The sequence below is a fragment of the Paenibacillus sp. V4I7 genome, assembly GCF_030817275.1.
In the GTDB taxonomy this organism is placed as follows: Bacteria; Bacillota; Bacilli; order Paenibacillales; family NBRC-103111; genus Paenibacillus_E.
The window spans coordinates 8,181,544-8,239,214 of the sequence record NZ_JAUSZD010000002.1 but is presented as its reverse complement, the minus strand read 5'-3'; the positions used below and the strand labels follow the sequence as shown (position 1 = coordinate 8,239,214).

At 41.1% G+C, this 57,671-nt stretch carries 51 protein-coding genes, 4 tRNA genes and 1 riboswitch (2 of these 56 only partly in view); of the genes, 5 read left to right on the top strand and 50 right to left on the bottom strand.

The features are described 5' to 3' along the window. The 27 genes from QFZ80_RS38570 to QFZ80_RS38440 all read right to left on the bottom strand — a co-directional run. Positions 1-989, bottom strand: the 5' portion of a protein-coding gene (locus tag QFZ80_RS38570) for an acyltransferase family protein (RefSeq protein WP_307563922.1). It extends 82 nt beyond the left edge of the window; the window shows 989 of its 1,071 coding nt (coding positions 1-989); the start codon lies at positions 987-989; the stop codon falls past the left edge of the window. A 269-nt stretch (positions 990-1,258) separates the two neighbouring features. Further along, positions 1,259-2,452, bottom strand: coding sequence for an acyltransferase family protein (locus QFZ80_RS38565; RefSeq protein ID WP_307563920.1), 1,194 nt, complete (start codon positions 2,450-2,452; stop codon positions 1,259-1,261). A 40-nt stretch (positions 2,453-2,492) separates the two neighbouring features. Continuing rightward, positions 2,493-3,683 carry an acyltransferase family protein gene (locus tag QFZ80_RS38560; RefSeq protein ID WP_307563918.1) on the bottom strand — a complete coding sequence of 397 codons (1,191 nt, stop codon included), beginning with the start codon at positions 3,681-3,683 and terminating at the stop codon, positions 2,493-2,495. Between the two features lie 65 nt (positions 3,684-3,748). Then, entirely contained in the window at positions 3,749-5,290 is a 1,542-nt protein-coding gene (locus QFZ80_RS38555; RefSeq protein WP_307563915.1) for an oligosaccharide flippase family protein, read from the bottom strand. A 68-nt stretch (positions 5,291-5,358) separates the two neighbouring features. Continuing rightward, a complete protein-coding gene (locus QFZ80_RS38550) occupies positions 5,359-6,456 on the bottom strand; it encodes a polysaccharide pyruvyl transferase family protein (protein WP_307563913.1) in 1,098 nt (365 codons plus the stop codon). Positions 6,457-6,509: 53 nt separating this feature from the next. After that, on the bottom strand, positions 6,510-7,550 hold the full coding sequence (locus tag QFZ80_RS38545) for a glycosyltransferase family 2 protein (RefSeq protein WP_307563911.1): 1,041 nt from the start codon (positions 7,548-7,550) through the stop codon (positions 6,510-6,512). Between the two features lie 35 nt (positions 7,551-7,585). Beyond that, entirely contained in the window at positions 7,586-8,779 is a 1,194-nt protein-coding gene (locus QFZ80_RS38540) for a glycosyltransferase (protein ID WP_307563909.1), read from the bottom strand. Beyond that, the gene (locus QFZ80_RS38535; protein ID WP_373460342.1) at positions 8,776-9,573 is read right to left on the bottom strand and encodes a glycosyltransferase family 32 protein; all 798 of its coding nucleotides are present in this window, start codon (positions 9,571-9,573) and stop codon (positions 8,776-8,778) included. The genes QFZ80_RS38540 and QFZ80_RS38535 overlap by 4 nt, the downstream gene beginning before the upstream one ends. A 105-nt stretch (positions 9,574-9,678) precedes the next feature. Next, the gene (locus QFZ80_RS38530) at positions 9,679-11,487 is read right to left on the bottom strand and encodes an ABC transporter ATP-binding protein (RefSeq protein WP_307563904.1); all 1,809 of its coding nucleotides are present in this window, start codon (positions 11,485-11,487) and stop codon (positions 9,679-9,681) included. An 11-nt stretch (positions 11,488-11,498) separates the two neighbouring features. Next, positions 11,499-12,686, bottom strand: a complete 1,188-nt coding sequence (locus QFZ80_RS38525; protein ID WP_307563902.1) for a nucleotidyltransferase domain-containing protein — start codon at positions 12,684-12,686, stop codon at positions 11,499-11,501. A gap of 12 nt (positions 12,687-12,698) precedes the next feature. Next, positions 12,699-13,160 carry a lasso peptide biosynthesis B2 protein gene (locus QFZ80_RS38520; RefSeq protein ID WP_307549640.1) on the bottom strand — a complete coding sequence of 154 codons (462 nt, stop codon included), beginning with the start codon at positions 13,158-13,160 and terminating at the stop codon, positions 12,699-12,701. Between the two features lie 42 nt (positions 13,161-13,202). Beyond that, a complete protein-coding gene (locus QFZ80_RS38515) occupies positions 13,203-13,496 on the bottom strand; it encodes a lasso peptide biosynthesis PqqD family chaperone (protein ID WP_373460469.1) in 294 nt (97 codons plus the stop codon). Further along, positions 13,493-14,419 (bottom strand): phosphoenolpyruvate carboxykinase (ATP), encoded by a 927-nt coding sequence (locus QFZ80_RS38510; protein WP_307549644.1) that lies wholly within the window; start codon positions 14,417-14,419, stop codon positions 13,493-13,495. Before QFZ80_RS38510 ends, QFZ80_RS38515 begins: the two co-directional genes overlap by 4 nt. Positions 14,420-14,523: 104 nt before the next feature. Beyond that, positions 14,524-14,661 carry a paeninodin family lasso peptide gene (locus QFZ80_RS38505; protein WP_307549646.1) on the bottom strand — a complete coding sequence of 46 codons (138 nt, stop codon included), beginning with the start codon at positions 14,659-14,661 and terminating at the stop codon, positions 14,524-14,526. A 14-nt stretch (positions 14,662-14,675) separates the two neighbouring features. Then, positions 14,676-16,616, bottom strand: coding sequence for an asparagine synthase-related protein (locus tag QFZ80_RS38500; RefSeq protein WP_307549649.1), 1,941 nt, complete (start codon positions 16,614-16,616; stop codon positions 14,676-14,678). Positions 16,617-16,794: 178 nt separating this feature from the next. Then, positions 16,795-17,835: a nucleotidyltransferase domain-containing protein gene (locus QFZ80_RS38495; protein ID WP_307549650.1), complete on the bottom strand. Its 1,041-nt coding sequence runs from the start codon at positions 17,833-17,835 to the stop codon at positions 16,795-16,797. Further along, positions 17,804-19,627 (bottom strand): ABC transporter ATP-binding protein, encoded by a 1,824-nt coding sequence (locus QFZ80_RS38490; RefSeq protein ID WP_307563900.1) that lies wholly within the window; start codon positions 19,625-19,627, stop codon positions 17,804-17,806. The genes QFZ80_RS38495 and QFZ80_RS38490 overlap by 32 nt, the downstream gene beginning before the upstream one ends. A gap of 20 nt (positions 19,628-19,647) precedes the next feature. Continuing rightward, the gene (locus tag QFZ80_RS38485) at positions 19,648-20,016 is read right to left on the bottom strand and encodes a signal peptidase I (RefSeq protein WP_307563898.1); all 369 of its coding nucleotides are present in this window, start codon (positions 20,014-20,016) and stop codon (positions 19,648-19,650) included. A 73-nt stretch (positions 20,017-20,089) separates the two neighbouring features. Beyond that, entirely contained in the window at positions 20,090-20,359 is a 270-nt protein-coding gene (locus QFZ80_RS38480) for a PqqD family protein (protein ID WP_171641716.1), read from the bottom strand. Beyond that, positions 20,359-21,144 (bottom strand): hypothetical protein, encoded by a 786-nt coding sequence (locus tag QFZ80_RS38475; RefSeq protein WP_307549657.1) that lies wholly within the window; start codon positions 21,142-21,144, stop codon positions 20,359-20,361. Before QFZ80_RS38475 ends, QFZ80_RS38480 begins: the two co-directional genes overlap by 1 nt. A 70-nt stretch (positions 21,145-21,214) precedes the next feature. Then, positions 21,215-21,424 (bottom strand): hypothetical protein, encoded by a 210-nt coding sequence (locus QFZ80_RS38470; protein WP_307563896.1) that lies wholly within the window; start codon positions 21,422-21,424, stop codon positions 21,215-21,217. A 12-nt stretch (positions 21,425-21,436) separates the two neighbouring features. Beyond that, a complete protein-coding gene (locus tag QFZ80_RS38465; protein WP_307563894.1) occupies positions 21,437-23,158 on the bottom strand; it encodes a hypothetical protein in 1,722 nt (573 codons plus the stop codon). Between the two features lie 23 nt (positions 23,159-23,181). Further along, positions 23,182-24,465: an efflux RND transporter periplasmic adaptor subunit gene (locus QFZ80_RS38460; RefSeq protein WP_307549660.1), complete on the bottom strand. Its 1,284-nt coding sequence runs from the start codon at positions 24,463-24,465 to the stop codon at positions 23,182-23,184. A 45-nt stretch (positions 24,466-24,510) separates the two neighbouring features. Beyond that, positions 24,511-25,176: a CpsD/CapB family tyrosine-protein kinase gene (locus QFZ80_RS38455; protein ID WP_307549662.1), complete on the bottom strand. Its 666-nt coding sequence runs from the start codon at positions 25,174-25,176 to the stop codon at positions 24,511-24,513. Continuing rightward, entirely contained in the window at positions 25,160-25,918 is a 759-nt protein-coding gene (locus QFZ80_RS38450) for a YveK family protein (protein ID WP_307549664.1), read from the bottom strand. The genes QFZ80_RS38455 and QFZ80_RS38450 overlap by 17 nt, the downstream gene beginning before the upstream one ends. A gap of 207 nt (positions 25,919-26,125) precedes the next feature. After that, positions 26,126-26,464 carry a response regulator transcription factor gene (locus tag QFZ80_RS38445; protein WP_307549666.1) on the bottom strand — a complete coding sequence of 113 codons (339 nt, stop codon included), beginning with the start codon at positions 26,462-26,464 and terminating at the stop codon, positions 26,126-26,128. A 48-nt stretch (positions 26,465-26,512) separates the two neighbouring features. Beyond that, a complete protein-coding gene (locus QFZ80_RS38440; RefSeq protein WP_307563892.1) occupies positions 26,513-27,538 on the bottom strand; it encodes an HD-GYP domain-containing protein in 1,026 nt (341 codons plus the stop codon). Between the two features lie 467 nt (positions 27,539-28,005). Here QFZ80_RS38440 and QFZ80_RS38435 point away from each other — a divergent pair, with 467 nt between their 5' ends. Next, positions 28,006-28,506, top strand: a complete 501-nt coding sequence (locus tag QFZ80_RS38435) for a collagen-like protein (protein ID WP_307564349.1) — start codon at positions 28,006-28,008, stop codon at positions 28,504-28,506. Between the two features lie 322 nt (positions 28,507-28,828). Here the strand turns inward: QFZ80_RS38435 and QFZ80_RS38430 are convergent, their stop codons facing one another. The 14 genes from QFZ80_RS38430 to QFZ80_RS38370 all read right to left on the bottom strand — a co-directional run bounded on the left by QFZ80_RS38430 (position 28,829) and on the right by QFZ80_RS38370 (position 44,097). Then, entirely contained in the window at positions 28,829-29,527 is a 699-nt protein-coding gene (locus QFZ80_RS38430) for a response regulator (RefSeq protein ID WP_307563890.1), read from the bottom strand. Further along, positions 29,493-31,055, bottom strand: a complete 1,563-nt coding sequence (locus tag QFZ80_RS38425; protein ID WP_307563888.1) for a DUF4118 domain-containing protein — start codon at positions 31,053-31,055, stop codon at positions 29,493-29,495. The genes QFZ80_RS38430 and QFZ80_RS38425 overlap by 35 nt, the downstream gene beginning before the upstream one ends. 4 nt (positions 31,056-31,059) lie before the next feature. Further along, positions 31,060-33,360 (bottom strand): histidine kinase, encoded by a 2,301-nt coding sequence (locus tag QFZ80_RS38420; protein ID WP_307563886.1) that lies wholly within the window; start codon positions 33,358-33,360, stop codon positions 31,060-31,062. 9 nt (positions 33,361-33,369) lie between these two features. Then, positions 33,370-33,933, bottom strand: a complete 564-nt coding sequence (gene kdpC, locus QFZ80_RS38415) for a potassium-transporting ATPase subunit KdpC (protein WP_307549676.1) — start codon at positions 33,931-33,933, stop codon at positions 33,370-33,372. Positions 33,934-33,961: 28 nt separating this feature from the next. Next, positions 33,962-36,004, bottom strand: coding sequence for a potassium-transporting ATPase subunit KdpB (gene kdpB, locus QFZ80_RS38410; RefSeq protein ID WP_307563883.1), 2,043 nt, complete (start codon positions 36,002-36,004; stop codon positions 33,962-33,964). Positions 36,005-36,071: 67 nt separating this feature from the next. Further along, the gene (gene kdpA, locus QFZ80_RS38405) at positions 36,072-37,742 is read right to left on the bottom strand and encodes a potassium-transporting ATPase subunit KdpA (RefSeq protein WP_307564347.1); all 1,671 of its coding nucleotides are present in this window, start codon (positions 37,740-37,742) and stop codon (positions 36,072-36,074) included. A 47-nt stretch (positions 37,743-37,789) separates the two neighbouring features. Further along, positions 37,790-37,867, bottom strand: coding sequence for a potassium-transporting ATPase subunit F (locus QFZ80_RS39290; RefSeq protein ID WP_373460468.1), 78 nt, complete (start codon positions 37,865-37,867; stop codon positions 37,790-37,792). Positions 37,868-38,289: 422 nt separating this feature from the next. After that, a riboswitch (cyclic di-AMP (ydaO/yuaA leader) is annotated at positions 38,290-38,461 on the bottom strand. A 227-nt stretch (positions 38,462-38,688) separates the two neighbouring features. Then, a complete protein-coding gene (locus QFZ80_RS38400) occupies positions 38,689-40,515 on the bottom strand; it encodes an APC family permease (protein ID WP_307563881.1) in 1,827 nt (608 codons plus the stop codon). Between the two features lie 688 nt (positions 40,516-41,203). Continuing rightward, a tRNA-Leu gene (locus QFZ80_RS38395) sits at positions 41,204-41,285 on the bottom strand. Positions 41,286-41,303: 18 nt separating this feature from the next. Further along, positions 41,304-41,375 (bottom strand) — tRNA-Glu (locus tag QFZ80_RS38390). A 161-nt stretch (positions 41,376-41,536) separates the two neighbouring features. Beyond that, positions 41,537-43,279, bottom strand: a complete 1,743-nt coding sequence (locus QFZ80_RS38385; protein WP_307563879.1) for a methyl-accepting chemotaxis protein — start codon at positions 43,277-43,279, stop codon at positions 41,537-41,539. A 153-nt stretch (positions 43,280-43,432) separates the two neighbouring features. Then, a tRNA-Ser gene (locus QFZ80_RS38380) sits at positions 43,433-43,521 on the bottom strand. Positions 43,522-43,528: 7 nt separating this feature from the next. Beyond that, a tRNA-Asn gene (locus tag QFZ80_RS38375) sits at positions 43,529-43,604 on the bottom strand. 19 nt (positions 43,605-43,623) lie between these two features. After that, complete coding sequence (locus tag QFZ80_RS38370; RefSeq protein WP_307549773.1) at positions 43,624-44,097, bottom strand: SprT family protein; 474 nt, start codon at positions 44,095-44,097, stop codon at positions 43,624-43,626. Positions 44,098-44,211: 114 nt separating this feature from the next. Between QFZ80_RS38370 and QFZ80_RS38365 the strand changes: the two genes are divergently transcribed. From QFZ80_RS38365 to QFZ80_RS38355, 3 genes are all read left to right on the top strand, one after another. Then, positions 44,212-44,565, top strand: a complete 354-nt coding sequence (locus QFZ80_RS38365; protein WP_307563877.1) for a hydrolase/acyltransferase — start codon at positions 44,212-44,214, stop codon at positions 44,563-44,565. 119 nt (positions 44,566-44,684) lie between these two features. After that, positions 44,685-44,849 carry a cortex morphogenetic protein CmpA gene (gene cmpA / locus QFZ80_RS38360; protein WP_090818813.1) on the top strand — a complete coding sequence of 55 codons (165 nt, stop codon included), beginning with the start codon at positions 44,685-44,687 and terminating at the stop codon, positions 44,847-44,849. 326 nt (positions 44,850-45,175) lie between these two features. Continuing rightward, complete coding sequence (locus QFZ80_RS38355) at positions 45,176-45,712, top strand: hypothetical protein (RefSeq protein WP_307563875.1); 537 nt, start codon at positions 45,176-45,178, stop codon at positions 45,710-45,712. Positions 45,713-46,728: 1,016 nt separating this feature from the next. Here QFZ80_RS38355 and QFZ80_RS38350 read toward each other — a convergent pair. The 9 genes from QFZ80_RS38350 to galU form a co-directional block, all read right to left on the bottom strand. Continuing rightward, the gene (locus tag QFZ80_RS38350; protein ID WP_307564345.1) at positions 46,729-48,987 is read right to left on the bottom strand and encodes a Tex family protein; all 2,259 of its coding nucleotides are present in this window, start codon (positions 48,985-48,987) and stop codon (positions 46,729-46,731) included. A 135-nt stretch (positions 48,988-49,122) separates the two neighbouring features. Next, on the bottom strand, positions 49,123-49,473 hold the full coding sequence (locus QFZ80_RS38345; RefSeq protein ID WP_028553893.1) for a type II toxin-antitoxin system PemK/MazF family toxin: 351 nt from the start codon (positions 49,471-49,473) through the stop codon (positions 49,123-49,125). 3 nt (positions 49,474-49,476) lie between these two features. Beyond that, positions 49,477-49,758 (bottom strand): CopG family ribbon-helix-helix protein, encoded by a 282-nt coding sequence (locus QFZ80_RS38340; protein ID WP_028553892.1) that lies wholly within the window; start codon positions 49,756-49,758, stop codon positions 49,477-49,479. A 206-nt stretch (positions 49,759-49,964) separates the two neighbouring features. Then, on the bottom strand, positions 49,965-51,155 hold the full coding sequence (gene alr / locus QFZ80_RS38335) for an alanine racemase (protein WP_307563873.1): 1,191 nt from the start codon (positions 51,153-51,155) through the stop codon (positions 49,965-49,967). 81 nt (positions 51,156-51,236) lie between these two features. Next, the gene (locus tag QFZ80_RS38330) at positions 51,237-52,601 is read right to left on the bottom strand and encodes an SEC-C metal-binding domain-containing protein (RefSeq protein ID WP_307563871.1); all 1,365 of its coding nucleotides are present in this window, start codon (positions 52,599-52,601) and stop codon (positions 51,237-51,239) included. Between the two features lie 174 nt (positions 52,602-52,775). Beyond that, positions 52,776-53,963, bottom strand: a complete 1,188-nt coding sequence (locus QFZ80_RS38325) for a LolA family protein (protein WP_307563869.1) — start codon at positions 53,961-53,963, stop codon at positions 52,776-52,778. Positions 53,964-54,117: 154 nt separating this feature from the next. After that, positions 54,118-54,663, bottom strand: a complete 546-nt coding sequence (gene rfbC / locus QFZ80_RS38320) for a dTDP-4-dehydrorhamnose 3,5-epimerase (protein WP_307563867.1) — start codon at positions 54,661-54,663, stop codon at positions 54,118-54,120. Between the two features lie 182 nt (positions 54,664-54,845). Continuing rightward, positions 54,846-54,971: a hypothetical protein gene (locus QFZ80_RS38315; RefSeq protein ID WP_261302619.1), complete on the bottom strand. Its 126-nt coding sequence runs from the start codon at positions 54,969-54,971 to the stop codon at positions 54,846-54,848. Positions 54,972-55,109: 138 nt separating this feature from the next. Further along, positions 55,110-55,976 (bottom strand): UTP--glucose-1-phosphate uridylyltransferase GalU, encoded by an 867-nt coding sequence (gene galU, locus QFZ80_RS38310; protein ID WP_307563864.1) that lies wholly within the window; start codon positions 55,974-55,976, stop codon positions 55,110-55,112. A 139-nt stretch (positions 55,977-56,115) separates the two neighbouring features. Here galU and QFZ80_RS38305 point away from each other — a divergent pair, with 139 nt between their 5' ends. Beyond that, a protein-coding gene (locus tag QFZ80_RS38305; protein ID WP_307563862.1) for an LTA synthase family protein crosses the window boundary here: on the top strand, positions 56,116-57,671 show its 5' portion. Its footprint extends 349 nt past the window's final position; the window shows 1,556 of its 1,905 coding nt (coding positions 1-1,556); it begins with the start codon at positions 56,116-56,118; its stop codon lies off the right edge, out of view.

The following is a 57,671-nucleotide window of genomic DNA, read 5'->3' as shown; positions in this document are numbered from 1 at the left end:
AACCATGATCTTACATATTTAAGTAGAGGCTTTTCAACCAGTGAATAGAAGACACAGCCCAGAAAAATTGCGACAACAGAAAAAGTTAGTTGAACAAAACCATTATGACCGTATTGTTTGTGTAAGCCTAATTTCTCCAAAATGGACTCTAAAACTAATAATGTGATTAAATGACTTAGATAAATCGAATAAGATGCATTTCCTAAATAAATTAAAGTTTTGGGGATATTTAGTCTTTTTTTCATCTCTAAGCTAACCAATCCAAGTATAAGGATAGAAAATGGAATTCCCCAGGCTATTGCATCATTAATCTTGAGAATATTGAAGTATTGCAACGTCAGAGATGTAACAATGCTGATTATCCCTAATCTAGTCATCCACTCGGCACTAATTTTTCTTTTTATTACGACTACTGCTATACCACAACCAAAAAGGAATTCTAAATTCAAGGGACTAACAATGTGTTCAATTGCTTTTGGTAATGCTGTAGGAAAGATAAAGAAATAAATTATCGTCAGTCCCCATAAAGTTAGTGTAGTGTATAAAATTTTTCTATTAAACATAAGGAGACCGAATATAAAATAAAATAGCATTTCAAACTCCAATGTCCAAGCAACACCGATAACTGGCAGTTTATCTTGGGGCAGTAAAAATAAAGACTTTAAAACATAATCAATCGAAAGTGTACTCCCGAATCCGGATACGCTTACTAATAAAATATATACAAACGTCATAAACCAATAAATTGGAAACACTCTAATTATTCGTTTCAATATAAAAGGAACTAGAACTTTCTTTTCTCCAATTTTGGTATGATGAGTATATAAAATGATAAAGCCACTTAAAACAAAGAAGAGATCTACGCCATATTTACCATATTTAAATAAACCATATGTCCCAAATTCATGAAAAATAACTACAACACATGCAGCAATCCCACGTAACAACTGTAAGGAATCAAATTTCCCCTTAATTAAATGATCATACATCTGTCCAGTCCTCCTCTATCGTTTTTCCCACCCATTATCGCTCCAATCTGTTACGGAAAGGTACCACAGGTCTATTATATATTTGGACTCTGCAATACTCCCGATCATCATATCGTTTAGGATGGTAATGAGTAGTATCCTTATAATTATTTAAGTGAACAATTTCAGATTGATCCTGAAAATCGCAGATAAATATGAATTCCTTTTCTTTGTTATTCTGATTATGGGTGTGAATAAGCGCATTGTTTCCGCAGGAAGCACGCGCTTATTCACATCATTTCTTTTACCTTGCGCTTATCAACTTTAAACATATCAAAGCTTCTCATGATAAATGTTCTTACAAAATTAGTTCGTGCTTCTGTTATTCTTGAGAATAGAAAAGCAAGCATACACATCAAAACTACGATTATTATTTCAATGAAGACAGAAAGTAAGTTAGGTTGTAATCCGGTAAAGCCGTTTTTAGCACCCCAGTAATATACTAGATTAATAATCGGGTAGTGAAGTAAATAAAGACTAAAGGAAAAACTAGCTAACAACTTTGATATTTTTTCAAACCATTTATTTGCTTTGTTTTTCTTTTCAATACCGTGTAATAAGCTGTAAATAAGAAAACTAAACGATAGCCCTATAAAAAGATCTACAAAAAATAAGTTGTTTGTATGATGGTCAATAAATAGTCTCCCATTATTTATCAGAGGCCTCAAGAGCATTGCAATACATACTAGCAAAAAAGAAACTGACATAATAATTTTGCTCTTTACTAGATGGATACTTGGCAAAAAAAGAACAACCGTTCCCAATAACCATATTAAGAAATAAGAATTAATACGTTGTCCAATCATGAACAAAATACCTAGAGCAATAATAGAGTATACAATTTTTAAGGCTTTCCTCTGATTTCGAAAGATCAAAATAAATACAGGAAATAGCATATAATACCAAAACTCACTGCTCAGACTCCACAAGGGCGCATTTGATCCATAAGTTCGAACAAAAATGGTCTGAAGATAAAACAAATTTCCAATGAAATCTTTGATATTAGTAAAATCGTTAGTATACCATCGATAATTAAAATAATTACTAGCTATTTTATCTGCAATAAATGTTAGCAATAAAGCTGGGATTAGTACAACGTATAGTCTAGATAATCGATTTACAAGGTATGATTTCCAAGACCATTTATTCTCAAAGATTGTTTTTAAGACAGTTCTTGAAATAAACAAACCACTAAGAACAAAAAATACTATTACCGCTGGTCCTCCTAACAAGTTAAGAAGATAAAGTAATTTAACGATGGCGTTCGGAAATTGTAAATATCCATAACCTACAAATAATCTTGATCCTAGATGTTCCATCAATACAAGAATTGCAGCTAATCCTCGCATGAAATCCAAATAATTAGATACTTTTCCGTCTAACAAGTCATTGACCTTTGAGAAATTGTTATACATTCTATTCATATTTCACCTCTACTTCTTTGGTCTATTATCATCCCTAACATTATGTAGAGATTTCCTTCTTATTTTGCAACCTTGTAACTGATTTTTGTTTTATAAATTTAACGATAAGCCTGCGTAATTTTTGGGTGTTAGCCTCAGTAACCATTGAGAATAACCATGCAATTCCGAGCATTATGAACACCAATATCACTTCTATTGTAAATGATAGAAAGCTTGGTTTTAAACCAGAAAATCCCTTAGCTAAGGCCCAACCATGTACAAAATTTAAAATTGGTTGATGAATGAGATAAAGACTAAAAGAAAAATTAGCTAATAATCTGGATATTCTTTCGAATAGTGTATTGCTTTGAACAATATTAATGTTCCTATCCTTCGAATAAAAATTTAACAATGCATAAGTAAATAAAACAAAAGCCAACCCGATAAATATATCAACATAGAGCATTATGTTCCCTTTGTCTCCTAATATCTTACCAGTTAAGACCAAGGGTCTTAATAATGAGGCTGAACAAAAAATCAGAAATGATGTGATTAGTACCAATCTATTTTTTAAAGGAGAAATAATTGGCAGAAAAAGTATGAGCGTACCCATTAACCATATGAGAAAATAAAAACTTATTTTTATTCCGATCATTATAAATATTAATGACGATAAACCAAGGTAAATAATTCTGGTTGATTTTTTTGTCCCTCTTTTTACCATTAATAATAACAAAGGAAATAGAACGTAGTACCAAAACTCACAACTTAAACTCCATAGTGGATGGTTTGTCCCAAAAGGTTCAACATATATCTCCTGTAAGAAAAATAAATTCCCAATAAAAGTTGCAAGGTTGTCCTTTGCATTTCCATAGGGTGTTCCCCAGAATATAGATCCTAACCAATCTAAGATAAATGTAATTAATAAGGCAGGGACTAACACTACATACAATCTACAAAAACGATTGATTAGGTAAGAGCTCCATGACCAACTACTTGTATCTATTGCCTTCAATATACTTCTTGAGATAAAAAGACCACTTAATATAAAGAATATTCTTACGGAAGCTCCGCCCAATAAATTAAAAATGTACAACATTTTTATAACTGATCCTTCGTTAGCATAAGCAAATAACATAGGACTTAAATGTTCCATCAAAACTAAAATAGCAGCTATTCCGCGTATAAAGTCTAAATATATTGATACCTTACCTGTTAATAAAGAATCAATTTTGCGGAAATTAGTCCACATAAGCGCCCCCCCTTCTCCTCGTCAAAACATTCTTTATAAAGAACAAATAATCGTAAATAAGAAAATTAACTCATTTTGTATAATTTCCCTTTTGAAAACCTATGAATTATTTTTTTAAAAGGCACTACAAACAGATCTTTTTCATAACAGTTCATACCTGCGAACCATATTAACAGAGAATATACTACGGAAAATACAATTATTTTAATAATGAAAAAAGACCAGCTATCCGTGAGTACTAGTTTATTTAATGTTACTCCAAACAATATACTTATAATAAGAGGTGAACTCATATATATAATATTTTTCCAGAATGATGGTATGGCTATATTTAACTTCTTCCAATAATAAATGTTCATTATGATTATATTTCCAATAGTAAATGCGGCAGCAGTTGCAAGAGCACATCCTATAGCTCCCCATCTTTGAACTAATATAATACTTAGAAGTACATTAGCTATAGCTAATGCAAAATAAACTACTGATCTAAATTTATGCTTATTTTTTGCTTGAAGTATAACGATTCCCATGCTTTGTGTTAAGGATATTATCATAGGAACCAGAATAATAATAGCAATAATAAATGAACTGCTGTATATCTTCCCTACCCATAAAATAATAAATTCTTGCCCAAATACAACAAAACCACTTAGAGCAAATGATAATATTATATATTGAACTCTCCCAATTCTAATAAATAAATCTGATATTTCTTTATCTGAGACTTCATTTGTTACCATTCCTGTAACTTTACTCAAAAAAACATTGGATATAGCTGCAGAAAAACCTGAAAAATACCCAGTAAAAGAAACTCCTATCGTATATATAGAAATTGCGGCTGTGCCACTATATATACCCAATATAAATGGATCTGTTGACCAATATATTTTATCTATAATAAGATTTAAAAATAAATAGGATGAAAATACAATTATTTCCTTCAACAAATCTGGTTCTATTTTCCTAAATAGAATTTTTATTCGAAGTACTCTAAAACAATAATAAGTATTTACCAAAATTGTTATTAAGTTAATTGCAGTCGTAACTATAGCCACAGAAATAGACCCATATCCCATAAATAGCAAAGGCAACATAATGAGAGGGTTTAAAATAGAACTCGCTATACTTATCACTTTTTGAAATATAAATTTTTCATGCGCTAATACGATAACACTAAATAGACCTGAACCAATCCCTAAGGATATGTTAATTACCATTATCCACATCAGGACTACTAATTTATCTACCTCAGCAATACTTAATGAGTTAGAAAATATTTGGTGTGAATTTAGTGTTAATATTATTCCTGATGCTAATGCAATAATTCCCAATACACCGTACATTAAACTAAACGTTCCATATAATCGATAGCAACCTTCTTCATCTTTAAGTGTCTTATATTTTGCAGTGTACCTAATAACTGCATTACCTAATCCAAAATTTAATACTCCAACAAACCCTGCAGCTGTGGTAGCTAAACTATATAGCCCATACTCTGATTGACCAAGTAGATTTAACATTATTGGAGTATATATTAATGATATAGCACTACTAATAAACAATGCTACATACGATAAAACTGCACCAGCTTTAAGTTGACTTTTCATACTCGTTACTACCTTTCATATTTACAGACCCCACTCATTTGTCCAGAATAAGTTACAGCAACAACGATTTACACTTGTAAAAGCTCGCTTATTTTTTCAAAGTGATTTTTAGAATCATTCGAGATTGAGGTTAGGTTTGCTTTATTCTCAAAAGATTTATTTATGGTGTTTTCATCATATTGTAAATGAAGTTCTTCCATGTTTATTAGAATATTATTAAGATTAATATCAATAAGCATATCAGTAGTTTTCTTACTATATATTATAGGCATAACTCCAATACCCAGAAGTAAGGCAATTATGTTAGCATGAAATCTTGCAGCAACAAGCAACTCAAATGTAGCCATTAGATTTATTGCCTCTTTTAGATCACCTTTATAGTTATATACTGATACCTTGTCTAATGTACTAGGAGTAAGATTTGATTTAATAGTTTTTATTACTTGTAAATCACCCTCCTGTTCACAAAAGGACATTAGATAACACTCGTATCCTTTTTTTGCAAATACTTCTATTGATTTCACAGTGTTAGTTATATATGCATGATAATAATTTGATAATCCATGTTTATGTCTGACGTCTATAATTGAAAATCCAACTCTTTTTTTGGGGGATATTTGTTTGTATCCATCTATATTCATTTGAAAAACGATATCTGGTGCATATCTGACTTGCGATAGATTCTTAAATAATTCATAAGAATATAAATCTCTAAAACAAACATCGTCACATTGTTTAAATAATTCTTTATAATCATTATGGAATTTTTCTGTCTTATAAGGCCCAAAATTAGCACCTATAATAATCACCGATTTATCTCTCTTTTTAAATTCCATGACAAGCTTCATTCTTTCTTGATATAAAGAATGATGATAATCTTCTTCTCTAAAAATGGAACCGCCAATAAATACTAATGCATCATGTTCTTCTGCTATTTTTTCGAAATTATTAATATGATCGAATATTTTTAACCGTTGCTCAATTTTATTGAATATTGTGTATTTTCTTCTCTTCATATTGTGATATTGAGAGATGAATTCGTCATAATTACCACCTACATAATTAAGTGTAAATTCACAGTTTGGATATTTTCTTGCAAGAATATCTACAAACAAGTCATCCCCTAAATTAAATGCCATGTAAACATCTACAAATACTTTTTTCATTTCAAAATCACCGCGCTTCAAATATTTTTTATTCTATGATATAGATTATAATATCAAGTTTTATTATTTATCCTTCTCTTTGATAACTTCATTATTAATTCTCTTAATGTATTTAAACAAACTCCATAAACAATACTTGGCTTTACAAATTTATTCTTCATAAGAAATATATAAGGCTTACACAAAATACTATTGGATGAAAAATTATCCATATGTCTTTCAATATATTGTATGGATAAAATTTTTTTCACATTGTAAATTGCATTTTTCATTCCAATGACTTTTATATTCCTACTCTGTAGCTGCACTAAATTTATAACCATATCCTGAATTCTCTTTGTAATTATTTCTTTTGTTTTATTTTCATGCATATCGGCTATGAAATATATTTTTTCTAGATGTTTGCAAACAGCAATATAGTTTTGTATATAGTCAATTGAAATATTTGAGCTTATACTATTTTGATTAAGTCTATTATAATAATACAAGTGCCCTTTTATAGCAGCAAAGGACTTGCAATGAAGTGCGTATTGTAAAACAAAAATTAAATCCTCAGACATAAATATACTTTTATCCATTTTTAAATTGTACTCAGAAATGATTTCTTTTTTATATAGTTTGCTCCAAAGAACTCCTCCTGTTCCTTTGCATACCATATCAATGAATAAATGTAATGAAGTGCTATTTTCAAAATCAAAATCCGTATAATTGAGAACACCATATTCAGAGATATCTTTATATCCACAGCATACTAAGTCAGCTTCCGAAGTTTTCATTTTATCAAGCAATAACTCAATGTAATATCTATCAACCGTATCATCAGAGTCGATGAATGCTAGATACTCACCAGTTGATTTGTTGATTCCATGATTTCTTGCATCAGATGGTCCGCTATTATCCTGGTAATAGTAGACGATCCGGGCATCTTTTTCTTTAAATCCATTTACTATCTCTTCACTTCGATCAGTAGAACCGTCATTTACTATAACAACTTCTATGTTCGAATAGGTTTGGTGTATGATGCTATCTATACATTTTGAAATAAATTTTTCACAGTTGTACACTGGTACAATAACACTTACTTTCGGAAACATCCCTACCTCCGTGATCCGGTTAATACTTCGATCTCTTATCCACTCAACCTATATAATTTTTCTAATTCATAGCTATTACTGTAATCAGTACCCTTGCAATTAGTAGAGAGCTCTTTTCTCAGTTCGGTATCCATATACAATTTTTCTATTCCGTTAACTATTCCTTCGATCGACAATTCCGAGATGACCCCATCATAACCATCCTCCACTTGACTCTTTGCAGTGGAATAGTTCGTTATTAATATGGGCTTACCTAAGATCTTCGCTTCGGTTACTGTAACAGCCTTGCCTTCATACCTGGAAGGCTGTACATATAAGTCACACGTTTTTATAAACGGATATGGGTTTGTTTTCTTACCCAATAGGATGAATTGATCGTCCAAGCCATTACTTGCGATCAGCTCTTTTATAGCAACTTCATCCCCACCGTAACCTACAATGTACCATGCGATATCTTTATAACCCTTATCTTTTAGAATCCTTAATGCCTTAACAGCATTGTCGATCCCTTTAGCATGGGATAATCTAGCTACTGTCATCAGTTTGAATCTGTCATCATTCACCATTGGAACAGCTGCTTCTTTATCAGCCATATTTCTTATAAAATCTGGAGAAGTAATGTTCTCAATAACAACGACTTTGCTTGCTAATTCCCCATATTTAGATAAAAAGGAATCTTTACATGCGTCCGAAACAGCAATAATATGATCAAACTTTCTCCACATTTCCAGGTCCATCTTTACGTTGGTTTCCACATTGGAGTAATCGGTATGTATCCAAGCTATTTTTTTCTTTGCCTTAATCTTTTCTGCTATAAAATAATGAGGCCATAAATAACTAATTGCTGCGTCATACTCCTTCTCAACAATTGGCAAATAGGGCAGCGCGTATTTCCACATTAATTGCATTTGATAATAACCCGGCTCGGCAACTCGTCTGACGCGGCCTAGAATATCCGCATGTACCTTTGATACGATTCTCGATAATCCGATTGTGTATTGTTTATCCTGGATGGTCTTTGCAATCGATTTTCTAAACGTGGAGTATTGGGGAATTTCGTCTAGTAAATTGGCTTTATGGCTAATTAAATTCATAAAATCACCTTGATGTTTATACAACATTAGATCAATCTCATGCTGTTTATAATCGAAGTGATCAAGCATGCTAACAAGACTTCTCTCAACCCCCCCTACTTCCATATCAAAGGAGGCAATCAGTATGTTCTTCATTGGATCCTCCTAAGAGCTTCCCGTATTCTTGCGATGTTGTTACCACCAATCATTTTAGAAGCAACCAACTTCAACTGCCCCTTCCATCTAGCCTTAGGTGGCAACCAGCTCTTATAAAAGTGATGCATGGCATACGTGTTTTCCGTCCTAAATGTCCGGCAGTTAATGTAGTCATAAGGCGAGAAATAGGTTTGCGGATAGAAGGTTCCAATACCCTCGATGTCTTGATAGCTGCCATTGGGAGTAAGTCCCCAATCCCCTAATATCTTCGTTATCATCGCTACATTGGTTAGCGAATCAAAGGTGCCATCTGCACGGATAAAGTTCTTACTATGGTAGGAATCCATAAATACCTGGATGAGTTTATTTTCTTTCGCGGCTCCGATCGTACTCGTCGCGATATAGTTCTCTTGCTCAAATCCCCAGAATGACTCGTGATGCAGCAGGTCGTCAAAGGATTTGAACACTTCCACATCGGTGTCTAAGTAAATACCCCCATAATGATAGAGCGCGTACACTCTCGCATAATCGCTAACGAACGCAAATTTGCCGGCTTCGTAAGCTTCTTTGACATAAGCATTACTGCTGGTATCAAAGTTGTTTTCATTCCACTCTATAAATTGATAGCCAGTTAGATGGTTATGCCAGCTCGCAATACAGCGCTTCACGATGTCGGGCTTTTCTTTCCCTCCAAACCAGCAATAGTGAATGATTTTTGGAATTTTCATTTCATGATCTCCCTCGCTAATGACGAACATTTCAAATAATCCAAATTCTTTATTAAGAACATTCATCTATTTTCTATGATAGTTCTTTATAAAGAACATGTCAATATAAATGTGCTCCAATAGAGAACATTTACACAATCTACACCCATCTACATAACGCCAACTTCAGAATTATGAATTTACAGCTTCTGCTTGATTGCCTAACAAATTTGAAAATAAACCCTCACGTTCTCCAGCTAACTGGTCATAGTCTCCCTTTTGAATGATTCTCCCTTGATCGATGACAATGACTTGGTCAGCCTTACGTATGGTCGACATGCGGTGGGCTATGACGATCATCGTCAACCTGCCTTGTAATCGCTCCAACGCTTCTTGAATTTTCGCTTCATTTTCCCTATCTAATGCGCTCGTCGCCTCATCCAGTATAAGGATAGACGGTTTACGCAATATGGCTCTGGCCAACACGATACGCTGCCGTTCGCCACCAGATAACCGAATTCCTCTATCTCCAATTAATGTGTCAAGTCCCTCAGGCAGCTTACTAACGAATTCCGCGCATGCGGCAAACTCTAACGCTTCCCAGATTTGTTCCTCGGTGGCGTTCGGATCAATCATCAGCAGGTTATCTTTGATGCTTCCATTGAAAAGAAATGGATCTTGGGGCACATAGCTAATGGATTGCCTTAGCGCATATATGTTATCGTTCGAAATAGGCTTCCCATCCAAACAAATCTGCCCTGTTTCGGGTTCAATAAGCCCCATAACAACATCAATTAATGTACTTTTCCCTGCTCCGGAACGCCCAACTATAGCCGTCATCTTTCTTGATGGTATTTGGATATTAATGTCTCGAAGAGCATAGTTTTGTTCATTTGGATTATAGCGAAAGGATACGTTCCTGCACTCCATGTGTGTCATAATTTCAATCGGTTGAACAGTCTTGTTCTCTGGTTTGTTCTCCATATAAAATTCCTTCATACGGATACACTCTTGCTGCAATTTGATAATCGCTTTAAAGGCAGGAATGGTAGAAGCGATTTGCTCCATGTTCGACTGTATCCCTGTAAATCGAGGCCACAATCGGGAGAATATGACGAATATGAGTAATAACTGCTCCACCTTGGTTTGGAAGATGGTTACGGAAAGATATACAAAAACAGCAATTAACACAGAGGAAGCCACTTTATAAAATAGCTGGGACGATGACCTTAACTTTATGTATTCGACTTGTTCATTCACTAAATTCTGGGTTAGCGATCGAAACCAAGAGAGCCATGATTGCTCCAATGAATTACTTTTAATATCTTTCATACCGGCCATTTGATCGGATATACCTGCAAGAAAGTTTTGGGATAACTGTGAGGTTTGGCCGCCAAGTGATTTCGCTCTTTTAATAAATTTCCGGGAAAAAAAAGTTAGAACGATGCCAAACGTTAATACAAAGATTGTCATGACGGGGGATAGCCAGAATGCGATGCCGATCTGGATTAACGTGAAGATCACAGAAGCGACTAATTGAAGCACTAAGTTTGTTCCAAAACCCACTCTTGTTAGTTCGGTGGTTAATAAATTAATGAGATCTGATTTTCTATGGTTTACGAAGAAACTCCAATTAGATTGCAGCAAATTCGTATAGGTTTCCAATCGTAAATGTCGAACAAATTTCTGTTGAATGCTGGTATCTCGAATTGTTAAAGTTCGCAGTAACCAGTTTTGTCCTATGACTAAACAAACAAATAGACATAGAACCAGCGGTAAGCTTAGAACCTGTGGCAGCTCCTGAAGATAATTCATCATCTCTGAAACAAGTGGAATTCCTGTCTCAACATTCGCGATGCCACTAACACTAAGGATGGGCAGTATTAGCAAAACACCCATAGCTTCAAGCAAACTAATGAAAACCATGCCAAGAATGTTAATAACCAATATTTTCCCTGAAAAAGCATATAGCTTTTTAGTAAAGTGCAGAATTTGTTCCATTCATATTCCTCCTATGACCATGAGTGTCTCCTGGTCTTCCTCCAAAGCCACATAAAAGGCCTCAAGGGAAAATACAAGAAATGGAGGTTCTTTGGTAAGGGCAGCATCTCTACATCCATTGGATACGGGTACAGAAAGCTTAATATATGTAACAATTTTAACTGAATAGACATTAAGGAAAATAAGTGATGCTTATGATACCTTGCTACATCATCAGGTAGAGGCTCTCTGTGCAAGTGAATCATTTGTTTCATATAAAATAACGCTGCATGTGCTAAATGAACAGGGCGCTTCCCCTCGATCAGCGTATTCATTTCTTTGGTCAATGGAGTAGCTAATAAATTAGAGGCTAAGACAAGAGCTTGCCCCCCAACGTGGGCCATTTGATATTTTTTTAAGCAAACGATTTCCTTCTCCCAGTTCATAGGATGCCTTACGATACGGTCGATATCTACTAGCCAGCGTAGTCTTGACCAGCCGTGACGCGCACCATGGGAAGCTAGAAACATAAACAAATCCTCATATCCTAACATGTACACGGGAAAGCTGGCTATTGAGCTCTTCTTTCTTCTCTCCCACAATTCTGCAAAAGTTGGCTCGTAAGAAAGGCCTGGGTTCAGTTTCCAATGTATTTCGATTTTTGTATTTTTCTGAGAATGCATGTATGTGACATGGTGATGTCTCCATTTCCAGTCATTCAATACGGTTGAGAAATAATCATCTTTGACATAATCAAGTGCAACTAAGAGATCATGGGCTCTATCTAAGTTATCTATAGATATAAGAATATCTAAATCACTGCAGGTACGCTTCGATATATCACCATAAAGGTCTGCAGCAAGTGCAGGTCCTTTCAAGAACAGTACTTCGATATTGTGATTTGAAAGTAATTTACTAAGCTGCTCCATCTCTGCACTTAAGCGCAGCATACGAAATGTATTTTGTTGATAATCGCGTCGTAATTCTTCTGATACATAGACTGGAATATAGGCTTTATCTATTCGTTTTATTTGTTTATAGATGTATGGATTTATCCGGTGATGTCGAATTAATTCCAAGAATAAACTCCAATTTATTCCGGTAAAAACGTCAGCATCAAAAGAACATAAGCTTCCTTCACTCTCGCTTTTGATGAACGACAGGATTATATTCAATTCCTTGGGCAAGACGGTTGCATCTAAGCTTAGTTCTTTGTTCATTGCTTAACTCCCTTATCTATTGGCGTTTATTTGTTTGGCGAATTTGGCAACAACGGTAAATCGATCCATCCCTTCCTTCCCTGTAACATAAAAATGGCCACTACGTAGCCATGCGTGTGCAATCATTTTGGTCAACTTATCCTTAGAGGTTCCCAGATACAACGTACTCTCGATATCACGTCGTTTGAGCATCTTCATACCAGCTATCGCCCTAACTAGGCATTTGCTTTCCCAGAGCGTATGTCTACTCATAATATCAATCGCACTTGCTATATGCTTGAGAACTATCCGATTCCTCTCTACTTCCGTAATGGAGGTTTCTTGCATGGGAATTCCTAACGAGGGAGCCACTTTAGAGAATGGCAGATAGACAAGAATACGTGCCCATCCTAAGAAGAACAAAGCCTCTGCTAGTAACAATATGGTTCTTATATCTAATGAGAAAAAAACTTTCAACTTATTCATGGCACTCACTATCCTCCCACGACTCAAAGCTTGAACCCGCAACTAAAGTACTTAACAGAGATGAATGATCTTCTCATCTAATAAATGATTTAAGAATAACTTGGTCTGTTCTTCACACACATCTTGTTCGACATCAAATTCTTTCATTAAAGCTGTCACCAATTGCTCCACCGAGATAGGAGCACTCATTAACTCCCATATATAACCACCAATCTGACCAAGATTGTAGTACTTCCCGTTGGCAATGTTCAGCATGACTTTTTCCCCGTCCATATCACTAACAATGTTTCCTTCGCCTTGAACAATCTGTACATCTAACGGAATGGTATTCTTTAACATGATTATTTCTCCTTTTTTAAAGTATTCAGAACCAGGGACACTAGCTGGGGAGCCGTAAACCCAGAGCTCGGCCGACGTAATTGATACATCTCAATCTGATCCGAAATGCTCACCGTTGTTTTAAAGTGCCAATCCATTAATTCAAATCTCCCTAGAAGAGAACTCCGGAATGTATGGCAAAATAAAGCATGCAGCCGCGCAAGACCTTTCATTGGTACAATCTCGGTATCGCTGCCATCCGTCTTACTTAGTTCGAACACGCCTGCTAGAGGCAACGGCTTCGTTACGAAATGATCAGAAACCGGAACAAGGTACTTTGTTTCTCTGTCGAATATGGATCGGTAGCGGCTTGTCTCCATTCCGAATTCCGTTAAGCTTTCCTGCCACAGCTTTTGTTGTGGATAGGCAGGCATCACCATAGGTATATGATCTGGAGAGAACGTTACAGCAATGACATCATCGCTAAGCAGTCGATAATCTTGGCCAATGAAGGCTGAAGCAAGAGTCGATTTCCCTGCTCCGGAATGACCTACGAAAGCATAAACTTTCCCATCAATAGCAATAGCGCTGCCATGCAGAGGAAGTACCTTTCGCTGCATTAATAGGCTGCCCATACATGTACCCAGTACAAATAAGCGAATCTTAGCCTCATCTGCACCATGCACAGGTGAAACCGTTATGATTCCCCCATCTTGCACACAGAAAATGGCTGTATCTTTGATATGGAACATAAATAAATTTTTACTAGTCACATACAGATCATCGGCTTTCGCCAGTTGATTCCATCGCTCTGATAAGTCTGCTTTATTTATTACAACATCTATACACTCATTCTGATTGTTATTTATCGTTAATTCCGACAGTTTAAATTCACTAACAATATTTAAACCGAAAGCTCGGTATATAACCCTATTTATTGTTTGAGTCATTATTTTCACTCCATATACTGAGATACATGAATAATTCTAATGAAAGCCCTTATACCTGTAACAGTATAAGGGCAGTAGGTAGGCAGTACTAAATTATGTAAAAACTAGCTGTGATGAATTACCTCTGTCGGGTCCGGTTGAACGCCATCCGGAATTGCAATTCCTGGTCCAGCCATAGTCATTTTCACATCAAGTACTTCTAAAGTCGGGATATTCCATTCTTTTTTAGCTTGATTTTGCATTTTCTCACCCCCTCTCAATTAAAGTTTTTTATAAAGCGAGAAAAAATGATGCTGCGCATTAATATTCTAAAACCAAATTCGTAAACATACTCCGGTTTCGCAGCTTCCTTAATTTTGGAAAGCGCTGACTTGATCTCTTCCATATTCAGGTATTCCGCTATCCTTGGGTCCTTGATATTCTGCTCGATTTCATGAATAAAAGCAGGCCATGAAGGAGCCATCCGGTGAACACCATCAGCGCCTTGAACACCTCTGGATTGTTGATTTAATCTAACCTTATCGGGTAAATGGTTAACTGTTGCCCTTCTTATTAAAGATCTGTCTACGCCGTTTTGAACAAATTGTTCGTCTGGCACAGACAAGCAGAAGCGAGCAACTCTTAAATCATTGGTTGGGTCACGTTCCCATAAGGAATAACGTAATGATAATTTGGTTCCTATGGTACCGTTTAAACCCCAATAGTAAAGCTGCTCGAACTGATTATTTCTTATATCATAGGCGCTTTGGCTTGAGTAATCGGTCCGATTAAACCCATGCTTCTCTATCAATTCATCAATATTTGTCTTTTTGGCAAATTGGGGGTTAATTAACTTTGGAAATACTTCATTGTCCTTGGAAGGAGAATTTCGCATTAAATTTGGGAATGCTTTCTTTCCTACTAGGGATAGAATTCTTTTCCTACCTACACCCATATTCACACTAAAATGCTTTACTTCTTTGTACAGTTGGATCCATTTCAACTTTTTCATTAGAATAGCTTGATAGTCTATGGCCGGTCCCCAAGATATGGTCCAATTCCCTCTCTGACCATTTAAAAGAACACCAATACCCTGCTCCTGGGCTTTCTCATAGATCCCCTTTAGCCAAAAGGAATTCTCAAAAAATTTATAGGGCATCTCCATCGTTTCAAGCCAGTTATCAATTTCCGATAAGGGACTAAGTCCTTTGAAATCCAGATAGTTATCCTTGATATTGCCGACATGTTCAACCGTAGAGCGAATATAAGGTCTTTCATCAGCAAATCTACTCCTAGGTGTCCAATCATCCTTAAAATCGTCAACAGGTATATAACTGTAGGTATGTAATAATTTATTCTCATTCCGCAGGGCTTTAGCGGCAAAGCTTGCAACAGAACCAGAATCAAGCCCCCCACTTAGATGAGCACCCACCTGTCGATGAGTACGCAGTCTAGACGTTACTGCTTTTTGAAAAACATCACGAAATGCTTCTTCGTACTCTTCGTTTGATTTAAGCTTCAAAGTCTCCCCTGCAACAGATGTGTTGTACTTAGAGAACGTTACCCTTCCATCTATTACAGATATTGAATGAGATGGCGGTACTTGCTCTATATTTTCATATACAGTTGCTGAGCAATCTATCGCATCAACTGTCAAAGGAATGGCCAGAAACTGTGCAATCCAATCTTCATTGAGTTTTTTTGCGATTTCAGGCAAAGCAAGTAAGGGCTCAATAATTGTGCTAAAGGCAAATCGATCTGCTGATTTGTGAAAATATAACGTTCTAGTTCCTGAAAAGTCCCTAGCTCCAAAAAGTGACTGCTTACGTTCATCCCAAATCATAAAGGCGAAGTCACCTATTAGATACTTCGGGGCATCCACTCCCCATTTCACATAAGCAAGTAAAATCAACTCACTATCCTTGATCGTTACTTTCTGGTCTCGATCTATTTGAAGCAGCTGGAACAATTCATCACGATTATCGATGATAGCGTCTGCTGTAATGGCCAGCCGTCTTTCAGAATCATAATAAGGATTTCGTTCACCGACCGATTCGGGTGTAATCCACTGTGCATAGCAGCCCAGGAAAACTTTGCCTTGCTGCCATGTCTGAACATCATCTGAAGGATACTTTGCAAATCCTTGCATCAATATATGGCCATGTTCAGCATGCACAGGCTCTTGATCTAGGTGAAAGATTCCGGCTATTGCACTCATACGTTTCCTCCACATTTCTATCTGATAAAAGGGAATCTCACCCTTTTACTGTTCTCATTAAAGAACGTTAATATTCATTAATTTACTACTATTTATTTACATCCTCATGTAAACACTTCATTTACATTCTCCGACTTCGTTCTTTATCGAGAACAACCTCAGAATATCATCTAATATCTTAACTGTCAACTGCCTCTTGCATCTTTTTAATTTTACCCGAATACGTCCTATTCGTTACGCTATAGGTAAAATCAAATAGTGCTGTCAAAGTATGTCTGACCGTGTCAAAATCAAAAATATGATAATAAATCCAATTCACATAACTCTTAAAAGACCTCTTATTAACTCTAAAAGAGCTGTACTCCCACCATAGACGAACCTTCCATTCACCTGGCAGCTCTTTACTTTCTGCTAGATGAGGAAAATGATGGTAGACAATCGCTAATGTCCTGACGGTCCTTCTCAGGGTTTTGTGGGCAGCAGCGTCCTTCAGTAAACGGGTGTAGTCAATATTGTCCTGCAGGATATGTATCAACTGGATGATATCCAAAAAATATTTAAGAGAACATAAATTATGCCTCCAACCATGCAAACAAATCATATAAAACGTATGGTAATCTGATAATTCCTTGATATACCGGTATGATCCCATGGCTGTGGCTTGCTCCCAGAACTCATCAATATTTAAATCCGATGTTTTTTCCTTCAGTAAATCCCAGTGAAGCTCAATGGTCAGAGGAACAGCGCTGCTAGGTATTTCCTTACTAAAACTCCAATGGAAATGGGAAGGGATCCGTTCCTGCTCTATATACCCCAGTGATTTCACACAACTTACGGCTCTTTCCAGTTCAAAAGGATGCACTAAAAGATCTATATCGGACGTACATCTAGCTCCTAAGTGTCCAAAATACTTTTCAGCAAATATTGTACCTTTAAGGGGGATAGTCTGAATCCCAGCGTCTTCAAGTTTTTCTAATATTATTTTCGTTTGACTTCGGATAAACATATTTTGATATAAGGCACCATTATATTTTTGTTTTAACCTTTCCTGAAAAAACGACGGCATTTGCACCAATTGTCCCCGCTGATTTAATAACCAATAAATCTGCGGGGATATATCAAAAAATTCAATATCCTCAAGTGCTTTTTCATAGAACTCCATCTCCTGGGGCATAGAAATTCGTGGATCATATAACGCTTGTATCATAGTAATGATCAACGATCTCTCCCCCTTTCTGAAATCCCTTCCGATATAAACTGTTATACAGTCCATTCTCCAGCAATAAATCGTTATGACGTCCTGTTTGGACGATTTTCCCTTTATCCATGACAATGATTAAATCAGCGTTCTGAACAGTCGATAATCGATGGGCAATGATAAGCGTTGTTCGGCCAACCATTAATCGATGCAGGGCTTCCTTTACTTGATGCTCAGTCTCATTGTCCAAGGCGGAGGTAGCCTCATCCAGCAAGAGGATCGGAGCATTTTTTAACACTGCGCGGGCAATAGCCATGCGCTGTTTTTGTCCACCGGACAGCCTTACCCCTCTCTCCCCAATTTCAGTGTCATAGCCATGAGGAAGAGATATGATGTAAGGATGGATGTTGGCAATCGTTGCAGCCTGCATCATCTCTGCATCCGTAATACCCTCTCGAGCTAATAGCAGGTTTTCCCTTATCGTACCGCCAAATAGAAAGGTTTCTTGAGAAACATGGGCAAATAAACTCCTTAATTCGGAAGGCGAGAATGCTTCACTAGAACGATCATCAATGAAGATCTTACCTAATTGCGGTTTGTAAAATGCTAAGAGCAGATTAAATAATGTCGTTTTCCCTGCCCCGCTCAAACCGACTATGGCAACGACCTTTCCGGCCGGAATCTGCAAATTTAAATGATCAAAAATGTTGGTAAGTCCATCATAGCTAAACGTTATGTCCTGAAACTGAATAGACTTCACCAATGGCCTAGACTGGACGGCTAACGGTAAATCAGTTGATTCTGTTGGCTGCTCCAAGATTTTGAGTATTCTTTCCATAGCTGAAGCAGATCTTTGAAAGCCTGCCCATTGCCCAGCGAGCTCTGTCATTGGATAAACCAAATGGTTAACCAGATTAACAAAAATTAGCAAGGAACCTACTGATATTAAACCTAATGAGACGTAATACGAACCCATGCAGAGGCTTACAAGAAAAGTTATCGTAGAAACAGCGTGACCCCCTACATAAAACCATCCACGCAGTTTTGCATTCCTTAACTCTAGGGTATAGAGTTCTTGATTTTTACTAACATATTTTGCAAATATTGATTTCTCCATGGTAAAAGATCGAATGACTTGCAACCCATGAAATGTTTCATTTAGAAGGGAACTAATATGTCCTATCAGGTTATGAACCAGTCTGCCATTGTTACGGAGTAATAAACCAAAGATAACACTAAATAGCATAGCAATCGGAGCGACTAGTACGCATATAAGCGCTAATTTCCAGCTAATTTGCATCAAATAAACCAAAACAGCTAGATAGATAAAGGGGAGTCTTATAAGATCAATTAGGCTTCTGCCGATAACACCGTTAATGCTATGAATATCATTGGAGAAGTGAGACATTAACTCACCAGAATGGTGATTGGAAATATCCTTTCCAGATAAAAGCAATATATGTTTAAATAAGTGTATGGAAAAATCCCTCTTCACAGCATTTGTTGCAATGGTTTCAAAAACAGTACTCAGATAAGTCGAAGAAATACTAAGAATAACAAAGCTAACTCCAACGGGAATTAACCATTTCATACGTGCGAAGTTACTTTGAATAGCAGCGTCCGTTAGGTTTCCAAAGAACCACGAATAGGCCAACGTTAGGGTGATATCAACGAATAACAAGAAAAAGAGAATTGCATACGCCTTCCAGTGCTGCAGCATATATGGAGTCAGTAAGGTGTAGGTTTTCTTAATGTCTTTGAAAGTAATGTATTCTCTAACGGCAAGTAGGTACCTTCGAATTATTCCTGTCATATGGACACTCCACAGAAAGTCTACACTTGCGTGCTTTCTCTTCGATTTAAATAAACTCTTAACAATAGCGATATCATGGGGAATGAGAGAACGGTTTGGCCCCAAACATAAGCGGCTAGATTCGTTACATGGATGATCCGCTCATTTCGCCTAATCCAGATCATCTTGCCAATCAGCTGATCCAATGCAATAGCCTCATCATGCGCTAAGTTGGTATCTCCCTTACAAAGGTAATGCAACCGCTCGTTCCTAGTTACCAATCGGCAAAAACGATGGGCGACTAAGTTACCATGAGGTGTATGAAATAAGATGATATCGCCTTTCTTTATGTTTGCAGCCTCAGTGGATACAAAACGGCAAATATCCCCCTTCTTGATAAAAGGATACATACTCGTTCCTCGAGCCGGAAGCTCGATCCATCCTCTCTTTTCCATTACATGAGTAATAAGCTGTAGGAATTCCTTACGAAACTGCATATTGAACCAAGCCGCGTCCAATCATATCGTTCAGGAACGCTTCAATATCTTCTTCAACCGTTTCGTCGACGGATTCATACTCCTTCCGAATTGCTTCGCTGAGGGAGCTTACCGTCTGAGCTGCACCAAGCAATGACCAGCAAAATCCGCCCACTCCATTTAACTTCGTTAAGTTATACTCATCTGTGTTCAAAATAATCCATTCCATATCCAGTTGAATAGACTCATAATCATTCATCCGAAGGTACTGGGTCATTACGAAATCAACTCCCAAAATGTATCGTTTTTTTGAAAATGCAGCTCGCAAATCGAGACCGAGTTGACCAATTGCTGCAACAATTGAAGTATATCCCTGATTTCTTCAGGGCTGTGAGACCAATAAAACACTTTATCCATGAGATGAAGGAATCCACTCGACTTGCTAAGCGGAACGATGTGATTATCGACGGCCTGATTCAATAAATAAATCCCGGCTAGCGGACTATTTTCTTCAGCGCCTGTTGTTCTGTCCAGCTCACTTCGAAATGGGGAGTTAAAGATGGTCACCTTATCCGGCGTAATTTTGACAACAGTTGCTTCATCGGAAAGAAGGTTACGAGGCATTGACAGTTTAGCTGCGGTAGATTTACCAGCACCGGAATGGCCTGCAAACAGATACGCTCTTCCCTTATCCATGACGCAGGAAGAATGAATTAACAGTCCCCACTTGTGATGAACCACATAGGAGCTGTACATATTCATTAAGGCATGCTTTAAAGCCAATTCATTGTTTACGGAAATAACAGCGTAACGATAATCCAATTCTGCTTCGATCAAATAATCAGCCCTGCGGAAGGAGATGCTATCGACTTCTTTGGTAATTTCGACGTAATAATCAACAAAGGGAATCCCATATCCCCCTTTGATATAAATAACGAGATCGGGTTTACTTACGATCGGATCCGCAGCTTGGAAGTTCTTACGTATGATGCCCATTAATGCTTCAGATTGACAAATCAAATGAATGACATGCTCACCAATTTGTGTATAAAAGAGTTCCATGCTTCATCCCCTGGGGTCGAATTGAAATTCGAGGTCAATAGCCTATCACTATTGACCTCCTTGGACAAACTTACTTGTTACCGTTGCCGCCTCCGTTACCGTTATGCGGTCCGGTGTACGGAGGGTTCGGATAATGAATGCCGCCATTCCCTGTACCCGGGTGATTCAGGTTACCGTGGCCTTTATTCCAGCTTTGAGCTGTCTCAAATCGAACCGGTTGTTGACTTAAAACCATGGGCCGCGCATACAATTTTTGTTCCCTCTTCGCATTTTCTTCCATTGTCTCACTCTCCTATCGCTTCAAAGTTTGGATAAGTCGTCTTGCTTCCCCGAAGGGTGTATCAATAATTTCGTATATACGAAGATATACCGTTGTTTCAAATCGATCTAAATCAAAATTGATGGTCTGAGTCCCGCTAACCAACTTGTTCTCGCCAGTAAACGAAAGAACCTTCGTTACCATAATTCTGTTTTTGGCATCGGCCAATTCGAGCCTCATCTTGGAGAAGCTTTGATCGACGACGACTTCGTCCTGCAGCTTGATATTAAAATCCAAATTCAGCTTATACGAGTAAGGTAAACTTCCCGATGCCATATTATAGTTGGCCCCTGTCGACCAATCATTCAAAGTAACTTGAAAGGGGTAGAAGGCAAGCGACTTATCGCTTGTTTCTTCCATTACCTTTGTCTTGAAAGCAGCGAGCGGAATGCTGTAAGGCTCAACGCTTTTAGTATCCAAAATCTGCATGGCCAGCTGCTCACCAGTTTCCGTGCTCGGTATGATGAATGAATAGTAGATCACATAGCTTATATTCGGAATAAGCGTTTCTACTAGCGTACTTTGTCTGGTGCCTAAGTATTTTTTACCGCTAACGCTTGACAGCTCTGCTTGGAAATGAGGAACCTGCATCGGACTTTCGCTATGATTGAGCAGCTTGAACTTAGCAACTGCTGCTTTAAAGCCCCCGCCGGCGCTTTCATGCAATTGTAAATCCACCATGGAAACATCCACTTCAGGTCTTATCAACTTGTATAACGGATCAAACTTAATAGGCTTATTCCATTCATACTGTACTAGTTGATTTAAAAACCGCAGATTACTATCAGCACCTGGCAGTGTAATCATCAATCTGCCTATTAAATAATTGTTATGCGTTTTGTCGTCAACCGCGAAGTCTTCGGGCGTCAGGATAGATAAGCTCTTCAGCTCCATCCTATCCCTAACTGGAATGGCATAGTGGACATAATGCTGCTCGCCTGGGTCGAGTAACAGCTTATCTTGTTCCAGCCTTTTGCCGGTATATACCTTTTTGTCGGATACTCCATTTATTCGAAAATCGGGTATCGTTGTTTTCTTATCCCCCTTATTCGTTGCAAGCAAACCAACAATCGTCATGGGGCCATCTGGTGTATTCTGTTCATTAAGGCTAATCGGTTTGTATTCTACCGTGCTTGATAACACTGGAATCGTAAACGTATCTTCCCATTTCTTCATCACAGCGGGATCAGAAAGGACAGCCTTCTCCCCTTTCCATTCTATGGCTGATACTGGGATGGATATGATTCTCTTTTCTTGTTTGGGATAGACGAATTCATCCACATCCAGCCAAGAAAGTTCGGTCAATGAAAAATTATCATAACGATCCACTACATTCATATAACTAAGCTCAGCAGTCTCTCTAGGTTGAATATTTTTGACATTAGCTTGACTCGGACGCATGATATATTCCAAGCCTTCTTGCGTCTTGACACGAACCTCATATTCCGGGACCCCAGTCAAGCGATCTCCATTGTTATAGATACGTACAACAGCGGCAATTCTAGTTCCTTCAGAGGTTGATTCATTTAAAATGCTTTTAACTTCCACCTTGATCGCATCGGTAAGCTGATAGCTAGTCAGACTAGATGACTGCGTATATTTCTCATCTGCTGAAGCATGAAAAGACGCGGATGGAATCACTAGGGAGACGGATAAGATGAACATGACCATCGTTTGTTTCCAATTTATTTTCAATTTCAAGTCACTCCATTTTTTCATTATTGCTCTTCAATTGCTGTCATCTGGACTTTTTCTTTGTCTCTTAACTGATTAGGATTGGATTTCACAACCAATTCCCCTTCTTTGACACCGGAAAGCACTTCTTGGTTAGGTTCATTTAGTCTTCCAAGCTGTACGCTGCGCTTCTCGACAATATCTCCCGTAAGTACGAATACGAAGGCATCATCACCCTCTTTAACGATACTATACGTTGGCACTGTGGGAACGATTTGGTCTTTCTCTTCTGTCATTTGAATCCTTAGCTTCATGCCAGGCTTCAAGGCCAAATCTTTGTTAGGCACTTCTAGGTTGATTTCATAGGCTTTCGTTTCCGGATCGATAACCTTGGAGAGATAACTGATCCTCCCTTTGTACTTCTGTTTGGTTCCTGCTATGAAGTAGGACAGCTCTGTCTTGTCACTTAAGCGTTTCGTTTCTTCTTCCGTTAGCTGCGCTTTAATTTTAATCGGATCCAGTCTCTGAATAACACCGATCGTAGCACCCGGTTGCAAGGACATCCAACCTTCGAGCGGCATCTCCGTCAATAGGCCACTCACAGGGGCTTTCACTTCAAGGCTTTTCATGGATTGGTCTATCTGCTGCAAAGTAATTCGGGCATTTTTGAGCTGATCTTCCAATTCGGAAGTAGCATCAATCGGTTCCAAAATGCTTAGTTTATGTTTGAGCTGATCCAGATCCATGCGGGCATTCATCATTTGGTTTTCCATCTGATACAGCTGGGCTTTCGTAACCAGACCAATATCATAGTCGTTTTTCATTTTATTGTAATTCCGCAGTAAGGTCGTCATGCCTAACTCCATTTTTTGAATGGTGTTGCTCATTTCCAACTTCTGGCTTTCCATTTCTTTTTTTGCTCTAATTTTCGCTTTTTCTATGGCTTCCTGGGCCGTTTTGACAGCCGCATCCGCTGCTTCTCGCTGGGCTGAGGCCTCGCTTGACTTCAATTTGACGATGACGTCTCCTTCTTGAAGCATATCCCCGCGCTTTTTCAGGATTTGGTCAATGTCCCCAGCAACCTTGGCTGTAACATCAAATTGAACGGAGGAATGAACTTCCGCTGCACGTTCGAGCGGATCTCCAATTTTTTGATTTATGACCTTAAATACTTTAACACTTTTTAACGCTTGCTCCTGATAGACAGAATTAGCATCCGGATTTAACGGGGCTGTATCTGAGCATCCGGCCAGAATGCCAAAGCTCAGCGTCAGGATACAGGCGGTTCTCACGGCTCGCCGATGCGGCTTTCGTCTTTTTTGTCTCATTAGCTATAAACTCGCTCCCCTTACTACAATTTTTTCAGACAAAGCTTACAGATAAGTTGCCGCATGATGGTCTTTTATTTCGTTCATAACCACCCCAATCAACTTGGCTTTCGCGAGCATTAGCTCCTCTTTCACCTTCTTGGCTGCGCCACGCTTCACCTTGCCATATTCCACAATGAGAAGCACCCCATCGCATTTACTCGCCATTATTTTGGCGTCAGTTAATGTTAAGACCGATGTTGTATCCACAATAACCATGTCGTATTTCGCTCTTAGTTCTACCAAGAGGTCATCCATAGATTTCGATGCCAATAAACTGGACGGATTCTGTTGCACAGGTCCTGTGGTCAAAATAGACAGATTTTCAATGATTGTTTCTCGTATGATCCCATCCAATGCGTTCTGATGTACCAAATAATTCGTCAATCCAATGCCATTATCTTCACCAAATGCAAGATGGATAGAAGGATTACGCAAATCCGCATCAAGCAGAATCACTTTTTTTCCGATCTGAGCATAAGCCACTGCCAAATTAACGGCTGTCGTCGTTTTCCCTTCACCTCGCCCAGATGAAGTAATCGTAATCGTCTTCGCCTCACGTCCGAAGACGGAGCATTCAATATTAAATCTTAAAGAACGATAAGCTTCGGAGGTGGAGGAATCCGGATGAACTTGCATCATAATTGTAGAATTATTAGATGGTTTTGGCATATGACGGTTCCCCTGCTTTTTTTCTAAATTTATTTTTTTGCTTGGTTCGCAATTCTTTGTTTTTCACTTTAGGTATGTACCCTATTGTCGATACTTCAAATACCTCGCGAATATCTTCATCTGTTTTTAACGTATCGTCTAATGCATCTAGCAGGAAGGTAAGACCGACCATTACTGCTAGGGAGGCTACAAAGCTTAAAATGATGTATTGATTAGATTTTTTATTAATGGGTATGGGATTGTCCTGTACTTTGGCTCTATTTAAAATGGTTATATTATCAACTTTCATAATCTTGGGGATTTCGGATTGAAAGACATCCGAAACGGCGTTCGCGATTCTCACTGCTCTTTCATGGGAAAAATGCCGTGCAACGATCGACATGACTTGTGTTTCATTGAGATTGGAAACATTGACGATTGAAATTAGTTGGTCTGTGGATACATTTAAATCGGGGTATCGTTGAACGACTTTATCCATAATAGCTGGGGTCCTGATGATTTCTTTATAGGTATTAATGAGGGCCATATTCACACCGATCGCCCCATAATCGATTTGTTCCGTGCCTGATTGATCCTGTTCAAAGGTTTTATTGACGATCAACTTGGTCGAAGCTTGGTAAATAGGCTGATAATTGGATGAGGTATACCACGCTGTTAAAATGGTTGTCACCAGTACGCAAAAAATGATGAGCCACAAGCGTTTCTTTATAATCAGTAGATATTCTTTAAAATTGATTTCCATGATTCCCCTCCGTAGAAAGTCTACTTTACATTTGGTAGAAAATAACGCATCCTTTGATACTATTTGTATCATAATGTTAAGTATTACTTTAAGATACTTTTTGTATCATGTCAATATAATTATTGCTATTTAGGTTCCAAATTGTATCAAGGAAAATCCTCATAAAAAAAGAGAAGAATCCCTGTTTTAGGAGTCTTCTCTTGGGTCTTAGCTCATCCCTATTGTCGTTATTCTACTGGATTCACTCGTTCGATTTGAAAGTGTTAAAGCCTGCTGCAGAAGCATCGCAAGCAGCTTTCGCATCGAGCCTATACCAATTTTGCTCATAATATTAGCCAGATGTATTTTCACCGTTTTCTCACTGATGTAACAACTTTCAGCAATCTCACGGTTGGTATATCCATGGGTTACAAGTAGAGAAAGAATTTCCGATTCACGCTGTGTAAGGCCGTAATTCGCAAAAAACTGATGGAAAACCAGCTCTGGTTCCTTGGTTTGCTCTACATTTACGCAACTTTCATGTTCCGTAATCAACCTATTTATCATCCGATAACTTCCTTTATATATATATCTAATTGATTGTCAAACGATCTCTCATATAACAACTTCACTTATATGGATATTTCTTTCCCGACTTAGATCTAGAAATGTCTGTTCAATCTTAACAAGCGGGTTCGTATCATCCGTAGGATTAATATAAACGACCTCTCCCCAGCGTCCATCGGTTAGCTTTACTGTCCTGCCAATCAAATTCTGTATAATATTGGTAAGAAATACAGACACAATGTGGGGGTCCAATTCTCCAAAAAAGCCCTTCCTCATCCGACGTACAACCTCATAAAAGGGCATCATTTCGTGATAAGGCCTCTTCGATGACATCGTGTGAAAGACATCGGCAACGGCAACAATTCGGCTCATTCGATCCAACTGGCTATCCTTTAATTGCAATGGGTATCCAGTGCCATCTGCCCTCTCATGATGCTGCAAGGCAACTAGAGCTACTCGGTAGTTAATCCCAACCGTTTCCTTAAGCATATTATAGCCTAGAATTGTATGTCGCTTTATTTCGTCGTACTCTTCTGTCGTTAATTTCCCCGGCTTCGATAGAATCTCTTGTGAAATCTTGATCTTACCAACATCATGCATCGTAGCGGCCAGCGATAATAACGCCACTTCACTGTCGGCCAAATTTAACCATTTACCAATTAGCGTTGAAAGTATGCCTACACCAATATTGTGCTGATGGGTATACTCATCTTTCGCTTTGACAGCTTGAAACAATTGAAATAAATCGGGGTTCTCAGCAGCCTGCTGAACGATAGGAATCAAATCATTCTTGATTTCCAGCAGCGGAATCTTCTTCCGCGATTGAATACGCTCGAATAAGTCCTTGGCATATTGAGAAGCTTTTTGGACAAGAAGCTCTGAAGAATCTGGTGGGGATACCGAATCAAGCTTACGCTCATGCATGGTTGTCGTAATGATACCCATAAAGTCAATGCGATGCTGCCGAAACAAATCCAAATGCTCTTGATTGAGAACCGATTGACTTGGTACTAACACAAGTCCATGGCTTGTTGTCACATCGTATTTCAACATCTTACCCAATAGTTCTCTCAATAAAGCTCGCTCCAATTATTTCAAAATATAACCAATTTCAATTATATACGACAAAATTACTACAATCCATGGGTCAGAATCCCGTATTTTTCTTGAAAATGTAGGTTAAATAACCTATGTCATTCCTCAAAACCGTCAAAAGTAGGACTAATGGTCTGCTTATTGCCTTCAATTGAAGTTAATCCACATCGTGACATCCGTCTACCCTGCTGCATAGAGTAAGTATCGACTAATCCGCTTCTACCTAAGGAGGAAATTACGCAATGGCTTCAGACAACAACAACAACAACAACAACAACAAACAAGAGCTTCGTGAATTGGAAACTGAATTATTACAGCCTGAAACTACAGAACAGTCCTATCCTTATCCTACTTCATATCCTCAAACCGTTCCTTATCCGTACAGCTATGCTGTACCGCAAGCTTATGCTTGGGTGCCCGCTTACGATCCGCGGGGCTTAGGCGGCTTGTTCGGACTTCCGGGTTTCCCTGGGCAACCCGGAAGTCCGGGGCAACCTGGCTTTCCTGGGCAACCCGGCTTTCCTGGGCAACCCGGCTTCCCTGGGCAACCCGGCTTTCCCGGGCAGCCTGGCTTTCCTGGGCAACCCGGCTTCCCTGGGCAACCTGGCTTCCCTGGGCAACCCGGCTTCCCTGGGCAGCCTGGCTTCCCTGGGCAGCCTGGCTTCCCACCGCAAGGAGGCGGACAGCAACCTCCCACATCCGCACCGCCAGCTTATACACCGCAAAAGCCGTTTAAAGCGGCAGGTGCCTCTGCTTATGCCGTAGATCCGGGTGGTATTTCCCGCTGCTTGTTTAATTTCACCTATGTCTGGCTCAGCAACGGTCAACAGTTCTGGTATTACCCTATTTTTGTAGGACGCAATTCGATCGCAGGCTTCCGTTGGACTGGGTTCTCTTGGATGTATTTCGGTATCGATTTGCGCTTCATTGACTCATTTACTTGTTAGAATAATGGGATAATAAAAAAACGGCTTGCGCCGTCCTGGGTTGAGAGTTTAAAAAGGTTGCAGCAAAGCAATCTACGCCCAAGTGACGTAATGCTGAAACATTCGCACACTTATCCATGTAAAGTTGTACGTTGTACAACTTTAAGCAAGCTAATCCGCGTAATCCAACCGAATGTTGCAAAAAATACAACACTTTCAGTCTAAAGTAGCTTTATAGCCTATAAAAAGGATAAATTGCTTACCCCTAACCCCAAATAATTTAAATTTTTATCTGTGAAAAAGGCTGTCATTCTCATCAAGAGAATAACAGCCTTCTTTCTTTTCAACCCTCCTGCCAAGCAAAGCGGTATCCGATCCCAGGCTCCGTAAGGATATACTTCGGTCTTGTCGGGTCCACTTCAATCTTTTTCCTCAAATGACCAACGTATACTCTGAGATATTGGCTGTCAGATTCATACTGCTGACCGCCCCAAACTTGTTTAAGCAATTGTTTATGTGTCATCACTCGTCCGGCATTTAAAGCAAGTACTTTCAACAAATCGTATTCGGTCGGTGTTAGTTTGAGTTTCTCCTCATTTAGCTCTACACTACGTTGCGATATATCAATAACTAAATGACCCAGTTTCAACACGGGTTCATCTTGCGTCTTGGCGATATGCCGTAAGGCAACTCGCATACGGGCCATAAATTCGCCCATGCCAAACGGCTTCGTTACATAATCGTCAGCGCCGCGATCCAAAGCAGCAACTTTATCTTGTTCCTGGTCTTGAGCCGTAAGAATAATGATGGGCACCTGCGACCACTCACGGATATGCGCCAGCACTTCCATGCCTGTCATATCAGGCAATCCTAGATCTAAGACAATAAGATCTGGACGTACCATTGTGGCCTGCAGCAAGCCTTCTTGACCGGTGGAAGCTTCAGCTGCTTCAAAGCCGTGTGCGGTTAGAGTCACGCGCAATAATTTCCGTATTTGTGGTTCATCATCAATGATTAAGATCTTCGCCCCTGTGGTTGTCATTCCCATCCCCGTCTTTCTCAGCGAATTGTAAAGGCAAGCTTATCCGAATAGCCGTTCCTCGATTCCCATTCATCATCGCTGCAATATGGCCGCCATGTGCTTCCACAATACTTTTACAGATCGCAAGCCCTAGCCCTGTTCCTGGCATATGTTTGGTTAAATGGCCTCTATAAAATTTCTCAAACACCCGCTCCATATCAGCTGAAGCAATGCCCTCACCCTCATCTTTGATGGTCAAATCAAGCATGTCTTGGTTGTGATCTGCTTCAATCACAATCTTGCTTCCATCAGGCGAATACTTAATGGCATTACTAATCACATTAATCAACACCTGTTCAATAAGAACTTCGTCAAGAGGTACCGACGGAAGATCTGGTGCAAGACGTATGTTAACTTTTCTGTGAAGCAAAGCGTCGTTCAATTGCGTAAGCGCAACGCCTACAATATCCTCTACCCCGCACCACTGTTTATTTAAACGCAGCATGCCGCTCTCAATCCGAACCATACCCAGTAAATTGCCTACTAACCTGTTCATCCGGGTAGCTCCCTCACGAGTCGTTAATAATAACTCTCGTCGATCTTCAGGACCGAAGACGTCTTCCCCTTCTAGAAGTCCGGTTACTGAACCGATGATGGTTGCCAGAGGTGTTCGCAATTCATGTGAAAGCGAGTCCAGCAGCGCGGTCCGCAGCTTCTCCGATTCTGCCGTCAATTGCGCCACCTTGGCATCATTCGCGAGTTTAACGCGAGATATCGCAACGGCTACAAGATCAGATAGCGCTTCGATAATCCGAATAAGTTCCGGCATATCTGACATATTTCTATCACCCACATGAACAGCAAACACGCCATGTACCTGCTGATCCGTAGCTAAAGGGACATGCAGATCCGATGATTCCCCCAAAGTAAGAGTCCCTCGACCCGCGATGGAATTATGATTATTCACCCATGCTGCGATAGACAGATGGGATTCATCACGGGCCCAATCTCCTCCATCCTTGGAGTAGGCTTCCAACTGCTGTTCACCCAACTGATTTGGCAGAATGATAGCAGCCTTAGCATCTAGCGTATCGGAAACATGCTGAACAATCTGATTCAGTAGTATATCTAAGTCTGAAATGGCGGTAATCTTATGACTTAATGCGTACAGAGCAGCCGTACTTGCTTCTCTTTGCTGCGCTTGATGAATTTGACTACGCAGTTTAGAAGCCAAATTTGCTGTAAGAGCTGCAACAGATAAGAATACGATAAAAGAGATTAAATAACGCAAATCTGCAACCGTAAGACTAAAAACGGGAGGCACAAAAAAGAAATCAAACGCCAAAACCCCCATTCCCGCTGCAAAAAAGGAAGGTCCCCTTCCCCATCTCACAGCACTAAAAAGAACAGGAAATAAATAGAGAAGCGCAATGTTAACTAAATCTAGAAAAAGACCAAAAACTCTTAGAAATATGGTCGATACTGTAATATAAATTGCGATTATAAAGTAAGATTTCCAGTTTATAAAATCATTTGTTTTTTTCACCATGTTTTCATTTTACCTTATTTCCCCAAGTTTGCCACGTATCATAGTCGGCAACAATCAGGACATCCATTGTACTAGCAAGCGGCAGAAGCTTTTTGACAATGGCGTCTTTCCACACAATAATTTGAGTCGCTCCCGCCTCACTTGCTTTGGAAGCAAACACCTGCGGGATTTGGTTACGGTTAGCCACCTCTTGATACGAAAACTCGCCTCCGAACCTAATGGTCAGCCTCTCTAATGACTCTAGCTTCTGCTTCCACTCCTCTGCGCTTCCCATCGCAATAAAGCTTACATGCCAAGTTGCTTTAAGTCGATACGCAATCCGAAAACCGCGACGAATTAAGCGATCGGCTTGTGAGATTTCCGTGACACACACGTAAATGACTTCTCTTCTTCGCCATGGGCCACGAAGTGAGCTCTTACGCTCCATAGATTCCAAACGTTCATCTACATCATCAGCGATTTCGCGAAGCGCGAGTTCTCGTAAAGCGATCAGATTTCCCGTTTTAAAGAAATTGTTCAACGCTTGATCTACCTTTACCATCGCATAAATCTTACCTTCTCTCATGCGAAGCTGTAAGGCCCCAGGGGCAACGTCGATTAACTGCACTTCATCCGCCATGCGAAGAATATGATCTGGAACCGTTTCCCGAACCCGAATACCTGTAATTTGTTCCACGGCATCATTTAAGCTTTCCAAGTGCTGCACATTAACGGTAGCTATGACCGATATGCCCGCTTCTAGAATTTCTAGCACATCTTCATACCGTTTTTTATTCTTAGTGCGGGGTACATTCGAATGAGCTAATTCATCAACCAAAACCACTTCAGGTCCCAGTCGTATGATACTTTCTGTATCCATCTCCTCCAGCTTTACACCTTGATACTGAATTTCTGCCCGCGGTATGATGTCAAGTTCGCCAATCTGTGCAATGGTCTCTTTTCTTCCATGGGTTTCGAGTAATCCAATCTTCACATCAATCCCCTTTTTGAGCAAATCGTTACCTTCCCGCAGCATCGTATACGTTTTACCAACTCCAGGGGCTGCTCCAATATAGACTTTAAATCTCCCGCGTTTGATTTTTCCGATTTTCGCCTCTACTTCTTGTTTGCTCAAACGTTTATATTTGTAGGGCTCCTTCAGCGAATGGATATGGGCAGGGAGAATGCGCTCACCCTCGTGTGAAGCACGATCAGCAATCAAGAACACATCGATATTTTTAGTTCTTTTTAATACACCATTGATGACGGAGCCTTGTATGAAAGTTTGCCATTTGGTTTGCCGAGAATGACCCAATACAATACGTGTAACGTTATGGGAGATCGCATAGTCCACCAATATCTGAGGGATGCTGCGACGGTTCCGAAGAGGCAGTTCTTCAAATTTGCCGCCTACTTTTTGGACAAGCTTCATAATGGACCTGCGAAAAGTGGCCGCTTCTTTGATGAGCGGTTTATTGAAATTACGCAGCGTAACCACATGAAGATCACCATTCAAACGCTTAGCAATCTGTTGTCCTCTGCGGACATAGATAGAACCGTTCCAATGATACTGTGTCGTTACGAGTATGCGCTCTGTCGCTCCTGATGGACCCAGAAACCCCATTTGTTCGCGATGTTCTTCCAGAGAATCGTTAACATCCTCAGCAACAAGTCGAAGAGCCAGTTCACGCAGCACGCCCAAATTACCGCGTTTGAATAACGATGTATCTTTATTTCCCTTTAAATGCCCTTCTTCTAATCGATTTAATATCGTTTCCGGCGTCGCGTCGATTAATCGAACCTCATCAGCGAGTTCTAAGGTATCGGAAGGAACACAGTGCCCCACCTCAACACCTGTTAGTTTATGAGCAACCTCCATCGCCTCTTCCAGCTCATATACATTCACCGTGGTAATAACACTAATGTCATTTGAAAGTAAAAACTTAATATCATCTAACCGAGATGGAAAGCAAGCATCTGCTCGATTACAGTGGGCTAACCCGTCTACAAGGACGACCTCCGGGTTTCTTTCGAGTAACGCATCCAAATTAAGATCTTTTTGCTCGACACCGTCCTTGATCCAATGAATGCTCGGGACCCTTTCCAAATCCCCCAATTGTTCCACGGTTTCCGGTCTTTGGAGCGTCGATACGGCGCAAATGACCACATCAATCCCTTGCTGCTTAAGATTCTGCCCTTCACGCAGCATGTGATAGGTTTTCCCAGAGCCGCTGACTGCGCCGATATATATTTTAAAACTGCCGCGGTGCAGTTTAGAGATGGATAATAGGATTTCTTCCGGTGTTTTTCTTTTGAAGCCTTCCAAATGGCATCATTATCCCTTCACTTGCTTTAGCAGTTCCATATTTAATTCGATCACATTGACCCTAGGCTCACCGAAAATTCCGAGTTGGCGCGTTTTTGTAAGCTGGTCAACGAGGTCATTGAGACTTTTCTCAGAGATCCCTGTTTCCTTGCTGATTCTCGGCACTTGAGCTTTGGCTCCTTCCGGTGATAAATCCGGATCGAAACCGGAGCCTGATACGGTTACTAAATCCGCCGGGATATCCGTTAAATTGGGATTTTCCTTTTTCAAGGCGTCGATCTTCTCTGCCATGGCTGCAGCATAATCGCTTGAAGCTACCGCCATATTGGAGCCAGATGAAGCGGTCGGATCATATTGGGCTGCCGATGCTCTTGGATGGAAGAGCCTCGGTAACTCGAAACTTTGAGCTAGCAATTCCGATCCAATCACGACACCATTCGATTCAATAAGACTTCCATTCGCTTGTTTAGGGAATAGGACCTGCGCCACACCTGTCGTTGCGAGTGGATAGATGAGCCCACAGACGATCATGAACAATAAAGACACACGAACAGCTATCAAAACCGATTTCATAACGCTATCTCCTCGTTTCTCTTTCTCTTTAAACGATGTTTAATCCATGAAGCACCATATCAATGATTTTAATACCAATGAAAGGGACTATCACACCGCCGATACCGTACAGCAAAATATTACGTGACAACAATTTATCTGCCGACATCGCCCGATACTTAACACCCTTCATCGCAATTGGAATCAGCAGGGGAATGATGATGGCATTGAATATTAATGCCGATAAAATAGCCGATTCCGGCGAAGCCAGATTCATGATATTCAACCCCTGCAGCTGTGGCATGGCGAGAATAAACATCGCTGGAATGATCGCAAAATATTTAGCAATATCGTTGGCAATAGAGAACGTCGTTAAGGCTCCACGAGTGATCAGCAGTTGTTTACCAATGGAAATCACCGAAAGCAGCTTCGTCGGATCCGAATCAAGATCGATCATGTTAGCAGCTTCTTTCGCAGCCATTGTGCCTGAATTCATCGCAAGACCTACATCGGCCTGAGCAAGCGCAGGAGCGTCATTCGTTCCGTCCCCTGTCATCGCTACCAGCTTGCCTTCTTGCTGCTCTTTTTTAATCGCGGCAATTTTATCTTCCGGCTTCGCCTCAGCAATAAATTCATCTACTCCGGCTTCAAGCGCAATCGTCGCAGCTGTAAGGGGATTATCCCCTGTACACATTACTGTTTTGATGCCCATTGCGCGTAGCTCTGCAAATCGTTCCTTCAAGCCCGGTTTTACCGTGTCCTTAAGGTAAATAACGCCATAAATCCGCTCGTTAACCGCGACTGCCAGCGGAGTGCCCCCGGCTTTGGCGATTCGGTTCGTAATTGCTTCTAAATCACTAGGAATTTTTCCGCCCATAGCTGCTACATATTTCTTAATCGCGTCAACGGCGCCCTTACGGACTTGTTTACCATCAGCTAAATTAAGTCCCGACATCCGTGTTTCAGCGGTAAACTCTACCACTTCTGCACCTTGATAGCTATCTGCTTGCCAAGTCTCCCCAAGCTTATACGCAAGCTCCACAATGGAGCGTCCTTCTGGTGTTTCGTCTTTCACAGATGCTTGCAGGGCAGTAAGGATGATGTCTTTAGCAAGTACGCCACTCACAGGTACAAACTCCGAAGCCATCCGATTCCCGAAGGTGATCGTCCCCGTTTTATCAAGAATCATTGTATCGATGTCTCCAGCTGCCTCTACCGCCTTGCCTGACATGGCAAGCACGTTAAACTGGGTCACGCGGTCCATACCGGCGATACCGATAGCTGACAAGAGTCCGCCGATTGTCGTCGGAATGAGACAGACCAGCAGAGCAATCAATGTGGAAATCTCCAAATTCACATCCAAATACTGCGCCATCGGAACCATGGTCATAATGACAATTAAGAAAATAAGTGTCAATACGGCAAGCAGTGTCGTTAAGGCAATTTCATTCGGCGTTTTCTGCCGTTTGGCGCCTTCCACCAGTGCAATCATGCGATCCAAGAACGATTCGCCCGGATCGGTCGTCACTTTGACAACAATATAGTCGGAAGCTACCCGTGTACCACCTGTAACCGATGAGAAGTCGCCTCCAGCTTCCTTAATAACAGGAGCCGATTCACCTGTAATAGCTGACTCATCAATCGAAGCTAATCCTTCAATGATCTCGCCGTCGGATGGGATAATCTCCCCGATTTCAATGCGGACCACATCTCCTTTATGGAGAGAAGTTGAAGACACTTCCTTATAAGAGCCATCCTTTTGAACCAGACGAGCCTTCGTATCGGATTTCGTCTTCCGTAGGGAATCCGCCTGTGCCTTGCCCCGCCCTTCGGCCAAAGCTTCAGCGAAGTTAGCGAAAAGCAAGGTGAAAAGCAGGATCAAAAACACAGCGATGTTATAACCCCGCCCTACTTCTGTGGTACCAAAAAGATCTGGTGCGAGTGAAAGCAGGAGCGTAATGACCGTACCGATCTCAACTACAAACATAACCGGATTTTTGATCATCACCCAAGGATTTAATTTTTTAAATGAATCAACGATAGCTTGATTCATGATTTCTTTTGTCATTGTTTTTTTACGTTCCACAGCCATATATGTTGTCCTCCTAATATAGGGATCTTTGGGCGTAGCTCAAAGTCTCTCCGCTCAGAGACTACCCTTAACGCACCGCCAAATGTTCAGCAATCGGCCCCAATGCCAGCGCCGGGAAGAACGTTAGAGCACCGATAACTAGAATAATCATGATTAAAATCCCCATAAATAAAGGTGTATTTGTACGTAGTGTGCCTGTCGTAACAGGAACGACACGCTTCGTAGCCAGAGAGCCGGCAATAGCTAACATCGCGATCATGGAAACGAAACGCCCAAACAGCATGACCATACCGATACTCAAGTTGTAAAAGTTCGTATTGGCGCTTAGTCCACCAAAAGCGGAGCCGTTATTAGCAGCACCTGACGTGAAAGCATACAGCACTTCAGCCAACCCATGCATCCCCTGATTGGATATCGAGGTAATGGATTCAGGACGAATAAGTGCCCAAGCTGTCGGTGCCAAAATGATAAGCGGATGGATCAGAATGGCGATGGCCGCCAACTTCACCTCTTTGCCCTCAATTTTTTTACCTAAAAACTCTGGCGTACGACCAACCATAAGTCCACAGATGAACACCGACAAAATGAGGTAGAGCAAGCCGTTTAACAAGCCGACCCCTTTACCGCCGAACACATTGTTCAGCATCATTTCCGCGAAAGGAACGATACTTCCGAGCGGTGTGAGCGATTCATGCATTGCGTTTACGCTACCTGTAGTGGCAGCTGTAGTTACCGCTGTGAATAGAGCAGTTTCAGCAATCCCGAACCTTACTTCCTTGCCTTCCATGTTGCCATGTACACCTAATGCATCTACGGCAGTTATGCCTCGATACTCGACGTAGAATACCGCCCACAACATCACGATAAAGATGATCCCCATAGCAGCAAAGATGGTCCAACCTTGCTTTTTGTTCTTAATCATCAGACCGAATGCATACACCAGAGATGTAGGCAGCAGCATCATACAAATAATATGGATCAAATTGGACACCGGTGTCGGATTTTCAAAAGGATGCGCTGCATTCGTACCGAACCACCCGCCACCGTTTGTACCGATATGTTTAATCGATTCCAGTGAAGCCACTAACCCGCGAGTAATCGTTTGTGTGGCCCCTTCAATTGTTGTAGCTTGCACAGCTCCCAGTAGTGTTTGCGGAATACCCTGAAAAACTAAAACTAAAGCAACAATGAAGCTCAGTGGTAAAAATACGCGTGTAATCGCTCTGGTCATATCCACGTAAAAGTTACCGAGATTATCTTGACGGCCAACTAAACCGCGTATAAAAGCTACCGCCACAGCGAAACCTGTTGCAGCCGATGTAAACATCGGGAACGTAATGGCTACCATTTGAGAGAAATACGAAAGTGTATTTTCACCGCTGTATGCTTGCCAGTTCGTATTAGTAATAAATGAAACAGCCGTGTTAAAAGCTAATGCCGGAGGCATATTACCAATATCGTCAGGATTCAATGGTAGATATTTTTGAAGCCGAAATACCGCATAAATCAGAAGCATCATGACAAAATTAACTAATAGTACGGACCCTAAATACTTTTTCCACCCCATCGCTTCATCTTCATTAACACCCATAATGCGATAGGAGACCCGCTCAAAAGGAGCAAATACACGATCAAGTCCACTCTTTTCATACCCAAAAACTTTCACCAAGTAACTACCCACAGGCTTCACTAAAAGCATAATAATACCCAGTGTGATGACTACCTGTAACAATCCCATACCCATAGTAGGTTCTCCCCTTGCTTACTTAAGTTCTTATTCTACAATTAAAATTTCTCCGGCTTCACTAAAACAAAACCGAGATACACCATAATGGCAAATCCAATAACACCGATAACAATCATATGAGTGCCTCCTACAAGTTTTTTCCAAAACGCTTATCGAAAGCTAAGCTTAAGCTCATGCTTTTTCACAATATTTTAAAAAAGCCCAAAATCCTAAGAATGTTACGGCCATTAATAAGATCATCGTTACGTCGTTGTACATAACACACCTCCTGTAATTTAACCGACTCTAATGCTTTCTTGAAATAGTGTAACGCCGAACCGTATAAAAATGAGGTAAAGAATCTATAGCATCCGTATAAAAAAAGCATAAAAATCTTGTCTTGAAAGAGATATACGCCCCAGAATGCTCAAACAAATACGATAATAGATTCACTCTCCTCCAAATTTCGAACAACAAAAAGAAGCCTAAGAGCAGAGAATCTCTACTCTCGGGCTTCTTAGCAGCGTTAATAAACGGGCTGTGAAAGCACGATAGAAAGTGGTTCTCTCCCAATACGCTTACGAGGTTAGCTGTCGGATTCGGGCTTGGAAGTGCCCTACCTTGGCAAGCTGCGCTTGTTTTGGATTCACCCCGAGAAACCGCAATTTACATACATTCGGCTTCTGGCTGGTTCCCCCGCTCCCCTTGCGGGGACTCAGCGTTTGAAACTTGTTGTGAAGTTGTTGAAAAGAATGCTACGCCTCTTAGCCATTATTGTAAAACGCTGTGGAGAGACGCTATCCCGTAATTTAGGGCATATTAGGCAAATAAAAGCGCATCCAAATTGATAACACGTTCATTATCGATAGAAATGCTTCGTTTTTCTACCGTTATTGTCATTTTGTCGCAAATGGACTATAAAAAAAGGCAGCCTTACAATGAAGTAAGGCCACCCTACTTATTTTTTCAAATGATACGGCACTGTCGTTACGATAAGGTCTCTTCTATACAGCAAGAAAGCACGGATAAGTAGACTGGATTGGTTATGGAGAATATTCTGCCAGCTTTTCTTAGGAATAAACTGTGGGATTAGGACGGTTACCCGAAAATTTGATTCAGCTGCCTTATGCTCGACCGTATCAATAAATTTCATCAATGGTTGAACAATGCTCCGATACTGGGAATGTAAAGTTACCAGCCTTATCTCGGGCTGCCACGTATTCCATTTCTCCTCAAATTGTTTCTCGACGTCTCTTTCGAAAGCCACATAAACGGCGATGATCTGATTTGGCGAAAGGGATTTGGCATAATTCAAGGAGTTCTCTACCACATGCGTAATGCCCGCCACAGGCACAATGATCACATTTCCTTCAATAGGAATCGCTGGTTCGCAAGTTGTTATTCTTAATTGTTCGCCTACGGCCTCATAGTGTTTCTTGATCTGGTGAAAAATAAAAACAATTAGTGGCAAAAAGATGAGAACAGACCATACCTGCCCAAACTTAGTAATAAAGAAGATCATCATGACCGTAAAGCTCATGAATGCTCCAACTAAATTAATCGTTAATTTAACCATCCAGCCTTTCGGTTTCTCACGAAACCATTTCACCAACATCCCTGTCTGAGCTAAGGTAAATGGAATGAATACTCCGACTGCATACAGAGGAATTAATTGCTCCGTTTGCCCTTTGAAAAGAAGGATTAACAAGATCGATGTAACCGCCAGGAAAATGATTCCGTTTGAATACCCTAATCGATCTCCTCTAATCGTAAACATCCTTGCTATAAATTTATCCTTGGCCAAATTAACAGCCAGTAAGGGGAAAGCCGAATATCCCGTATTCGCAGCGAGAACTAGAATCATAGCGGTTGTACCTTGGATGACGTAATACATGAAATTTCTACCGAACGTTTCAGCAGCTATTTGTGAGACAACCGTTTCCTCTTCTTTGGGTGATATCCCATAGTAATACGCTAGATAAACGACTCCCGCAAATAAAATGGCAAGTAATAAGCCCATAGCCATCAGTGTTTTGGATGCATTTTTTGGAGCTGGATCCTTGAAGTTTGGGATTGCATTAGAGATCGCTTCTACCCCTGTTAAAGCAGAACTCCCCGATGAAAATGCTCTTAGTAATAAAAACAAGGAAATACCTGCAACGGGCGTGCCAATTGGAGCATGCAATTCAGCTGAGACATTCCCAGTTACAATGTTGAATAATCCGACTCCAATTAAGATAAACAAAGCCAGCACAAATAGATACACAGGATAAGCTAAAATAGAAGCCGACTCCGTTATACCCCTGAGATTTAAAATCGTAATGAAAATAACTAGTAGGATGGCAATAACTACATTATAAGGATGTAAGTGCGGAAAAGCAGAAGTAATGGCATCCGTACCTGCAGAGATACTGACCGCCACCGTTAGTATGTAATCAACTAAAAGGGATCCTCCTGCAAATAAACCCGCGTTCATCCCGAGATTTTCCTTCGATACGACATAGGCCCCGCCACCATGCGGATAGGCATATATGATTTGTTGATATGACAAAATAAGTGCTAATAGAAGAAACAGAACGCCTATGGCTATAGGGATTGTGTACCAATAAGCTGCAGCACTTACGGTAATCAATACTAGTAGAATCTGCTCAGGCCCATAGGCAACGGATGATAAAGCGTCGGAAGAGAGGATAGCTAAAGCTTTCTTTTTATTAAGCTTTTGTTCCCCTAGTTCGTTTGACTTTAATGGCTGACCGATTAAAAATCGTTTAATGACAGAAAACATGATTTACACCCGCCATGGTTTTATTAAGGTTCATTTCATTTTACCCAAATTTGTTAAAAAGGAATCATAAATAAGGAGCTTTCAACGTCTTTCCCCGACTGCCGTCACTTCGAGTAGTTAACGAGCAGTAAATCCACATAGGATACTTCTGCCCAAGTAATGATTGGTAGGTTGGTTAACCGACAAAAGTAGTGTTTTTTCATCAAAGGATTCGACAAGACTCAAATTGAATAAATAACTTACTATACAAAGAAAGGTCGTGGCTCTGTGTACTCACACGAAGATTTAATTTCAATTCGACTCGGGATCATGCTCTTTGTGGTTCCAATACTGGGCGTCGTATCACTTTATTTGATTAGATAAATTTTTAAAACAGCAACTCCCTTGGGATGCGTTCTTAGCTCATCACTTAATAGACTGGGCCATTAACAGACTAGAGCGCATAGCGCTCACACGAAAGGTTGTGCAGCCTTGAAATGGATTATCTGTTGGTTCAAAAGACCGAAGCCAGTGAATGTAACGGGGTACATCCGGCTTCACGGCACATGGTATGTGATTCATGAGTAGAAGTCATGGCAGCATGAATATGACTGCATTCAGTTAACGTAAGCCCTTCGGGGCTTTTTTAATTCGCGATTAAACAAAAAAACCCTTAACTAGTAAGGGTTTCCTGCTTGAAAAACTGGGATGCGGTCGGAGGGATTTGAACCCTCACGCCTTGTGAGCGCCACCCCCTCAAGATGGTGTGTCTGCCGTTCCACCACGACCGCGAGGTATTTAAGAAAGAATGACCCGTAGGGGACTCGAACCCCTGTTACCTCCGTGAAAGGGAGGTGTCTTAACCACTTGACCAACGGGCCATAATCGTCATAGAACATTAAAGTCCTTTAGGACGATAAATGTTATTATAAAGGATTCCATTCAAGTTGACAAGCAAAAATTATGGAATAATTAACGAGGTTTAAGATAAAAAGGCACTCCACTGTAAACCAATCACAGGGGTGCCTTTTACAACTAACAACTACTTTATTTTAAAGTAAGAGACAGATTCATTCAAAGTATCTACTACGGACCTAAGCTGTTCGGAGGCAGCAGCAATATTCTGCATCATCGCTAACTGCTCCTCAGTTGCCGCAGCAACCCCTTGGGATTTGTTCAAAATATGCGTTGAACTCGATGCTGATTGGTCCATTGTCGCAGAAATCTCCTCGGAGCTTGCCGACATTTGCTGGGTAATTGCTGAAGTCTCATGAATTTGAGTCACAATGTGTGTCACCGATTGCATGATGGTATGAAAGCTTTGGTTCACTTCCTGCATCATGCTCGATCCCGCACTAGCTTCCTGCTTGGTTGCATTCATGGAATTAGAAACACTGGCGATCTCAACTCTCGTCTCATGAATTAACTGATTAATTCCCTCGGCTGACTCGATAGATTGCGAGGCAAGCTTACGAATTTCATTTGCAACAACGTTAAACCCTTTGCCGTGCTCACCCGCTCTAGCCGCCTCGATGGAAGCATTCAGCGACAACAGATTCGTTTGATTCGCAAACGTTGTAATGCTCGATGCAATAAGACCAATCTCATCGGATTTACGTGTTAAGGATTGTACGGTTTGTGAGAGCTGCTCGACCGATTTCAACATGTTCACGATTTGCTGCTGCAGCTTCCCAAGCAAGACATTGCCAAGTTCGGCATGTTGAGAAGTTAGGGAAGAATGCTCTGCCATAACGCCAGAATTTTCAGCCACTCTTTGAATCCCAATCGCCATTTCTTCAATCGCTTTACTTGTTTCTACGCTGCTTCTTACCTGCACCTCGACGTCCTGCGTCATGTCTTGAATACTGATAGCGACATGCTCAGAGGCCGTTGCCGATTCCTTGGAACTATCCGAAAGCTCAATAGAAGCATCATGCACGAACTGCGTATTGTGAGCGATCGTACCGATCAAACTTTTAATTTTCGAAACCATAATATCTACTGATTCTGTAATTTTGCCAAGCTCGTCTTTGGCGTACGTTTGCTGAGGCTCGTGAGTAAGATCTCCTGCAGCTACTTGTCCGGTAACCTTCACGATTCTACTGACCGTTTTCATTATTTTACTAATAACCATCCATCCTGCAGCCATGAGCAAAATGATAATAGTTGCAACAGATATGTAGATCGTTTTTGCCGTTTTATCATTTTGAGCCTTGATCTCTTCAATACTTGATTTCGCATAGGCATCCAAAATTTCACCGATTTGATTCATACCCTCGCGGCCTTTTTCGAACGTTGCTAATAATTTAGCGTCATTAATAATCCCTTTTCCTGTATTCGAGGACTGAACAACAGCATTCGCTTCTTTCGCCCATTGGTCAAAAGAGGTATGGAAATTAGCCGCGTTCTGCTCAATGGACAGCTTTGTCTCTGTATGCGCTGTTTGTAACAACTGTTTAGTATTTATAATATCAGCCGCTTGTCCAACCCTTGTATTCGTTTGATCGATGTTGTCTTTTAAAGCTTTAAGCTGCTTTGTCTTCTCTTCCGCAGTCAACGTTCCCGAAACCAACAGCTGATAAGCCGTCAACGCCTGATACATATCACGATCGGCATTCAAGATAAGCGAAGTGCTTTTATTCGTGGTTTCATAAAGGGATGAAGCTAATACTTCCGTATTGGACTTACTTTGCTGCAGTAAAAACACACTTGTGCCTAGATACAGCATGGAAGGAACTAATAGCAATAAAAGGAGTCTTACACGAATAGATAATAATTTTGCCACAAAATTTACCCCCGTCATTGATCTATTTTTGATCACTATAACGGAAAATCGTTTAATAGATGTTAGAAAACTGTTAAAAATGAATGTAATTAGCTAACAAAATAAGCTCAACGGCATGAACGCCATTGAGCTTATTTCCAGCTAATTCTTATACGGAGAGAGAGGGATTCGAACCCTCGCACCGCTTACGCAGTCTAACCCCTTAGCAGAGGGTCCCCTTATAGCCACTTGGGTACCTCTCCAAATATCTGGCTCCCCGAACAGGACTCGAACCTGTGACAACTCGATTAACAGTCGAGTGCTCTACCAACTGAGCTATCAGGGAATGAACAACTATTATTTTATTATGAAGGCGCCCCTAAGTCAAGTGTATACGATTTCAATTTTCCCCTACATTTTCCACATGCATATTTCCTGACGTCCATTTTGCGTTTGCGGAAGTATTCGGTTTTGCAATTAACGCATTCCAACCTGTATTTATAGGACTGTTTCTGGGAAGCCCGCGGCAGCGAACGACAGAACCGGGTACCTCCGACCTCAGCCAGCAAGGTTTTGAAATCATTGTCGCGGTGCTGGTAGCCACGCTTTAATATATGCAAATGATAATGACAAAGTTCGTGCTTAATGATTTTCTCAATCTCATCTCGTCCAAATGTCTCCCACTGCATCCAACTAATTTCGATATCATGGGATTTGGTAAAATAGCGCCCGCCCGTCGACCTTAACCTCCGGTTAAATCGCGCCTGATGTACAAAAGGCCTACCAAACGATGCCATAGAGATCTGCTCGATCCATTGCTGCAGCTCCCGATCCTCCATCCCCATTCGCTCCTTTGACAAGTTCTCACTTGAATTTGTACCGTATGTACGGCTATACTGTCAAGTAGAAAAGAAGATCGAAAGCTTTCTAAAGAAAGGATTTGAACAACCCTTATGCCACAAATGCGATATGTCATTCTTAAGTTCGAACAACAATTAGAATTCGTTGAAATGCCATCTTCCTACTCTTATCAATTGACAGCTCTGAATCAAAGATTGCACAAAGAATTAGAGAAATTGACCGCTGATCAAGTCCCTCAACTTCCACGGGTTATTGCAGAATGCGACGACTTAGAGTTGGTTGGCACAGCACATACCCTAATTCAAGGTTTAGATTACATCAATCGTTTGGAAAAGACCTTCGCTGGCATCCAGGAAAAGTCGTATCCGCTTATTTCTTTATTGACTGAAATTCGCGCGCTTCAAGCCCAACTGGAACAGTGGTATGAAGAGGAATTTGAGGGTTAATTTTAAAGAGATCGATTAAAAAACACTTAGCAAAAAAGTAACGTAAATCAAAAGGACCTGCACCCATCGAAGCAATCCTTCATATGCTATTATTACATGGCGAAGAAGGGGATGGGCATATGCCGCAATGGCTCTGTAATCAATTAATGCGGGCCTTCCAGAACAAAAACCGCAGACAAATCCGATTGCTGAATGATAGCTGGTACTTTTACCGCACCCGCCGCTCACAAGAGGAGTGGCCTGATACCCAATCGACAGACGGACCGGGCAAGCGTAAATTTTGATAAAAGAGCTAGTACTTGCGCGGAGCGGGTGCTGGCTTTTTTGCCATGCAGATTTACATAGTGAAATCAGAGCAAAGTACTGCATGCCGAGAAAAGTGAATTTAAACCAAAGGAACTTACTAGTTGCAGAGAAAAGAGCAAAGCAACTTACTACTTGCAGAGAAAAGTAAACATATGTTAAAAAAAAGGTTGCATATCTGAAATGTGCCCTCTATACTGTAAATAAATGTAATAGATTATCGGAGTGAAGCACACTTGATCTTGCAGAATGATTCTGCGGTTCGGGTGTGCTTTTTTTCGTACATAAAAAAGGGGAGTCGATTACTATGCCACGTAAAACAAGAGGTTGGTTAAGAAAAATGCGTGAACTTGGATTGGGGAGGCATGGGTTTGTTGGTTGGATGAGTGGCGCTGAATTGATGGCTCAGCGTGGTTTTGGGCAGGGGCTGGAGAGTTTCGGTGAGAGAAATTCAGCTCAAGAGAAACCAAAATTTGTGCAGGGCAAGATGAATGCTTTTCATGAGCAAAAAGGACTAGTACAAGGCAAGATGAGTGTAGTTCAGAAAAATAATGTTTATGTTCTGATTCCTAGAAAGTCAACTACTCAAATATCGCCTCTCTCCCCCATCGCCAGCCTAGAAATCGATAAGTGGGAGTTAAGGAAGCAGCTTGTCATTCAAATTGCCAAGCGTCGCAGTGGCAAAGTTAGACTGCGGGATGTCGCTGCAGAATGCAATGTAAATATTCGTATCGCTGCAGAATGGCTAAAACGCTTATCCCTGGAAGGGATGATCTCTCTTGTCGCTGGTCAGCGGAATGTAATGGTTTACTCTTTGAAGGATGTGGGGCCCGTTCATAAATAGACCCACTAACCTCCCATGCTGGGGAGTATTGATTAACTTGTTGGAGAGGATGATGTCGGGTAGGAGATGACGCTCGCAGGTGAGCGTTTAGAGTAACTTTGGGGAGGAGGATGTGGAGACTGGTTTATGACGGTAACGCCTCTTAGTTAGGCGAACGAGTAACTTAAGGAAGGATGATGTAGAGCTTGGCTGATGTCGGTAACGCCTCTTGGTCGGGCGTAACGAGTAACTTAAGGAAGGATGATGTAGAGCTTGGCTGATGTCGGTATCGCCTCTTGGGTGGGCGTACGAGTAACTTAAGGAAGGATGATGTGGAGTTTGGCTGATGTCGGTATCGCCTTTTGGTTGGGCGTACGAGTACCTTAAGGAAGGATAATGTGGAGGTTGGCTGATGTTGGTAACGCCTTTTGGTTGAGCGTACGATTACGTTAAGGAAGGATGATGTGGAGATTGATTGATGTTGGGAACGCCTCTTGGTTTGGCGTACAAGTAACTTAAGGAAGGATGATGTGGAGGTTGGCTGATGTCGGTATCGCCTCTTGGTTTGGCGTACAAGTAACTTAAGGAAGGATGATGTGGAGTTTGGTTGATGTCGGTAACGACTCTTGGCTGGGCGTACGAGTAACTTAAGGAAGGATGATGTGGAGTTTGGCTGATCTCGGTAACGACTCTTGGTTGGGCGTACGAGTAACTTAAGGAGTTTAATGGATCTCAGGTAGCTATGTAGCTATCTTGGTTGGATATACTCTCAGCCACCGTAAATTAGGAGTCCCTAAAGGCTGTTATTTGAGCAATTTCGGCCAAAAATATTGAAATAGAAGTCTCTACAGGCTCTTATTTGTAAATTTCATTATTAATATTCTTATTTTTTTCCGAATAAGAGTCCCTAGGAGCTTCTATTTATCGAATATGGCATAACACAGGAAGAATAGCAGCCTTTGGAGGCTCTAATTAGCCAGCGATCAGCCTACAAAAAAAGCAGCTGGGAGCATAACGCTGCCAACTGCTTAATCAATCTATTGCTGAGGCTTTTTCATAGTCAAGCCAACGCGGCCTTTTTTCTCGTCTACGCTAAGCACCCATACTTGGACGATGTCCCCAACGGACACCACATCCATGGGGTGTTTCACGAAGCCGTTCTTGAGCTGGGAAATATGCACCAGCCCATCGTTCTTAATGCCGATATCGACGAAGGCACCGAAGTCGATAACGTTGCGCACCGTGCCGGTCAATTCCATGCCCGGCACAAGGTCTTCAAGCTGCAGCACATCGGTGCGGAAGATCGGCGCAGGGACTTCGTCCCGCGGATCTCGCCCAGGCCGCTGCAGGCTGTCTAGGATGTCCCGCATCGTCGGGACACCTACGCCCAGCTTAGGAGCCAGTTCCTCTGGCTCCAGCGTCTGCAGCAGCGCCAGCAGCTGCTGTGAGCCAAGCTGCGCCAACTCTAGGCGCAGCTCCTTGAACAGCCGATCCACCACGTCGTAAGACTCCGGATGGATCGGGGTGTTGTCGAGCGGGTTACGGCCGCCCGGAATCCGCATGAACCCGACACACTGCTCGAAGGTTTTCGCGCCAAGGCGCGGAACCTTCGACAGCTCCTGTCGGGAGCTGAACTTGCCGTTCTCCTCGCGATACTTGACGATGTTCTTCGCCAGTGTCGCATTCACGCCCGACACGTACGAGAGCAAGGACGGGGACGCCGTGTTCAGGTCCACGCCGACATGGTTAACGGCCGACTCTACGACGGCCTTCAAGTTCTCGTCCAGACGTTTCTGCGAAACGTCATGCTGGTACTGCCCGACGCCGATGGCCTTCGGCTCGATCTTCACAAGCTCCGCGAGCGGGTCCTGCAGCCTCCGCGCGATCGAGATCGCGCTGCGCTCGGCTACGTCGAGCTCCGGGAACTCCGTCTGCGCCAGCTTTGACGCGGAGTACACGCTCGCCCCCGCTTCGCTTACGATCAAGTACTTGAGCTTCTGCTCCTTGATCTCAGCAATCAGCTCCGCAACAAACTGCTCCGTTTCACGGGAAGCCGTCCCATTACCGATAACGATCAGCTCGACACCATGCTTGCTGATCAACTGCTTGAACTTCGCCTTCGCTTCCGCCACCTTATTATTCGGTGGCGTCGGGTAGGTGACGGCGATTTCAAGCATTTTACCGGTGTCGTCTATGACGGCCAGCTTACAGCCTGTCCGGTAAGCTGGATCGACACCCAGCACCACGTGCCCTTTGACCGGGGCTTGGAGCAGCAGATTCCGTAGATTTTCCGCGAAAATCTTAATCGCTTGCTCCTCGCCCATCTCGGTCATTTCACCGCGCACTTCGCGCTCAATAGAAGGCGCAAGTAATCTTTTATAAGCATCCTCTACAACGGAGCGAAGCACGTCGCGAACAACGGAATCACCTTTCACGACTTGTCTAACCATATAATCGTGAATTTTATCGACCGCAACATCCAAGCCAACCTTTAGGATGTCCTCCCGCTCTCCACGATTAATCGCGAGAATACGGTGAGGCGGCAAGCGTTTAACAGGCTCTTGATAGGCGTAGTACATCTCATAGACGGATTCAGCCTTTGCATCTTTGGCCTCCGTACGCAAAATCCCCTGATCATGCGTATATCTACGCACCCAAGCTCGAATCTTAGCATCGTCCGCGATATTCTCCGCAAGAATATCCATTGCGCCTTGAATCGCATCAGCGGCGCTTCCTACCTGCTTGTCCGCGTTCACATAACGCGCTGCTTCTTGTTCCAGCGAGCCTTGACGAGGCTGCTTCCAAATCCATTCCGCTAACGGCTCAAGACCGCGCTCTTTGGCAACGCTCGCTCTCGTTTTGCGCTTTTGACGGAACGGTCTGTACAAATCCTCGATTTCCTGCAGCTTCGCAGCGCCTTCAATCGACTTGCGCAGTTCATCCGTCAACTTGCCCTGCTCATCAATTAAACGAACAACCTCGATCTTACGATCCTCAAGGTTGCGCAAGTACTGCAACCGATCCTCGATATCTCGCAGCTGGTTCTCATCCAGCTCGCCTGTCATCTCTTTGCGGTAACGTGCGATAAAAGGAATCGTGTTGCCCTCATCGAGCAGCCCCATCGTTGTCTTCACTTTGCCAGCCGGCAGCTGCAACTCAGCAGAGATCTGCTTCAGGATACGCTCCTGGATCTCTGCTTTCTTTTCTTCGGAGATCTGTACTTTCTCCCTTGGCTCTTCATACTCACTAGCCTTTGTCTTCTTTCCCTCTGTCTCGCTCAACTTTTGCTCTTCCATTTCACTAGCCTTAATTTTCAGCTCTTCCGCATTTGCCACAACCAGTTCCCCCACTTCTATTCATTTCTATTCCAATGTATGTATACAAACCAAAAAACGAGGGAACCTTGCACCCTCGTCCGTTCCTGATCCTATTCAAAACTCTATCAGTCCCACACTAATTTGCAAAGCATCGTCAACTTTGCGCATCGTTTCTTCATCCAAATGCGTAATTTTGTCCGTAAGCCGTTGCTTATCGATTGTTCTGATTTGTTCAAGCAGAATCACCGAATCTCTGTCGAAACCATGCGTTTCCGCATCGATTTCCACATGCGTGGGAAGCTTCGCCTTCTGGATTTGAGCTGTAATCGCTGCAACAATCACGGTTGGGCTAAAGCGGTTGCCGATATCATTTTGGATCACTAGAACAGGACGAACCCCTCCCTGCTCCGACCCTACAACCGGCGAAAGATCTGCGAAAAAAACATCACCACGTTTGACAATCACTGCTTACACCCCGCTTACTAAGCGATCAAGCGTACCGTCCGCTTCTTCCTCCGCTTGAAAAGCTTCAGATGCCATGCTGAGATTTATTTTCGCCATCTCCATATACCCACGCTGCATGGATTCGCGTAGACTGCGCTTTTTACGTTCAATTAAATACAGCTTCATTGCCTGGCGAATAAATTCGCTGCGATTGGAATTCTCCTTCTCGACAATACCGTCCACTTCTTGCAACAGATTGTCAGGCAAGCTAATCATGATCCTTTTCGTATTATGCGCATTGCTCACACTCTCGCACCCCCAGAAACGATACAAAGACAATATTACCAGTATGTCTTTCCAAAAACCAATTTATACAATAGATATATGCATTCAGTATATCAAATATGTTACACACTTGGATATAAGATTCCTACTTACATAGTATTCGATAGCCTATTCGGAAAATCCTCTCCATCTAGCACAAAAATAAATGGTAAATTAATCTGTTACTTTTAGTAGCGATGCCGCATGAGAGGATTAATTGCATCTATACGTTTGCCGTCACGCACATACACACGCGCAACACGATGTGAAATCATACAAATAATTTCATAGTTAACAGTACCTAACTGACGAGCTACATCTTCAGCCGTAATGTGCTCTCCGTCTTGCTCCCCGATCACCACAACCTCGTCCAGAGACTGAACATCCGGTACATCCGATACATTGATCATACATTGATCCATACAGATTTTACCGACGATCGGCACTCTTTTGCCCCGAACAAGAACCTCCGCTTTACCCGAAAGCATCCGAGAATACCCATCCGCATACCCAATCGGCAGTGTCCCAATTTGTTCGTGGCCCTTGGTGTGATAAATCGTGCCATAGCTAACTCCAGAGCCTGGAGGCAGCGTTTTAAGATGAACAATCCCTGTTTTGAGACTTAGTACCGGCTTTAACTCTATTTTCGCTTGATCTACATCCTCGGAAGGATACAAGCCATACATCGAAATCCCCAACCGTACCATTGAATACGTCAAACCTGGCAAATCTATGGCCGCCGCGCTATTGCCTGCATGTATATATGGAAACTTAACACCTTTATCCGTAAAATAGCTCACAATTCGCTCAAAACGGTGATACTGCTCCATCGTATAGCTCTTATCTACTTCGTCTGCATTCGCGTAATGCGTGAATAAACCCTCAACTTCCACATTCGGCAGCGTCAACGCTTCCTCAATAAATGGAATAGCATCCTCTTCCGTGTGCAAACCAAGCCGCCCCATGCCAGTATCCAGCTTGATATGGATCTTTAGCTTCTTTTGAAGCGCCCCATCTTTCATTTGCCCCTGATAACAAAGCTTTTCGAGAACATCTCTACTATAGACAGCAATCGTCACATCGAGTTCACGCGCTCTATCAACCCCTTCTGGAGGCGTATAGCCAAGTACCAGAATAGGTGCGGTGATCCCTGCATTCCTTAGCTCCAACGCTTCATCAAAAAACGCCACACCCAAGTAATCCACACCCGCGGCGAGAGCCTCTTTGGATACTTCAACAGCCCCGTGTCCGTACGCATCAGCTTTAACGACTGCCATTTGTTTCATTCCTGCCGGCAGTACCTTCTGAAAACCTTCAATGTTGCTTCGCAGTGCATCTAACGAAATTTCTACCCACGTGGGACGATAAAAAGCATCCACCAGTGCTCACCTCTTTTATCCATTGCAGTAAACCTATGTTAATCCTAATCACGAAAAACTGTCAACCTTACTTTTGCAGGCCTACAAACAACATTTTTTATATTTCTTCCCGCTCCCGCATAGGCAAGGATCATTGCGTCCGATTTTACTTTTAACAGAAACAGCCTTTAGATCATTCATAGAATGGATGACACGAACTACCTCCGGCTTCAACTTAGGTTGAACATTTTCATTAGCAAAATAGCGGAAAACGCGCATTCCCGAATCTTTTATCGTCATGATACGTGGCGTTCTTTGAAAAGCATACTTGATTTCAGACTCCGGCCTAAATTGGGCATTAATCAATTCAAAACGTATCAATACAGATACAACCGAATGAAGAAAAACATCTGCACTCGTGTCAAGCAGCTTCCCAGATTGCCTATTCTTCTTCCATTCTTTTTGCACATCATGCTCGTGACCAACAACCCAACTTGCTAGCACACTCGCAATTGGCTCTCTTAAGACCTGGATCGCTTCAGGATAACCGCCTTCGCCCAATTCCTGCAAATTTCCCCATTCAACTTTATTCCAAAGCGCATCTAATAGTACGACTGCCTGTTCCTTATCTGATAAAGCGAGAAATCTTACGGCCTGATTCGTAACTTCACACTGCTGCTTGCGCTCTGCTATCAACCCTAATGCTTCCGCTGCATAGAAAAAGAACTGAAACAAGGGTTCTTGATCCTGGTTCAATGTCGGTTTGCGAAAAAGATTCCATTGCAGCTTCTCGTCGAGCTCTCTCCAAAACTTCCGTGGCAAATGCTGTCTGGCCGGCGTCAATTTAATATTCTTGGCATCCTGCAAGGAAGCCAGAAACATTTGAAAATCTGCAACGATTTGAGGTACAACTGTCTTTTCATCCATCCATTGTTCAAGCAGATTGTTATCAACCACAATAGCATTCAGTTTTACAGATGCAGATTTAGGCTTTTGCTGAGCCAAGTAAACTTCGATATCATTGGAGTAAAACCACTTCTCCATGGCTTTATCACTTTTCGCATTCGCATATTGATCAAACCGGTCAGCAAAAAACTCCTTATAATGACACACAGCTAATACCTGAATACCCTGCAGAGACGAAATCTTGCCTGTTTGCAGAAGATATTGCGTCCACTTGATGATCGCCGGAAGATAAAAATCGATATCAGACTTCGAACTATTCAGCATCTTGCTAATATAGAAATAACCTAGAAAATCAACAATCGTTTCGCCCTGCAGCTGTTCATAATCCAACCCGTAACGAACAAAATACTCCGTCGTCACAAATCGTATGCTATAAACATACTTTGCTACGGTCTCTGTTTTTAATTTGCCTTCCTCCGTAAGATACTTACCGAACAAGACAATCTCATTTTCCCAGTATTGTTGTCGATCTTCCATTGTTAACTCACCAGTTGTTTTCATCAAAGACACTCCATTATCTATTTACTCCAAAGTTGCATTATACCAAAAAAACTCCCTTTGGGGGGAGTTGGTTAAATCTTCTTGTTCAAGAATTGACTAAAAAAAGGAAAGACACCTGCTCAAATCGCACAGGGCTTCCCTTTTTTAGCTTATATTGGCGTTAAATATTCATTCTTATTTACCAGACTGCCCCTCAGTCGCCATAGCGACTTTGATCATTTCATTCGTAGGCAAATCGCCAGTCGACAATCTGAACTCTACGCCGTCATTCGTCCAAGTGAGCGTCTTTTTCTCATCCCCCGTGAGCACGCCGATCGTGAATCCAAGGTCTACAATGTCGCCTGGTTGCAAGGAAACTGATTTAGCCTGTGGTCTTACCTCGATGAGACTGAAGTTGTACTTCCCTTTGTATCTCAAAAGAACTGCTGCGTCCTCACCAAGCTTCATATCCGTGATATCCTGCTTCACCACATCTTTCGGCAGGTAGGACGGCTCGATGATACCGATACTCTGCGCTTTGCTTGCCGCGGCAGTCGACTTCGTCGTATCCGAACCTGATTTAGTCGCTGTAGCCTTTTGCCCACTTTGGGCTTGGCCTGCCGTTTGATCGGATTGTCCGCCTGTTGCAGACAGATTCTTATCTGTTACAGACTTACCACCCGTTGCTGGGTGATCGGTATCTGTCACGCTAACGTCAGCCATTGTAGGGAGTGTCTGCAAATTCCAGCTGGTCATATTGCGCTCCATTTGGAAATAGTCCTTGTCGAACTTAGCATCGAATTCAAAATTCGTAAAATTCACCTGAACCAACACATTCTTATTCACATCCGACACCTGAACCTGCTTAGGCGCCAGTGTCTTCTTATTCAGCCAAATTTTCTGGCGTGACAGCTGCTCATTTTGATAATTGGCTGCAACATCGAACACATACGCATCATTATCCGTCGTAAATTGGCGATCCTTATCGGCAATTATGCTCTTCGCAAGAGACTGGAACAAGTACACCTGCCCCTGATTCTCCGGCCAATCGCTTTGGAAGCGGAAGCTCTTCTTGAGATGCGGCGTCAGCACGAACACGCCCTCCTCATTACGCAGCACAATCTGCGTCACGTCCTTCCCCGCATTCGTAAGCGAAATACGATAGAAATGATCCGGCGAGTAAGCCACCTCCACCTGATACTCCTGCGGCTGCTGCCCTGTGTTCAAAATCATGCTTCCTGAAGCCTGATAGCTGCCCGACTTGCTGATCACATGATCCAAATCCTTTACAATAGATCCTGCATCCTTTTTGCCCATCCCGCATCCCGCGAGAACCAATGCTAAGCACATCACCACTGCTACTACCCATGTGACCCGGCGCATTCGATCATCCCCTCACTCATGATTAACATCAACATAGTACATGCATATGAGGTGACTTGGCCGATTATGCAGACGAGTTGGGGCTTGGCTAAATAAAGCAAAAAAAATGGCCACTCCAAATGGAATAGCCATTAATGAGCTATTTTGAATGCTGCTAAAAATTGATCTCCGCATCTTTAAGCGACGGGTGCTTCTGATCCTTATCCGATAAAATGGGATTAGCTGTCGGCCAATCAATGCCAATAGCCGGGTCGCTCCATAAGATTCCCCTATCATGGACAGGAGAGTAATACTCATCCACCTTGTATAGCACTTGAGTTTGGGGCTCAGTCGTACAAAACCCATGTGCAAATCCTTGAGGAACAAGAAGTTGACGCTTATTTGCGGCACTGAGAGTGACGCCTACCCATTCACCGAAGGTAGAAGAGTTTTTACGTATATCAACAGCAACATCATAAATAGCACCTGAAACAACCCTAACAAGCTTCGTTTGTGCTTTTGGATTCAACTGATAATGAAGCCCTCGCAAAACTCCAATTTCTACAGATAAAGAATGATTGTCCTGAACAAAAGGAATATCTATTCCATGCTCCGCCAATTTCGTACGATGATAACTCTCCATAAAAAAGCCCCGATGATCCTCATAGACATCAGGTTCAATAATAAATAATCCTGGCAGTTTTGTGGCAATAACATTCATCAGCTAGATCACCTCTGTAACTAACGTATGCATGTAATATCGAATTGCCTCTAGCTCGTGCCGTCAATAGCTTGCGCAATATAGAAATTCAACTTCCAGATTCGGACATTTTCAAAACAATAAAAAGAGACTGCTTGGAGCTATTATTAGCCTCAGCAGCCTCTTCATTTATGAATTACGGTTTACCACATATACACAACACCGGCAATAATGGCCGCCCAGATCAGGGAGCCGAACACAACACCAACAATCAACCCTTTGCCAACCGACAAATGATCATCCTGGTAAGCGTCTTCATGATCGATCATAAGAATAACCTCCCCGCATACTAAGTATATGCATAGTATGGGGAAGATGTTGACGAATCATGCGGTTAATATGAAAAAATTTTGTTAGTCTGCTATTCATACTGTGCTGCTTAGATTTTTTGATTATCCCAATTCTTTTTATGATGTTACAATCTGTTTTAAGTATTTTAGCAAATCCTCTTTTAATTCTTCGCGTTCCAAAGCAAAATCAATGGTTGTCTTTATAAATCCTAACTTTTCTCCAACATCATATCTTGTCCCAACAAAATCATAGGCGTAAATATCCTCGGTTTGATTTAATTCGGATATTGCATCGGTTAACTGAATTTCGCCGCCACGCCCTGTTTGAGTAGTTTCTAAGATACTAAATATTTTAGGCGTAAGAATGTACCTCCCCATAATAGCTAGATTGGACTGGGTAATATTGTTAGTAGGTTTTTCAAATAATTTATTTGCTTTATAAACCCGTTCACTCAATTCCATAGCCTCAACAATCCCATATCGAGATCTTTCTTCGTCACTTACTTGTTTTACTCCAATTACAGAGGATTTGTAATCGTAAAAAAGATCTATTAACTGCTTCATACAGGGCGTCTCAGAAACAACAATATCATCACCAAGAAGAACGGCAAAGGGTTCATCTCCAATAAACTTCCGCGCACACCATATTGCATGCCCAAGTCCCTTTGGTTCCTTCTGTCTAATGTAATGAATATCTACAAGCTTTGAAGATTTTTGAACTTCATCTAACAAATTAAATTTTCCTTTATCAAACAAGTTCTGTTCTAATTCAAAATAGTTATCGAAGTGATCCTCAATGGCTCTTTTCCCTCTACCAGTAACAATAATTATATCTTCAATTCCGGATGCTACTGCTTCTTCAACAATGTATTGAATAGTAGGTTTGTCTACAATAGGTAGCATTTCTTTAGGCATTGCTTTAGTTGCAGGAAGGAATCTTGTCCCTAATCCAGCGGCTGGAATAATTGCTTTTTTAACCTTCATATTTTACCTCTGTCAAATATATTTTTTCCTTACCCACTATATCACAGTTAATTAATTATATTAATTAATTATAGCATTTTTCATTATTCTGCATTAAGATGAGTTAAATTAAAACATATCTAAAAGGAGTATTACTTTCATGAAGCACATAGACATTAGAAAAATTATCAACTTCTTTTTTATGAAAGGCGATGTATTACTTTTTGTAATGATTATAACTACTAAGCTATATTTATTTAACCACTTTGCTAGTTTGCCTCTAACATCAAAGGCAATAATTCTTTCAATCTGCGGTGTTTTATTAGTCTGTTCATTACTAAATATGCTAGATAATAAATATAGGTTAATTAGTTTATATCTGTTAAATGTATTTTTCTCTCTAATTTTACTATTAGATCTAATCTATTTGCATTACTTTGAAGACGTTACATCTTTATCACTTTTTTCTCAAGTTGGACAATTAGGTGAACTCGGAGGAAGTATAAAAAATTTATATCAAGCTAAGTACACTGTTCTTTTATTTGATTTATTCATTGAGTTAATTCTAATACTGAGGTTTTCTAGGCTAATTGAAAATTTTTATGCGAATAGATATAAACCTAATATCAAAATAAATGCTCTCTTAAGCTTAATAATTATTATCTTTTGTGGAGCAATGTTCGGAATGAAAGTTTATAATCTTGAAAAAAGAGGTGAAATGTTACTAAAATCAAGAATATCTAATTTAGCCTTGGTAGATGCATTCGGAATTTACAGTTACCATGCAATCGATATTTATTCTTATTTGGAAACTAACATAATAAATAAACCTAAAGTAACACAAAAAGATATTGCATCGATCAATGAATGGTTTCATAACAATAAAAAGAACCAATCTAATAATTCTCTTTTTGGTGTTGATAAAGGTAAAAACGTGATTCTAATTCAAGAAGAATCTCTTCAAGAATTTGTTGTTAATTTTTCATATAAAGGACAGGAGATCACTCCTAACCTTAATAATTTAATCAAGGATAGTGCTTATTTTAACCGTTTTTACGATCAAACTAGTCAGGGTCGTACTTCTGATGCGGAGTTTACTGCTTTAAATTCATTATATACTTCCCCATATTCAGGAAGTGTGAACTTTCATTTTCCTAAGAATGACTTTGATACTCTTGTTAAGAGACTCAATAATCAAAACTACAGTTCTCTTTCAGCACATCCATTTAGGGGAAGCTTTTGGAATCGTGCTCCTATGCACAAAAGTTATGGATTTCAAAAGAGTTTATTTGAAAAGGATTTTGATTTAAAATCTGGCGATTTGATTGGATGGGGACTATCTGACAGATCTTTTCTCCTCCAATCATCTCAATATTTAGAACAATTACCTAAGCCATTTTTTTCATTTCTGATTACGTTAACAAACCATCATCCATATGATCATATTCCACTTATTGAACAAGAACTATCACTTGGCGAATTAAATGAAACATTGGTTGGGAATTACTTGCATTCAGTTCATTTTGCTGATAAAGCATTAGGTCAATTCATTGAAAAACTAAAAAAAGACGGGCTTTATGATACAAGTATCATAGCTTTATATGGAGACCATGATTCCGGCATTCCAGATTCAGAACTAGCCAAAATAGGTTTAAAGCCTAAAAATACGAGATATTATGACAAGGTGCCCTTCCTTATTCACTCATCTAAACTATC

Bases quoted from the DNA above. Each gene is read 5' to 3' on its own strand.
- QFZ80_RS38565 (WP_307563920.1), bottom strand. From the start codon at position 2,452: ATGAATAGAATGTATAACAATTTCTCAAAGGTCAATGACTTGTTAGAC.
- QFZ80_RS38560 (WP_307563918.1), bottom strand. From the start codon at position 3,683: ATGTGGACTAATTTCCGCAAAATTGATTCTTTATTAACAGGTAAGGTA.
- QFZ80_RS38555 (WP_307563915.1), bottom strand. From the start codon at position 5,290: ATGAAAAGTCAACTTAAAGCTGGTGCAGTTTTATCGTATGTAGCATTG.
- QFZ80_RS38550 (WP_307563913.1), bottom strand. From the start codon at position 6,456: ATGAAAAAAGTATTTGTAGATGTTTACATGGCATTTAATTTAGGGGAT.
- QFZ80_RS38545 (WP_307563911.1), bottom strand. From the start codon at position 7,550: ATGTTTCCGAAAGTAAGTGTTATTGTACCAGTGTACAACTGTGAAAAA.
- QFZ80_RS38540 (WP_307563909.1), bottom strand. From the start codon at position 8,779: ATGAAGAACATACTGATTGCCTCCTTTGATATGGAAGTAGGGGGGGTT.
- QFZ80_RS38535 (WP_373460342.1), bottom strand. From the start codon at position 9,573: ATGAATGTTCTTAATAAAGAATTTGGATTATTTGAAATGTTCGTCATT.
- QFZ80_RS38530 (WP_307563904.1), bottom strand. From the start codon at position 11,487: ATGGAACAAATTCTGCACTTTACTAAAAAGCTATATGCTTTTTCAGGG.
- QFZ80_RS38525 (WP_307563902.1), bottom strand. From the start codon at position 12,686: ATGAACAAAGAACTAAGCTTAGATGCAACCGTCTTGCCCAAGGAATTG.
- QFZ80_RS38510 (WP_307549644.1), bottom strand. From the start codon at position 14,419: ATGACTCAAACAATAAATAGGGTTATATACCGAGCTTTCGGTTTAAAT.
- QFZ80_RS38505 (WP_307549646.1), bottom strand. From the start codon at position 14,661: ATGCAAAATCAAGCTAAAAAAGAATGGAATATCCCGACTTTAGAAGTA.
- QFZ80_RS38500 (WP_307549649.1), bottom strand. From the start codon at position 16,616: ATGAGTGCAATAGCCGGAATCTTTCACCTAGATCAAGAGCCTGTGCAT.
- QFZ80_RS38490 (WP_307563900.1), bottom strand. From the start codon at position 19,627: ATGACAGGAATAATTCGAAGGTACCTACTTGCCGTTAGAGAATACATT.
- QFZ80_RS38485 (WP_307563898.1), bottom strand. From the start codon at position 20,016: ATGTATCCTTTTATCAAGAAGGGGGATATTTGCCGTTTTGTATCCACT.
- QFZ80_RS38480 (WP_171641716.1), bottom strand. From the start codon at position 20,359: ATGACCCAGTACCTTCGGATGAATGATTATGAGTCTATTCAACTGGAT.
- QFZ80_RS38475 (WP_307549657.1), bottom strand. From the start codon at position 21,144: ATGGAACTCTTTTATACACAAATTGGTGAGCATGTCATTCATTTGATT.
- QFZ80_RS38470 (WP_307563896.1), bottom strand. From the start codon at position 21,424: ATGGAAGAAAATGCGAAGAGGGAACAAAAATTGTATGCGCGGCCCATG.
- QFZ80_RS38460 (WP_307549660.1), bottom strand. From the start codon at position 24,465: ATGAGACAAAAAAGACGAAAGCCGCATCGGCGAGCCGTGAGAACCGCC.
- QFZ80_RS38455 (WP_307549662.1), bottom strand. From the start codon at position 25,176: ATGCCAAAACCATCTAATAATTCTACAATTATGATGCAAGTTCATCCG.
- QFZ80_RS38450 (WP_307549664.1), bottom strand. From the start codon at position 25,918: ATGGAAATCAATTTTAAAGAATATCTACTGATTATAAAGAAACGCTTG.
- QFZ80_RS38445 (WP_307549666.1), bottom strand. From the start codon at position 26,464: ATGATAAATAGGTTGATTACGGAACATGAAAGTTGCGTAAATGTAGAG.
- QFZ80_RS38430 (WP_307563890.1), bottom strand. From the start codon at position 29,527: ATGACAACCACAGGGGCGAAGATCTTAATCATTGATGATGAACCACAA.
- QFZ80_RS38425 (WP_307563888.1), bottom strand. From the start codon at position 31,055: ATGGTGAAAAAAACAAATGATTTTATAAACTGGAAATCTTACTTTATA.
- kdpC (WP_307549676.1), bottom strand. From the start codon at position 33,933: ATGAAATCGGTTTTGATAGCTGTTCGTGTGTCTTTATTGTTCATGATC.
- kdpB (WP_307563883.1), bottom strand. From the start codon at position 36,004: ATGGCTGTGGAACGTAAAAAAACAATGACAAAAGAAATCATGAATCAA.
- kdpA (WP_307564347.1), bottom strand. From the start codon at position 37,742: ATGGGATTGTTACAGGTAGTCATCACACTGGGTATTATTATGCTTTTA.
- QFZ80_RS39290 (WP_373460468.1), bottom strand. From the start codon at position 37,867: ATGATTGTTATCGGTGTTATTGGATTTGCCATTATGGTGTATCTCGGT.
- QFZ80_RS38400 (WP_307563881.1), bottom strand. From the start codon at position 40,515: ATGTTTTCTGTCATTAAACGATTTTTAATCGGTCAGCCATTAAAGTCA.
- QFZ80_RS38370 (WP_307549773.1), bottom strand. From the start codon at position 44,097: ATGGAGGATCGGGAGCTGCAGCAATGGATCGAGCAGATCTCTATGGCA.
- QFZ80_RS38365 (WP_307563877.1), top strand. From the start codon at position 44,212: ATGCCACAAATGCGATATGTCATTCTTAAGTTCGAACAACAATTAGAA.
- cmpA (WP_090818813.1), top strand. From the start codon at position 44,685: ATGCCGCAATGGCTCTGTAATCAATTAATGCGGGCCTTCCAGAACAAA.
- QFZ80_RS38355 (WP_307563875.1), top strand. From the start codon at position 45,176: ATGCCACGTAAAACAAGAGGTTGGTTAAGAAAAATGCGTGAACTTGGA.
- QFZ80_RS38350 (WP_307564345.1), bottom strand. From the start codon at position 48,987: ATGGAAGAGCAAAAGTTGAGCGAGACAGAGGGAAAGAAGACAAAGGCT.
- QFZ80_RS38330 (WP_307563871.1), bottom strand. From the start codon at position 52,601: ATGAAAACAACTGGTGAGTTAACAATGGAAGATCGACAACAATACTGG.
- QFZ80_RS38325 (WP_307563869.1), bottom strand. From the start codon at position 53,963: ATGCGCCGGGTCACATGGGTAGTAGCAGTGGTGATGTGCTTAGCATTG.
- rfbC (WP_307563867.1), bottom strand. From the start codon at position 54,663: ATGAATGTTATTGCCACAAAACTGCCAGGATTATTTATTATTGAACCT.
- QFZ80_RS38315 (WP_261302619.1), bottom strand. From the start codon at position 54,971: ATGATCGATCATGAAGACGCTTACCAGGATGATCATTTGTCGGTTGGC.
- galU (WP_307563864.1), bottom strand. From the start codon at position 55,976: ATGAAGGTTAAAAAAGCAATTATTCCAGCCGCTGGATTAGGGACAAGA.